Source organism: Microbacterium sp. NPDC056057, from assembly GCF_042266945.1.
Lineage (GTDB): Bacteria > Actinomycetota > Actinomycetes > Actinomycetales > Microbacteriaceae > Microbacterium > Microbacterium trichothecenolyticum_C.
On the sequence record NZ_JBHJWS010000004.1, the window covers coordinates 113491 to 168434 of the forward strand.

A 54944-nucleotide genomic window follows, 5' to 3' on the forward strand; every position below is an offset into this window, starting at 1 on the left:
GCCGCCGCGGTCGCGAACCAGGGCAAGGCCTGATCCCAGAACCGACGGAAGAGCGGATGCCTCCCCACGAGGCATCCGCTCTTCCTTTTCTTCGCCTTCGCAGCGGCAGCCCCCCAGCTGCAGGCCGCGTGACGGGCTTCAGAGAGACGGGGCGACGACGTCGATCGTGTCGGTGCTCGACGTCCAGTCCCCGGTCGACAGGTACGCGACCTTCTTCGCGACGGAGACCGCGTGGTCGCCGAAGCGCTCGTGGTAGCGGCTGGCGAGCGTGGCATCGACGGTGGCGGACGGATCGCCCTGCCAGCTGTCGCTGAGCACCTTCTCGAACACCGAGACGTGCAGCTCGTCGAGCTTATCGTCGGCGTTGCGGATCTCGTCGATGAGGTCGCCGTCCTGCGTGCGCAGCAACTCGGTGAGCTGGCGCGCCGCCTCCACGTCGAGTTCGCCCATCTTGAGGAACGTGGACTTGAGGCCCTTGGGGATGGCCCGCTCCGGGAACCGCATGCGGGTGAGCTGGGCGATGTGCTCGGCGATGTCGCCCATGCGCTCGAGCGACGCGCTCATGCGCAGCGCGCTGACGACGATGCGCAGATCGCGGGCGACCGGCTGCTGGCGGGCGAGGATCTCGATGGCGAGCTCGTCGAGCTCGACGGCCTTCTCGTCGATGACCGCGTCGGCCTCGATGACCTCCTCCGCGAGCGCGACGTCGCTCGTTCCGAACGCCCGCGTCGCCTTGTCGATGGCGATCGTGACGAGCTCGGCGATCTCGACGAGACGCCCCTGCACGTCCTCGAGGGACTGGTGGAAGACTTCGCGCATTCCGACGCACCTTTCATGGATGGGGGAGCTTTCGCCCGCGCCCCGGCCGATTGTCGTCAGGGAAGGTTAACGGACGGTGCCCCCGTGGTGAACAGTACCGGGCGCGGGAGCCCGGGTCCCCGTCACGGTCCATTGTCCCGCGCGACGTGCCCCTACGCTTGAGGCATGGATACGACGCAGCTCGCGCTGCTCGCCCTCCTCGCGGGGATCATCATCGGCGGTTCGATCTCCGCCGTCGTCGTCGCGTCGATGCGGGCGCGTGACCGCGCGCAGGCCGAGGGTTCGATCGAGATCCCCGACGGCGTGCGCGGCGTCCTCCACGGCATGGATGATGCCGCCGTCGTGGTGGACGCGTCGTTCACCGTGCTGGCGGCCTCCTCTCCGGCCACGGCGTTCGAGCTGCTCGAAGGCGGCACGCTCCCCACCGACGAGCTGCGGACCCTGGCGCGCCGCGTGCGGACCACCGACGCCGACGTCACCGAGGCGAGCGCGACCGAGACGATGCGGCTGCGCCGTGGCGCCCCGCCGGCCGAGCCCCGCCTCGTGGCCGTGCGCGCGTCGCGCATCTCGCCCCGGCTCACCCTCCTCGTGCTGCGCGACATCTCGGAGCGCGAACGCGTCGAGGAGATGCGGCGCGACTTCGTGGCGAACACGAGCCACGAGCTCAAGACACCCGTCGGCGCGGTGAGCCTGCTCGCCGAGGCGATCGAGTCGGCCGCCGATGATCCGCCGCAGGTGCGGATCTTCGCGACGCGGCTGCAGGCGGAGGCCAACCGGCTCGCGCTGCTGACCTCGCGCATCATGAACCTGTCCCGGCTGCAGGCTGCGGACGAGCTCCCGCAGCAGGACGTCTCGATCGACGAGGTCGTGGCGTCGGCCCTCGACGCGCACGCGATACAGGCGGACTCCGCCGGCGTCGAGGTGATGCGCGGCGGTGCGCGCGGCCTCTACGTGCATGGCGATGCACAGGTGCTGAGCGAAGCCGTCGGCAATCTGATCGCGAACGCCATCGCGTACTCTCCGCGCGGCTCGAGCGTCGGCGTCGGGATCAAGGCCGTCGACCGCGTCGTCGAGATCGCCGTGACGGACCGCGGCATCGGCATCGCCGAGGGCGAGCAGGACCGCGTCTTCGAGCGCTTCTATCGGTCAGACCCCGCGCGCGCCCGCCGCACCGGCGGCAGCGGGCTCGGCCTCTCCATCGTCAAGCACGCGGTGCAGCGGCACGGCGGCGAGGTGCGCCTGTGGTCGCGCCCGGGCCGCGGATCCACGTTCACGATCCGCCTGCCCCAGATCGACGCGCCCGACCTCGAACCGGTGCCCAAGCGCGGGCGCAAGAAGAAGCGGCCCGCCGCTGACGTGACCGCCGCTGAGGCTGTGTCTGTCGCCGCCGAGGTGGCGCCTGCCGCCGTCCCGGCCGCGGCTGACGCTGCCGCGACCAGCGCGCCGGTCGCGAAGAAGGCTCCGGCCGCGCCCGTGGCGAAGCCGGCCGCTTCCGCCCGCGCGGCCAAGCCCGCGGCACCAGCACGCGCGGCCACGTCCGCTGCGCCCAAGACTCCCGTCGGTCCTGCCGGCGGTCAGAACCCTGCATCCGTCGCGAATGGAGACCCCGCATGACCCGCGTCCTGATCGTCGAGGACGAGCCAGACCTCGCCGACCCGCTCGCCTACCTCCTTCGCCGCGAGGGCCACGAGGTCGAGATCGCCGAAGACGGCCCGACCGCGCTGACCGCGTTCCGCGAACGCGGCGCCGACATCGTGCTGCTCGACCTCATGCTGCCCGGAATGCCGGGCACCGAGGTGTGCCGCCAGATCCGTGTCAATTCGGCCGTGCCGATCATCATGCTGACCGCCAAGGACTCCGAGGTCGACATCGTGGTGGGCCTCGAGCTCGGCGCCGACGACTACGTCACGAAGCCGTACTCCGCTCGCGAGCTGCTCGCCCGTATGCGCGCCGTCCTGCGACGGTTCTCGCAGATCGACGCCGACCTCGAGGACCGCGTGCTGGAAGGCGGTCGCGTCGTGCTCGACATCGACCGTCACACCGTCGCCGTCGAGGGCGGCGAGGTCAACATGCCGCTCAAGGAATTCGAGCTGCTCGAGGTGCTCATGCGCAACGCGGGCCGCGTGCTCACGCGCGGCCAGCTCATCGACCGCGTGTGGGGGAGCGACTACTTCGGCGACACGAAGACCCTCGACGTGCACATCAAGCGGATCCGCTCCCGCATCGAGAAGAACCCCGGCTCGCCGGAGATGCTGGTGACCGTGCGCGGACTCGGCTACCGCTTCGAGGGCTGAGCCGCCGCAGACGAGAAGAGGGCGCCCCTCGATGGGGCGCCCTCTTCTCGTGTCTGCGCGAGCGTCGCTCAGGGAGCGAGGGGCGCGAGGTAGCTGAGAGAGCCGTCCAGCACGGGCACCGAGGCGAGCGCGCCCTCCGAGTCGCCGGACTGGAAGAACGTGGTGACATCGGTGCCGGGGAGGGCGTCGAGGTCCTCGACGAGGAGCGGCTCGTCCTCGTCGGAGCCGAGGCTCACGGTCGTGTTCGCGGGCACCCGCACGGTGAGCTTCGGACCGCCCTCGCCGAACTCGATGTTGAGGGTATGCGAGTCCTCGGTCTGGTTGATCAGCGCGGCGACGAAGTTGCCCTCGGACCCGTCCTCATTGGCGACGATCTGGGCGTTGCGCACCTCGACGGGGCCGGCCTCGTGGACGTTCGTCCCCTCCGCCGCGGAATACGGGAGCGTGGTCGCCTGCGGCGAGATCATGCTGCAGCCGGTCGTCGTGAGGACGAGTGCGCCCCCGATGGCCAGCGACGCGATGAGGCGGCGGTTCACGGATCCTCCATAAGACGGATGACGGTTCTCCAGCATTCTAGGGGCTCGCGACGGACCGCGCGGAGCACCGCCCGGCCGGAGGGCGGAGAACCTTAGCGTATTTCGCCTGTGGTATCCTGGAGGTTGCCGAAAGGACATAACTCCATGCTTTTTGAGGTTGGCGAGACGGTCGTCTACCCCCACCACGGGGCGGCTACGATCATCGAGGTCAAAGACCGGATCATCAAGGGCGAGACGAAGAAGTACCTGAAGCTCAACGTCACGCAGGGTGATCTCATCATCGAAGTCCCCGCAGAGAACGTCGACCTGGTCGGCGTCCGAGACGTCATCGGCAAGGAGGGCCTCGACAAGGTCTTCGAGGTGCTGCGCGCTCCCTTCACGGAGGAGCCGACCAACTGGTCGCGCCGCTACAAGGCGAACCTCGAGAAGCTCGCCTCCGGTGACGTCATCAAGGTCAGCGAGGTCGTGCGCGACCTGTGGCGCCGCGATCAGGACCGCGGCCTGTCGGCCGGAGAGAAGCGCATGCTCGCCAAGGCGAAGCAGATTCTGATCTCCGAGCTGGCCCTCGCGGAGAAGACCGACGAAGAGAAGGCGAGCGTTCTTCTCGACGAGGTCCTCGCGAGCTGAGACTCCTGGAACGGCGCCCCGATGGGGCGCCGTTCTGCTGTGCGCACCCGATCCCGGCGGGACCGGACGCGCGCAGCCCCGCCCGTCGATCGCGATAGCGTGAACGGGTGAGCATCACTCCCGTGCCCCGCGTCGGCGTCATCGTGGTGGCCGCCGGCTCCGGCACCCGATTGGGCGCCGGAGCGCCGAAAGCGTTCGTCGGCATCGACGGGAGCAGCATCCTGCGTCACGCCCTCGAGGGCGTCTTCGCCGCACCGCTCGCTCAGGTCGTGATCGTCGCCCCCGCCGGGCGCGAGGGCGACGCGCTGAGCGAGGCGCTGGCTACCGCGGGGGACCGTCGAGAGCTGATGTCCGTCGTCGCGGGCGGCGACACCCGCCAGGCCTCCGTGGCGGCCGGCCTCGCGGCCCTGTGGGCCGACGTCGAGGTCGTGCTGGTCCACGACGCGGCACGCGCCCTCACCCCTGCCGAGGTCTTCGAGCGCGTCATCGCGGCGATCGACGGCGGCGCGGTCGGCGCGATCCCCGTGCTCCCGGTGATCGACACGATCAAGCGCGTCGCCGGTGACGAGATCGTCGCCGCGGTCGACCGCGCCGAGCTCGCTGCGGCGCAGACGCCGCAGGGCTTCCGGCGAGACGTGCTCGACGCGGCATATGACGCCGCCACGACGGACTTCACCGACGACGCCGCCCTGGTCGCCGAGGCCGGGCATGCCGTCGCGGCCGTGCCGGGGCATCCGCTCGCCTTCAAGATCACCACCGCGGCGGACCTCGATCGCGCACGCCACCTGATCGCCGAGCCCGCACCGCACGCCGCGGCACACCTCGGCGGGGTTCCGGTGCTTCCGCGCGTCGGTGTCGGCACGGATGTGCACGCATTCGGCGGTGAGGGGACGCTGTGGCTTGCAGGGCTCGAGTGGCCGGGTGAGGCGCCGCTGTCAGGGCACTCGGACGGCGACGCCGTCGCGCACGCGATCGTCGACGCCCTGCTGGCGGCCGCGGGCCTCGGCGACATCGGCACGCACTTCGGCACCGATCATCCCGAGTACGCCGGCGCGCACGCGGGCGCGTTCCTGACGCGCACCGTCGCGCTGCTCGGGGAAGCGGGCTGGCGCGTCGGCAACGTCTCGGTACAGGTGCAGGCGAACCGCCCGCGGTTCTCCGCCCGCCGCGCCGAGGCCGAGCGGGCCCTGTCGGCCGCACTCGGCGGCGCGCCGGTGTCGGTCTCTGCGACGACGACCGACGGCCTCGGGTTCACCGGGCAGGGCGAGGGTGTCTCCGCCTTCGCCGTCGCCCTCGTCATCCCGGCCTGACCACCCGCGCCCGTCGGGGCGTCAGAGCGTGCGCGTCATGAACACCGAGAACGGGTCGAGCGCGTAGTCCTCGAAGGGACCGCAGACCACGAAGCCCTCGCTCTCGTAGAGGCGCTGCGCGGGGGCGAAGTCCTCGGTGGTCCCCGTCTCGAGCCACAGACTCGACATGCCGCGCCGTCGGGCGTCCTCGACGATGTGACGCAGCAGCGCGCGGCCGACGCCGGTGCCGCGGAACCGATCGTCCGCGCGCATCGACTTGATCTCGCCGCGGTCGGCATCGAGCGCCTTCAGAGCCCCGACGCCCGCGAGCTCGCCGTCGATCCACGCCGTCCAGACCGAGAGGGACGGATGCCGCAGCGCTTCGATGCCGAGTGCATGCACGCTCTCGGGGGGAGACGTGTCGTGCATCCCCGCCAGGTGCAGGGCGATGAGGCGCCGGGTGGCTTCGCCGCTCAGGTCGTCGGTTCGGATCTCGATGGTGCGCTGCATGACGCGCCCAGTGTGCCACGCGCCGGTTTCGGCCGTGTTTCCCGCCGTCTGCCGTCTCAGGCCTCGACGGCGTAGGGAGCGGGGTCGCGTGGCGACCGGGATCCCCACGCGAGGAGGGCGAGCCCGGCGGCGAGCACCACGAGCCCCACGATCGCGAGTGCCGACAGCCGCTCGCCGAGCACGACGATCCCGAGCACGCTCGCCGTCAGGGGCTCGCCCAGCGTGAGCGTCGCGGCGGTGGCCGCAGTGAGGCCGCTCAGACCCCACGTGAACAGCACGTACGCGATGGAGATGGTCGCGAGGCCCAGCCACAGGGCCATCACCACGCCTGACGTCGTGCCGAGCCACGAGAGATCGACGAAGGGGAGCGCGAAGGCGCAGATGATCGCCGAGCTGGCGCCCATGGCCCCGACGACGGTGAAAGGATCCCAGCCGTCGTCGAGCAGGCGCCGCTGCGCGTTGGCGATGACCGCGAACGAGGCGCCCGCGCCGATGGAGCCGATCAGTCCCAGGGGATCCGTGCCGCCGGCCGTTCCCGCCTCGCCACCGAAGCCGAGCAGCACGACGCCGATCGTCGCGAGCGCCGTCGCGCCCATCCACGTGGGAGTCGGCATCCGTCGCGTCAGCGCCCATTCCAGGAGCCCGGCGAGGATCGGGGCCGAACCGAGGGCGACGACCGTTCCCACCGCGACGCCGTTGCGGGCCGTGCCGAGGAAGAACAGGGGCTGGTACAGAGCGAGGCACGCGCCCGTCAGCACCATGAGCAGCACGGGCCGGGCGCCCCAGCGCGGACGCACCGCACCCGCCGGCAGGCGTCGGGAGTGCCGCGCGGCGAGCGAGAACGCGATGATCGCGAGTCCGGTGCCGCCGATCACCATGCGCATGACACCGATCGACAGGGGAGTGGTGCCGGCGGGGCCGAGCGCCTGCGACGTGCCGGTCGTGCCGAACAGGAGCGCGGCGGCGAGGACGGCGAGCACATGCACCATCTAGTTCTACAGGCTCACTCAGGGTCGGCGGGGTACCCGCCGGTAGGCTGGTGCGGTGACGGTTCAGTTGTACGACACCAAGGCGCAGACCCTGCGCGATTTCGTGCCCCTCGACCCCGGAAACGTCACGATCTACGTCTGCGGTCCGACGGTGCAGTCCGGGCCCCACATCGGGCATATGCGCGGCGCGCTGAGCTTCGACATCCTGCGCCGCTGGCTGACCCACCGGCACGGCCGCGTCACCTTCGTCCGCAACGTCACCGACATCGACGACAAGGTGCTCGCGAACGCGTCGGACGGCGAGCCGTGGTGGGCGCTCGCGTACCGCATGGAGCTCGAGTTCACCCGCGCGTACACCGCGATCGGCATCCTCCCGCCGACCTACGAGCCCCGCGCGACGGCATCGATCCCGCAGATGCAAGAGCTCATCCAGCGCCTCATCGAGGCGGGTCACGCCTACGCCGCGGCGGCGGACACGGATGCTGCGGGCGACGTCTACTTCGATGTCCGGTCGTGGGCGGACTACGGGTCGCTCACCAACCAGTCGATCGACGCGATGGAGCCGGCAGCCGACGCCGATCCGCGCGGGAAGCGCGACCCGCGCGACTTCGCCCTCTGGAAGGGCGCCAAGGCCGACGAACCGGCATCGGCGACCTGGGCCTCGCCCTGGGGACCCGGGCGCCCGGGCTGGCACATCGAGTGCTCCGCGATGGCGCGCCGCTACCTCGGCTCCGAGTTCGACATCCACGGCGGCGGGCTCGACCTGCGTTTCCCCCACCACGAGAACGAACTCGCCCAGTCCACGGGGGCCGGCGACGGCTTCGCGCGGTACTGGGTGCACAACGGTCTTGTGACGGTCGGCGCGCAGAAGATGTCGAAGTCGCTGTTCAACTTCGTCCTCGCCGAGGACCTGCTGCGCGAGCGCGACCCGCTCGTGGTGCGATACGCGCTCGCGGCGGCGCATTACCGGTCGAGCCTGGACATCACGACCTCGACGTTCGACGAGGCCGAGGCGGCGCTCGAGCGCATCCGCACCTTCCTCGAGCGCGCGCTGCGCACACTGCGGGGAACGGAGGACGTGCGGGTGAATGCCGGCGTCCCGGCCGCGTTCGCGGCGGCCCTCGATGACGACCTCGGGGTGCCCCAGGCGCTCGCCGTGCTGCACGAGACCGTGCGCGACGGCAACACCGCGCTCGATGCGGGTGACCGCGACGCGGCGCTCAGCGCGTTCGCCGACGTCGCCGTGATGGCGGGCGTGCTCGGCATCGACCCCCTCGATCCGCAGTGGCGGTCGACGGATGCCTCGGCCGAGGCATCCGCTCTCGACGCGCTGGTGCAGACGATGATCACGCAGCGCGCCGCCGCGCGCGCTGAGAAGGACTGGGCGGCGGCCGACCGCATCCGCGACGCGATCGCGGCGGCCGGCATCGCCCTCGAAGACGGTCCCGACGGGACGCACTGGAGTGTCGCCGACGCTCCTCGCCCGGCGGAGAGCAACTGACGGGCCGCGGCCCGCACGAAGGAGAACTGATGGCAAAGCCAGGGCGCCCCGGCGCAAGCAAGGGCGGCAAGGGTCCCACCAAGGGCTCGGGGGGCAAGAACAAACGGTCCCTCGAGGGCCGCGGGCCGACCCCTAAGGCGGAGGACCGCGCGTGGCACCCGGCCGGCAAGCGCAAGGCGGCCGCTGACCGGTACGCGGCGGCAGGCGGCAAGGGCAAGCCGGGGCAGCAGGCGCCCCGGTCGTCGCGTCCCGCGAAGAAGGACGACGACACCGAGACGGTGACCGGCCGCAACTCCGTGCTCGAGGCGCTGCGCGCGAAGATCCCCGCCACCGCGTTCTACATCGCGCAGCGCGTCGAGATGGACGATCGCGTCAAGGAGATGCTCGCGATCGCCACGCACCGCGACATCCCGGTGCTCGAGGTCACGCGCCCCGAGCTCGACCGCATGGCAGGCTTCGACGGCGTGCACCAGGGCGTCGCGCTCAAGGTGCCGCCGTACGAATACGCGCACCCGCAGGACCTGCTCGAGAAGGTGATCGATGAGGGCCAGACGCCGCTGTTCGTCGCGCTCGACGGCATCACCGACCCGCGCAACCTCGGCGCGATCCTCCGCTCGACCGCGGCCTTCGGCGGGCAGGCGGTCATCGTCCCGCAGCGCCGCTCGGCCAGCGTCAACTCGGCCGCGTGGAAGACGAGCGCCGGTGCGGCCGCGCGCGTCCCCGTGGCGCTCGCCTCGAACCTCACGGCGATGCTCAAGGACTTCAAGAAGCAGGGCGTGTTCGTGCTCGGCCTCGACGGCGGCGGCGACGTCTCGCTCCCGGCGCTCGAGCTTGCGGACCGTCCCGTCGTGATCGTCGTCGGCTCCGAGGGCAAGGGTCTCTCGCGCCTGGTGACCGAGACGTGCGACCAGATCGTGTCGATCCCGATCTCGTCGAGCACCGAGTCGCTCAACGCCGGGATCGCGGCATCCGTCGCGCTGTACCAGGTCTCGACGCTCCGGGGCTCCACTCCCGCCTGAGTCCGCGTGTGACGCGCGCGGGAAGAACCCCGCGTGGCGCACGTTCCCCTCTGCAGAGCCGGCGAAGGCCGGCGCACCACTCGTCGAAAGGCAGCACATGGCACGCATCGCCGTCATCGGAGGCTCGGGATACGCCGGCCGTCACATCGTCGCCGAGGCGGTGAGCCGGGGCCACAGCGTCCTCTCGATCGCGCGCCGCATCCCCGCGGAGCGCCACGCCGGGGCGATCTACGTCGAGGGGTCGTTGACCGACGTCCCCGATCTCCTCGCGCAGATCGAGGGCGTGGACGTGGTCGTGTCCGCGGTCGCGCCGCGCGGCGAGATGCAGGGCCTGGTGCGGCCGAACATCGCGGCGCTCGCCTCGCTCCTGCCCGAGGGCGTCCGCCTCGGCGTCATCGGCGGCGCCGGTGGCAGCCTCGTCACCGAGGGCGGCGAGCGGGTCGTCGACCTTCCGTCGTTCTCCGAGGACTACAAGGCGGAGGCACTCGAGGCGATCGGCATCCTCGACGACCTCAAGGAAGGGCCCGAGTCGCTGGACTGGTTCTACATCCACCCGGCGGGCGGCTTCGGCGCGTACAACCCGGGGGAGCGGACCGGCGAGTACCGCACCGGCGGCGACGTCATCGTCACCGATGCCGAGGGCGAGTCGTACATCTCGGGCGAGGATCTCGCCGTCGCGATCGTCGACGAGATCGAGCACCCGCAGCACCCCCGCAAGCGGTTCACCGTCGGGTACTGACAGCTGGAATCGCGAAAGGGTGCATCTCCGCCGGCGGAGATGCACCCTTTCGCTGTCCGGGCGAAGAGAGACAGGCTCAGACCAGGTCGCGCCAGTCGATGTCGTCCTCGTCGTCGTCGATCACGGGGTTGGATGACGTGATGATAGACAGCGACACGGTCTCGGTGGGCGGGCCCATAAGGGTCGCCTCGTCGCGGCGGTGGCGCAGCACGTTGTCGATGTAGCTCGTCAGGGCCTCGGCGAGCGGCACCGACTTGCCCTTGGCCTGGGACAGGTACCAGCGGTGCTCGAGCAGCTGGTGGAACACCTCGGCGGGCTCGAGCTTCGAGCGCAGGTCCCAGGGGATCGCCTTGACGACAGGCTCGAACACCCGGGTGAGCCACTCGTGGGCCACCATCTCCTCGTCGTCGCCGAGGCGTGAGATGCGCACGCGGAACTCGTCGAGGTCGTTGAGCAGGCGCCGGGCCTGGTTCTCCTCGACGTCGAGGCCGGTCAGGCGCAGCAGACGCCGCTGGTGGTGGCCGGAGTCGACGACCTTGGGCTGGATCGACACGCGGGTGCCGTCGGCCGTCGTCTGGATCGACATCTCGCCGATGTCGAACCCGAGGTCGTTGAGCCGCTGGACGCGCTCCGTGAGCCGGTACGCCTCGTCGGCGCGGAACGTCTCCTCGTCCGTGAGCGCCGCCCACAGCGCGTGGTAGGCCGACACGATGCCGTCGGCGATCGCGATGGCGTCGACGCCGCCCTCGAGGCGCCCACCGGCCTCGAGATCCATGATCTCGCCCGCGATGTTCGTGCGCGCGACGTCGAGGTCGTGTGCGCGCTGGCCCGGGGTCAGGCCGCTCTCGTGCAGCTCGCCGGTCTCGGCATCGACCAGGTACGCGGCGAACGCGCCCGCGTCGCGGCGGAACAGCGTGTTCGACAGCGACACGTCGCCCCAGAAGAAGCCGACGTTGTGCAGGCGGACCAGCAGCAGCGCGAGCGCGTCGACCAGGCGCGTCGCGGTGTCGGGGCGCAGCACCTGCGTGAACAGGGCGCGGTAGGGGAGCGAGAACTTGAGGTGCGCGGTCACCAGAGCCGCGGGGAGCGGCTCGCCCGCGGCATCCGTCCTCCCGGCGATCACGGCGACGCGCTCCACGCACGGCACGTCCAGGCGGGCGAGGTTGCCGAGCATGTCGTACTCGCGCTGCGCCATGGCCTGGGTCGTCTCCTTGATGGCGACCACCCGGCCCGAGAGGTTGGCGAACCGCACCAGGTGGCGCGAGATGCCCTTGGGCAGGAACACGATGTGGCTCGACGGCCACTCTCCGAGCGGGGTCGACCACGGCAGCGTCAGCAGCCCCGGATCGACGCTCGAGGCGGTGATGCTCAGGGCGTCAGGCACATACCCTCCTGGAAAAGTGCGACGGCGCGGGGGGAAGAAGCTCCCACCCGCGCCGTCGCGAACGAATCAGCGGTTACGCCGCGGCGATCGCCTTGTCGGTGAGGCGCTCGCCCGACTCGATGTCGAACACGTGGACGTGTCCGGGGACCGGAGCCAGCGTGACCTTGTCGCCCGCGATCGGGTGACGGCGGCCGTCGACGCGCGCGACGATGTCGGTGCGCTTGCCCGCGACGTCGGCGTGACCGTAGAGGTAGCCGTCGGCGCCGAGCTCCTCGACGAGGTCGACGGTGACCGTGAGGCCCTTGCCGTCCGCGGGGGAGACCTGGATGTCCTCGGGACGCACACCGATGGTGACCTCGGTGCCGTGCGCCTTGCCCAGCGTGTCGGCCTCGACGCCCACGACGCTGTCACCGAACTGCACGCCGCCCTCGGCGATGTGCGCCGGGAACAGGTTCATGGCGGGCGAGCCGATGAAGCCGGCGACGAACACGTTGTTCGGCTTCTCGTACAGGTCGCGCGGGGTGCCGACCTGCTGGAGGAGGCCGTCCTTGAGCACCGCGATGCGGTCACCCATGGTGAGCGCCTCGGTCTGGTCGTGCGTCACGTAGACCGTGGTGACGCCGAGGCGGCGCTGCAGCGACGCGATCTGCGTACGGGTCTGGACGCGGAGCTTGGCGTCGAGGTTCGACAGCGGCTCGTCCATGAGGAACACCTGGGGCTGGCGGACGATCGCGCGGCCCATGGCGACGCGCTGACGCTGACCACCCGAGAGGGCCTTCGGCTTGCGGGTCAGGTACTCCTCGAGGTCGAGGAGCTTCGCTGCCTCGAGCACGCGAGCGGCGCGCTCCTCCTTGCCGACGCCGGCGATCTTGAGCGCGAAGCCCATGTTCTCGGCGACCGTCATGTGCGGGTACAGCGCGTAGTTCTGGAAGACCATGGCGATGTCGCGGTCCTTCGGGGGGACGTCAGTGACGTCACGGTCGCCGATCAGGATGCGGCCCGAGTTGACCTCTTCGAGGCCGGCCAGCATGCGCAGCGACGTGGACTTGCCACAGCCCGACGGGCCGACGAGAACCAGGAACTCGCCATCGGCGACCTCGAGGTTGAGCTTGTCCACAGCGGGGCGAGTGCCCCCGGGGTACAGACGAGTTGCGTTGTCAAACGTGACGGACGCCATGTTCTCTTCTCCTTCACCGGCAGGTACGTGCCGGACGATCCGTAGTGAGGAATGAGCGGGGGCTTACCCGCACGCCCGCCATCGGGCGCAAGGAACAGTATGACACGGCGCGCGCGGAGCTTGCGTCTGGGCATTTCCCAGGGTGGCTGACTAGCATCGTGGACGGCCGCTTTCCCGCCTGGCCAGTGCGAATCCATGGTCAAGCCGGTTCGCCGCCCCCCTTCCGCCCCGAGAGGTTCCATGTCGAGCGACGAGTCACAGAACGCCGCGCCCAGCGAGCGCCGCGACGCCGTGCGCGAGAAGGCGCAGCAGGTGAAGGCGCGCCAGTCGCGAGCACGTCTGATCCGACGGACGTCCCTCGTCGCCGTCGCCCTCGCGTTCGTGGCCGTCATCGCCGTCGTGGTGACGTGGACGGTCTCGTCGAGCGCATCGAAGCCGACCATGAGCCCGGCCAGTGGCGTCGACGGCGGGTTCGTCGTCACCGACGTCACCGGAGCGGGCGTCGCCGACGACTCCAGCGCCGGCGGCCTCGTCGAGGGCGAGGCGAGCACGACTCCCGAGACCGAGCCGACTCCCACCTCGACCCCTACGGATGCACCCGCGGTCGATATCCGCGTCTACGTCGATTACCTCTCGACGGGTTCGCGAGAGTTCCAGCTCGCGAACATGAAGCAGCTCTCGCAGTGGATCGATGACGGCGCCGCCACTCTGACCTACTATCCGGTGGCCATGCTCACCGCGAAGTCGAACGGCACGAAGTACTCGCTGCGCGCCGCCGGCGCCGCGGCCTGCGTCGCCCAGCACTCGCCCGACTACTTCTTCGCGTTCAACGACGCCCTGCTGCGCCAGCAGCCGGAGGTCGACTCCGACGGCCTCAGCGACGACGAGCTCGCGACGCTCGCGCAGGCGACCGGGCTCGACGGCGGCAAGGTCGTCCGCGCATGCATCGAGGACCAGTCCTACGCGTCGTGGGCGAAAGCGGCGACCGAGCAGGCGCTGAAGGAGCTCCCCGGCACGGACGGTGTGGCCCTCACCGGCACCCCGATGGTGCTGGTCAACGGCACGCAGTACGTGGGCAAGCTGGACGACCCCAAGGAGTTCGCGCAGTTCGTGCTGACGATCGCGAGCGACGCGTACTACAAGGCGACGCCGACCCCGACCCCGACGCCGACCGCTCCCTGATCGGGTCCTCGCGCGGGCGCCGCTAGACTGGGCGCTCTGCCGACTTGGCGCAATTGGTAGCGCACCGTACTTGTAATACGGGGGTTACGGGTTCAAGTCCCGTAGTCGGCTCCAGTTTCCGGTGACTCGTCGCCGTGGGTCCGCGCCCGTGGCCGGCTCCCGTCGCGCGGGCAGGAGAGGATGGATCGGGTGACCGCACGCCGCCTGCCCGCATGGATCGGTCTGGGCGGCGCCGCACTCATCGGCATCCTCACCGCCGTGCAGGCGCGCATCAACGGCCAGCTCGGCGTCCGCATCGGCGACGGGTTCGCCGCCGCCGTGATCTCGTTCGGCTCGGGGCTGATCGTCCTCGTGGTGCTGTCGGCCGCACTGCCGCAGGGACGCCGCGGATTCGGCGCGTTGGTGACGGGGCTGCGCGAGCGCAGGATCCCGATCTGGATGCTGTGCGGCGGCGTCGCCGGCGCGCTCTCGGTCGCCACGCAGTCGCTCGCGGTCGGCATCATCGGTGTGGCCCTGTTCACGGTGGGGGTCGTCGCCGGGCAGACGGTGAGCGGGCTGCTGCTGGACCGCGCCGGCGTCGGGCCGGCCGGTGTCGTCGCGGTGACCCCGGCGCGCCTCGTCGGGGGCGCTCTCGCGGTGCTCGCCGCGGCGGTGTCGCTCGCCGGAGGCGTGCACGCGCCGTTGGTGCTCCTGGTTCTGCCGTTCCTCGTCGGAGCGGGGATCGCGTGGCAGTCGGCAGTCAACGGCCGGCTGCGCCAGCGCGTCGGCACCCCGCTGACGGCGACTCTCGTCAACTTCATCGGCGGCACGGCGGTGCTCGGGGTGGCCGAGCTGATCCACACCGCGATCGCGGGACCCCCGACCTCGTTTCCGTCCGATCCGTGGCTGTACTTCGGCGGGGTGATCGGCGTGACCTACATCTTCCTCGCGGCGGCTCTGGTGCCGTACACCGGCGTCCTGCTGCTCGGCCTCGGCACCGTCGTGGGGCAGGTCGTCACCTCGGTCCTCATCGACGCCCTCTGGCCGACGGAGGCCGCGCCGACGGTCGCGGCCTCCCTCCTCATGTCGACGCTGGCGATCCTGTCGGTGGTCGTGGCCGCCGTGCCGTGGAGACGGATGCCGCGACGCGGCCGCTGACGCCGCGCACGTGGTCACCTCACCCCGCGTCGCACCGCGGGGTGGCATGCTGAGACCGTGCCGAAGGGGTCGCAGCCGCACCGCACCCTCCCGTCGCGCGCCGACGACGGTGCACGACCGCCCGATCGTGCGGCGACCGCGCTGACACCTGAGGATCTCCTCGGCATCGATCGGCTCCTCGCGGCCACCGACCGGCTCCTCGCGGACGGCTACCCCGGCGACGACGACACGCGCCAGCCCGTGCACACCGTCTACGTCGCCGCCGATCGGTACGCGCCGGAACTGCCTCGGGAGTGGGGCGCCGCGGCGCGCGATGCCGTCGATGCTCACGGCGGCATGGAGGCTGTCGCCCTCGACGTGGGAGTGCCGGAGGAGTTCGCCGCCGAGGTCGCGACGCTCGTTACGGCGAAGCTCGCGTCCGAGCCCATCGAGGACCTGCGCCTCGACCTCGAAGACGGCTACGGCGACCGGGGCGACGAGACCGAGGACGCCGACGTCCGACGCGCCGCGGAGCTGCTGCGCGATGCGTACTCCGGCGGCGAGGCGCCGCCCTTCTTCGGGATCCGCATCAAGGGCCTCGAACGGGCCACGCGGGGACGAGGCATCCGTTCTCTCGATCTGTTCCTGGCGACGCTGCTCGCAGCCGGCGATCTGCCGAACGGCCTCCGGCTGACGCTGCCGAAGGTGACCACCGTCGCGCAGGTCGAGGCGATGGCGCGGATCTGCGACCGCCTCGAGCAGCACCACGGGCTCGCGGCCGGACGCCTGCGGTTCGAGATGCAGATCGAGACCCCGCAGATCGTGCTCGCCGCGGACGGGACCTCGCCGCTGGCCGCGGCCATCCACGCGGCAGAAGGCCGGGTGAGCGGGCTGCACTACGGCACGTACGACTACAGCGCCGCCCTCGGCATCGCCCCGGCGTACCAATCGATGGATCACCCGGCGGCCGACCATGCCAAGAACGTGATGCAGGTCGCCGCGGCGCAGACAGGGGTACGACTGTCGGACGGGTCGACGAACATCCTCCCGGTGGGCGACGCGGACGCGGTGCGCGCGGCGTGGCGTCTGAGCGCACGCCTCACCCGCCGTTCGCTGGAGCGGGGCTTCTTCCAGGGCTGGGACCTGCACCCCGCGCAGCTCGTCCCGCGGTTCGTGGCCAACGCCCACTTCTACCGGGAGGGCTTCGCGCCGGCCGTCGCACGCCTGCGCGCCTACGTCGACCGGGTCGAGGGTGGGATCCTCGACGAACCCGCGACCGCCCGCGCGCTCGCGTCGTTCGTGTCCCGCGGCGTCGCATGCGGGGTCATCACCGTGCAAGAGGTGGCGGATGCCGCGGGCCTCGATCTCGCCGCCCTCGCCGCGCTCGCGCATCCGCCGCACACCGCGACCGAGGGGCACGCATGAGCTACTACACGCCGCAGGGCGGCCTGCCGCCGCAGACCGCGCTCCTCACCGATCGCGCCGTGGTGAAGCCCGCGTACACGTTCATCCCGAAAGGCGTGCTGCGCGACATCGTCACGAGCAACCTGCCGGGTTTCACAGACACGCGGTCGTGGATCCTGGCGCGGCCCGTCGCGGGTTCGGCGACGACCTTCGCCCAGCTGATCGTCGAGATCGCACCCGGCGGGGGAGCCGAGAGACCCGAGCCCGAGAGCGGCGTCGAGGGCGTCGTGTTCGTCACCGCAGGCGCGCTCACGCTCGCCCTCGAGGGGGAGCGGCACGTGCTCGACCCGGGCGGCTACGTATTCGTCGCGCCGGGTGCGGCGTGGTCACTGGCCAACGAGGGTGAGGAACCGGCGACCTTCCACTGGATCCGCAAGGCCTACGAGCCGGTCGATGACGTGCCGGTGCCGGCGTCGTTCGTGACGCGCGACCAGGACGTCGAACCGCGCGCGATGCCCGACACCGACGGCGCATGGGCGACGACCCGCTTCGTCGACCCCGACGACCTTTCGCACGACATGCACGTCAACATCGTCACGTTCCAGCCCGGCGGGACGATCCCGTTCGCCGAGACCCACGTCATGGAGCACGGCCTCTACGTCCTGCAGGGCAAGGCGGTGTACCGGCTCAACGACGACTGGGTCGAGTGCGAGGCCGGCGATTACATGCTGCTCAGGGCCTTCTGCCCCCAGGCCTGCTACGCGGGCGGCCCCGAGCCCTTCCGGTACCTGCTGTACAAGGACGTCAACCGCCAGATCCGGCTCACCTGACAGCGGGGATGCCATGAGCGAACGGATGCTGCGGCACGACCTGGTCGTGCGCGGCCGGCGCGTGCTCACAGACGGCGGATGCGAGTCGTGCGAGGTCGCGGTCGCGGACGGAGTCATCGTCGCGATCGAGCCGTTCGGCACGGGATTGCGCGGACACGACGAGGTCGAGCTGCAGGACGACGAGGCGCTGCTGCCCGGCCTCGTCGACACGCACGTGCACGTCGACGAGCCGGGGCGCACCGAGTGGGAGGGTTTCGCCTCGGCCACGAAGGCCGCGGCGGCCGGCGGCGTCACCACGATCGTCGACATGCCCCTCAACAGCATTCCGCCCACCGTCTCCGTGGAGGCCCTGGAGGTCAAGCGCCTCACCGCGCGCGACCAGGTGTTCGTGGACGTCGGGTTCTGGGGTGGGGCGATCCCCGGCAACACGCGGGAGCTGCGCCCGTTGCATGAGGCCGGGGTGTTCGGGTTCAAGTGCTTCCTGCTGCCCTCGGGCGTGGACGAGTTCCCTCCGCTCGACGCTGCGGAGATGGAGCGCGACATGGCCGAGCTCGCCGGGTTCGGCGGCCTGCTCATCGTGCACGCGGAGGACGCGGCGACGATCGAGCACGCCCCGCACCCGAACGGGGTCCGCTACGACCGATTCCTCGCGTCGCGCCCGCACGCGGCCGAGGACGTCGCGATCGCCGAGGTCATCGACCGCGCCCGCCGCACCGGAGCCCGCGCGCACATCCTGCACTTGTCTTCGTCCGACGCGCTCCCGCTCATCGCGGCCGCCAAGCGCGAGGGCCTGCGCCTCAGCGTCGAGACCTGCCCTCACTATCTGACGTTGACAGCGGAGGGCGTGAGGGACGGGGCGACCGCCTTCAAGTGCTGTCCGCCGATCCGCGAGGCGGCCAACCGCGACCGGCTCTGGGAGGGACTGGTCGACGGGACGATCGACAGCATCGTCAGCGACCATTCGCCCGCCACGCTCGAGATGAAGGACCCCGGCGACGGCGACTTCGCCGTCGCGTGGGGCGGCGTCGCGTCGCTGCAGCTCGGGCTGCCGGTGGTGTGGTCCGAGGCGCGACGAAGAGGCATCTCCCTGGAGAAGGTGGTGGAATGGATGTCGGCGCGTCCGGCGGCCCTGGCGGGCCTCGCCCGAAAGGGCAGGATCGCGCTCGGCTTCGACGCCGACCTGTCGGTGTTCGCACCCGACGACGGGTTCGTCGTCGACGTCGCCCGTCTGCACCACAAGAACCCCGTCTCGCCGTACGACGGCCTCGCCCTGTCGGGCGTCGTACGCGAGACCTTCCTGCGGGGCGAGCGGGTCGACTTCGCCGAGCCCCGCGGTCGCCTGCTGCGTCGCGACGCGGCGTGAGCGCCGACACCGGCCCCCTCCGGCCGGGTGAGACGTGACGATACGGAAGAAGAGTGAGATGTCGGCAGATCCCTACGGCAGCGGTGCAGAAGTCCTCGAGGCGGAGGACGACCTGCGGTCGCTGATCACCACGCGTTCGGCGCGGCACCGCGCCGTGGACCCGGCGATCGCGCGGTCGTGGCTGCTCGTCCCGGGGACCCGCCCCGAGTCGTTCGACGACATGGCGGCGTCGCGAGCCGACGCGGTCGTGCTCGACATCGAGGACGCCGTCGACCCGAGCAACAAGCCGCAGGCCCGGCAGGACGTCGCCGACTGGTTGCGTGGCGGCGGTCGCGCGTGGGTGCGCGTCAACGACGCGCTGAGCCCGTTCTGGGCAGACGACCTCGCGACCCTTGCGGGCCTCCCCGGCCTCCTGGGCATCATGCTCGCCAAGACCGAGTCGGCGGACCAGGTGACGAGCTCGTTCGACCGCCTCGGCGGCACGGTGCCTGTCGTGGCGCTCGTCGAGTCGGCGCTGGGCATGGAGGACGCCGCGCACATCGCGCGCGCCCGTGGTGCCTTCCGCCTCGCGTTCGGCAGCGGCGACTTCCGCCGCGACACCGGCATGAGCGCGGACGCCGAGGCGATGGCCTACCCGCGGGCGCGCCTGGTCGTCGCCAGTCGCGTGGGCAACCTGCCCGGGCCGATCGACGGCCCCACGGTGGGAAACAGCATGCCGACGCTGCGCGAGCACTCCGCGATCACGGTGTCGATGGGCATGACCGGCAAGCTCTGCCTCGCCGCCGAGCAGGCTCCCGTCATCAACGAGGTCATCTGCCCCACGCCGAGCGAGGTGCTGTGGGCACTGGACTTCCTCGCCGACTTCGAGGGCCGCGGTCGTGTGATCCGCGACGGCAGCGACTTGCCCCGGCTCGGCCGGGCGCAGAAGATCGAGAAGCTGGCTCTCGCGTTCGGGGTGCACCCGACCTCGTGACCGGCGACGCCGAGCGACGAACCATCGAAGGGACCGACGACATGGCCGACATCCGCCTGAACGAAGGCGACGCGAACCCCGGGTTCGCGCTGCCCGACTCGACCGGCACGGTGGTGCGACCGGAGGACTTCGCCGGCCGCCGCGTCGTCGTCTACTTCTACCCGGCCGCGTTCACGCCCGGTTGCACGACCGAGGCGTGCGACTTCCGCGACAACCTCGCCTCGCTGCAGGCGGCGGGCGTCGCCGTCGTCGGGGTCTCGCCCGACTCGGTCGAGCGGCTCGCGGAGTGGGCCGAGGCGGAGCAGCTGCAGTTCCCGCTCCTCTCCGACGAGGACCACGCCGTCGCCGAGGCGTGGGGCGCGTGGGGGGCCAAGGTCGTGAACGGTGAGGAGCGCGTGGGCCTCATCCGCTCGACTTTCGTGCTGGATGCCGAGGGCACGGTGCAGTCCGCCGAGTACCGGGTCGATCCCAACGGCCACGTGGACCGCCTCCGCGCCCAGCTCGCCGCCTGAGCCCACCCAGGCACGCCGCAGCGATGGAGCTGGACGCGTTCAACCGCCTCGACGCCGAAGCCGCGCGAGCCGTGGTGCGCCCGTGCGTCGACCTCGACCGGTGGGTCGATGCCGTCGTCGAAGCGCGCCCCTATGCGACGACGGCGGAGCTCCTCGCGGCGGCCCGCACGAGCGCCCCGCGGTGGACGCCGGCCGAGATCGATGGCGCCCTCGCCCACCACCCCCGCATCGGCGAGCGCGCGAGCGGAGGCGGGGCCGAGGCATCCCTCTCGCGATCCGAGCAGGCGGGGATCGGGGAGCCGACCGCCGACGTCGCCGCAGCGCTCGCCGCCGGCAACCGCGCCTACGAGGAGAAGTTCTCGCGGGTCTTCCTCATCCGGGCGGCCGGGCGAAGCGCCGACGAGATCCTCGCTGCGCTGAGCGAGCGGCTGGCCCACACTGAGGAGGAGGAGATCCCGGTCGTGGCGGAGCAGCTGCGGCAGATCGCCGTCCTCCGACTCGAAGGGATCATCGGTTCATGAGCCAGATCACGACGCACGTGCTGGATGCTGCGCTCGGAGGCCCTGCGCGGGGCGTCCGCGTCGTGCTGACCGCGGCCGACGGGGCCGAGATCGCGTCCGGCGTGACCGACGAGGCCGGCCGGATCTCGGATCTCGGACCCGAGTGCCTCGACGCCGGCACGTACCGGCTCACGTTCGCGACCGGCGACTTCTTCGCCGCGACGGGGCGCGCCACGTTCTACCCGGTCGTGTCGATCGACTTCGCGGTCGCCGACTCCGCGCAGCACTATCACGTGCCCCTGCTGCTGAGCCCGTTCGCGTACTCGACCTATCGGGGGAACTGACATGTCCGAGCCCGCGATCGTCCTCGGCGCGAACCAGTACGGCAAGGCCGAGGTGCGGCTCGTGCGGGTCGACCGGGACGCTCAGCGGCACACGATCACCGACCTCGACGTGACGTCGCAGCTGCGTGGCGACTTCACCGCCGCCCATATCGAGGGGGACAACGCACGGATCGTCGCCACCGACACGCAGAAGAACACGGTGTTCGCCTTCGCCCGCGACGGCGTCGGCACGCCCGAGGAGTTCCTGCTGCGGCTCGGACGCCACTTCACGGAGGAGTTCGACTGGGTCACCGGCGGGCGCTGGGAGGCCGAGCAGTACACCTGGACCCGCATCCCCGTCGACGGCGAGGGGCACGACCACTCGTTCGTGCGAGGCGGCACCGAGATCCGCACGGCCGTGGTCACGTTCGTCGGACCCGAGGCGACCGTCATCTCGGGGCTGCGCGACCTCGCGGTGCTGAAGTCCGCCGGGTCGGAGTTCCACGGTTTCGTGCGCGACCGGTACACGACGCTCGCCGAGACCGACGACCGCATCCTCGCGACGTCCGTCACCGCGAGGTGGCGCTACAACCGCCTCGACGTCAGGTTCGACGAGTCGTTCGCCGAGGTGCGCCGGCTGCTGCTCGAGGCGTTCGCCGAGACGCACTCGCTCGCGCTCCAGCAGACCCTGTACGAGATGGGCCGGCGGGTGCTCGAGGCCCGCACCGAGATCGACGAGATCCGCTTCTCGATGCCGAACCTGCACCATTTCGCGGTGGACCTGACGCCGTTCGGACTCGACAACCCGAACGAGGTCTTCTATGCCGCCGACCGCCCGTACGGGCTGATCGAGGCGACGGTTCTCCGCGACGGCGTGCCGGGGAACCACCCCGCATGGCACGGGATCGCCGGATTCTGCTGACCGCGGACACGCGCGTGCGTCGGTCCGCGGCGCCGGGTCAGCCCTTCGGCATGCGGCTCACGAAGCGGGTGGCGTCGACGCCCTTGCGGCGGGTCGGACGCGAGCGCTTCGGCTTGCCGCCGACGTACAGCCAGCCGAGGAGCTCCTCGTTCTTCTTGAGGCCGTGCGCCTTCGCGACGACCTTCGACCGGGTGTGCTCGCCGGCGGTCCGCCAGAAGACGCCCCAGCCGGCCTCGTCGAGCACCAGGCTCAAGACGTGCGCGACGCCGGAGGCGACGGCCTCCTGCTCCCATCGCGGCACCTTGTGCGTCTTGCTGTAGCTCGCCACCACCGCGATGATCAGCGGCGCGCGCATCGGCTTCGACGACGAGCCCTTGTGCCCCTCGGCCTTGTTGAGCGCCTTGCCCAGACGCTGTCGATCGGTGCCGCGCAACTCGATGAGCCGCCACGGGTGCAACGACTTGTGGTCGGCGACGCGCCCGGCGGCGGCGACGAAGTCGAGGAGCTCCTCGTGCGAGGGCGCCTCATCCGTCACCTTCGACCACGACCTCCGTGCGAGCGCGGCGTCGAGCGCGCCGGACATCATGCCCCTCCCTCGCCGGGCGTGAACTGCAGCGAGATCGAGTTCATGCAGTAGCGGTCGCCGGTCGGGGTGCCGAATCCGTCGGGGAACACATGGCCCAGGTGCGAGCCGCAGTTCGCGCAGCGCACCTCGGTGCGCACCATGCCGTGGCTGTTGTCCTCGATGAGCTCGACCGCCTCCGGGCGGATCGACTCGTAGAAGCTCGGCCAGCCGCAGTGCGAGTCGAACTTCGTGCCGCTCTGGAACAGCTCGGCCCCGCAGGCCGCGCACGTGTAGAGGCCGGCACGGCTCTCGTCGAGCAGTTCACCGGTCCAGGGCCGCTCGGTGCCCGCCTGACGCAGCACGGCGTACTGATCGGCGGACAGGTCTTCGCGCCACTGGGCGTCGCTCTTGTCGACGGCGTAGGTCATGGTTCCTCCTCTGCCGCGCACGACGGCCACCCTCCATTCAACCCCAGCGACCGGTGCGGTGGGGCGGCCTCGGGGTGGGGGAGGATGTGGGCGTGGACGAGACCAGGGCCGAAGAGGGCGACGATGTCGTCGAGCGGTACGCGCGCTTCGCGCGCGACGAGGCGCCCGGCCGGTCGGCCCTGTACGCCGAGTGGGCGGACGGCGTCGCCTCCGATCCGGCTCTCGCGGCCATCCTCGCGCGCATCCCCGCCACGCGGCGGCAGCCGCCGCTCGTATTCGCGGTGACCCGCATGCTCGGTGCGCCCGAGGGCGCCTTCCCGGCGTGGGCCGCCTGGCTCGTCGAGCATGGCGACGAGGTCGTGGCCGAGGCATCCGTCCGCCGTCTGCAGACCAACGAGCCGCAGCGGTGCGCGGCCCTGCTCCCGGCCCTCGCGACGATCGACGGGCCGATCGCGCTGCTCGAAGTCGGCGCGAGCGGCGGGCTGTGCCTGTACCCCGACCGCTACTCGTACCGCTACCGGGGAAGCGACGGCGTCCTCGCGCTCGATCCCGACGCCGGCACCTCGGCGGTGGTGCTGGAGTGCGAGATCACCGGCGCACCGCCGCTGCGGCTGCCGGAGGTCGTGTGGCGCACCGGGATCGACCTCGAGCCGCTCGACGCCTCCGACGCGGGCGACCGGCGGTTCCTCACGAGCCTCGTGTGGCCGGGGGAGAGCGGAAGGGCGGAGCGGATCGCCGCCGCCCTCGACATCGCCGCTGCGGACCCGCCGCATCTGATCGCCGGCGACGCCTCCGACCCGGAGGTGCTGCGCGCGGCCGCCGCGCTCGCGCCCGCCGGTGCGACGCTCGTCGTCACGACGCCGGGGGTCCTGCCGCACATCCCGCGTGCCGGACGCGAACGCCTCCTCGACGCCGTCGGCACCCTCGACGCGGTCTGGATCACGATCGACCCTCCCGCGCTGCACGACCGGTGGCGGCCTCCCGTCGATGCCGCGTCGTGGGGCGGCTTCGTGCTCGGCCGGGACGGCGAAGCGCTCGCCGCGGTAGACCCGCTCGGCTCGTTCGTGCACTGGCGCGCGTGGCGCGCGGGAGGAACGGATGCCGCGGGCTAGCGTGGACGCGTGCCTCTGACCGACCGCGACCGCGCCATCCTCGACTTCGAGGCCGAGTGGCGCCGGCACGCGGGTGCCAAGGAGGAGGCGATCCGCTCCGACCTCGGCTTGTCGCCGGCGCGGTACTACCAGCTGCTCGGCCGCCTCATCGACACGACCGACGCGCAGGAGCACGACCCGATGCTCGTGAAGCGGCTCCGCCGGCTGCGCGAGGCCCGCCTGCACGAGCGCGCCGGCCGCGCCGCCGACGCGCGCTGAGCCGCCGCTCCGCGCCACGCGGGCGGGCCCGCGCAGGACGCCCGGGGTTCGGCAGATAGCATCGACGGGTGCCGACCACCAGCTACCCCCGGGATCGTTTCGACGATGTGCCGGAGACGGATCGCGTCGGCGCCCACCGGGCCGAGAACCCGCGCATGCGCGGATGGGTCGTCCTGCTGTGGGCCGCACTGGCCACCGTCGTGCTCATCGTCGTGGGCATCTTCGGCACGCTGCTGGCGTCCGGACGCATCGAGCTGGTCCCGACGCCCACCCCGACCGTCGAGCCGGTCCCCGAGGTCACGCCCGTCGTGGACGTGAACTATGACGTCATGATCCTGAACGCGACGCCCGAGCAGGGCCTCGCGACGCAGATGAAGGACGTCGTCGTGGGTGCGGGCTGGGCGGACGACAAGGTGACCGCGGGCGAGGCGGGCTCGCAGGACTTCCCGACGACCACCGTGTTCTACGTCGACCCGGCTGACGAAGCGGCGGCCGCGGGCCTCGCCGGCGTCATCGGGGGCGCCGAGATCGAGCAGAGCGAGGCGTACCCCGCGACCACGGAGGGCGTGCCGCAGCTCACCGTCGTGATCGGTCTCGACCGCACCGCTGCGGGGCAGACCCCGGCCCCTACGCCCTGACCCGTCGAGCGCGTGTTTCGCGCCGGTAAACACTTGTGTGCCTGCATGTCAACAAGTGACGAAACGCGCGGATGCCGCGATTTCGCCTGCATACGATGAAGCCCTGCACCGCCGGCAACAGGAGATACGCATGACCCAGGGCACCGTCAAATGGTTCAACGCCGAGAAGGGATTCGGCTTCATCACCGTCGCCGACGGCCAGGACGTCTTCGTCCACTACTCGAACATCGACATGTCGGGCTTCCGCGTGCTGGAGGAGGGGCAGACCGTGGAGTTCACGGTCGGCTCCGGCCAGAAGGGGCCTCAGGCCGAGTCCGTGCGCGTCGTCTGACGCCCGGCTCGGCGCCCGACGCTGAACCGACACCGGAGACGGGATGCCGAAAGGCGTCCCGTCTCCTTTCGTTTCAGCATCCGTCCCCGCGGCTTGCACTCGATAGGGTCGAGTGCCAGAATGATTTAGCACTCGTCTTCATTGAGTGCTAATACCCAAAGCCAACGTTCCGGAGGGACGACACACACATGGCAAAGATCATCGCTTTCGACGAGGAGGCCCGTCGCGGCCTCGAGCGCGGCCTCAACATCCTGGCCGACGCCGTCAAGGTGACGCTCGGCCCGCGCGGTCGCAACGTCGTACTCGAGAAGAAGTGGGGCGCCCCCACGATCACGAACGACGGTGTCTCCATCGCCAAGGAGATCGAGCTGGACGACCCGTACGAGAAGATCGGCGCGGAGCTCGTCAAGGAGGTCGCCAAGAAGACCGACGACGTCGCCGGTGACGGCACCACGACCGCCACGGTTCTCGCCCAGGCGCTCGTCCGCGAGGGCCTGCGCAACGTCGCGGCCGGCGCCGACCCCATCTCGCTCAAGAAGGGCATCGAGAAGGCTGTGGCGGCCATCACCGCCGAGCTGCTCGAGTCGGCCAAGGAGGTCGAGTCCAAGGACCAGATCGCCGCGACCGCGTCCATCTCGGCCGCTGACCCGGAGATCGGCCAGCTCATCGCCGAGGCGATCGACAAGGTCGGCAAGGAAGGCGTCGTCACCGTCGAGGAGTCGCAGACCTTCGGCACCGAGCTCGAGCTCACCGAGGGCATGCGCTTCGACAAGGGTTACATCAACCCCTACTTCGTCACGGACCCGGAGCGCCAGGAGGCGGTCTTCGAGGACCCGTACATCCTCATCGCGAACCAGAAGATCTCGAACATCAAGGACCTTCTGCCCGTCGTCGACAAGGTGATCCAGGACGGCAAGGAGCTCGTCATCATCGCCGAGGACGTCGAGGGTGAGGCTCTCGCGACCCTCGTGCTCAACAAGATCCGCGGCATCTTCAAGTCGGTCGCCGTCAAGGCCCCCGGCTTCGGCGACCGTCGCAAGGCGCAGCTGCAGGACATCGCGATCCTCACCGGCGGCCAGGTCATCACCGAGGAGGTCGGTCTCAAGCTCGAGAACGCCACCCTCGACCTGCTCGGCCGTGCGCGCAAGGTCATCGTCACCAAGGACGAGACCACGATCGTCGAGGGTGCCGGCGAGGCGGGCCAGATCGAGGGTCGCGTGACCCAGATCCGCCGCGAGATCGACAACACCGACAGCGACTACGACCGCGAGAAGCTGCAGGAGCGCCTCGCCAAGCTCGCCGGCGGCGTCGCCGTCATCAAGGCGGGCGCGGCCACCGAGGTCGAGCTCAAGGAGCGCAAGCACCGCATCGAGGACGCCGTCCGCAACGCGAAGGCTGCCGTCGAGGAGGGCATCGTCGCCGGTGGTGGCGTCGCGCTCATCCAGTCGGGCCGCAAGGCTCTCGACTCGCTCGAGCTCACCGGTGACGAGGCGACCGGTGCCAACATCGTGCGTGTCGCGATCGAGGCTCCGCTCAAGCAGATCGCCCTCAACGCGGGTCTCGAGCCCGGTGTCGTGGCGAACAAGGTGTCGGAGCTCCCGCTCGGCCACGGCCTCAACGCCGCGACGGGCGAGTACGGTGACCTGTTCGCACAGGGCATCATCGACCCCGCCAAGGTGACTCGGTCGGCGCTGCAGAACGCCGCGTCGATCGCCGGCCTCTTCCTCACGACCGAGGCCGTCGTCGCCGACAAGCCCGAGAAGGCCTCCGCTCCCGTCGGCGACCCGACCGGTGGCATGGACTTCTGATCCAGAACTCCACGACCGCGTAACGCGTTCACAGAACGGCCCCTCCGCGCGGAGGGGCCGTTCTGCGTTCCGGTGGGGGTCAGCGGAACAGGCTCGTGGTGGCGAGCTCGGTGTCGGCGTACTGGCGGCCGGCCGCTGCGAGTGCGGCGTTGATGGTGGTCAGCGACTCCTCTACCTGACGCTGCGTCGCGCGCCACTGCTCGACCACTCCGGCGAAGGCGGCCGAGGCCGATCCGGTCCACGAGGACTGCAGCTGCGTGAGCTGCGCGAGCATCGCGTTAGACTCCGCCTGCAGCCGGTCGATCGTGCCGCGCACCGTGGCGGTCGAGGTGAGGATGCTGTCGCTGTCGACGGTGAAGACGGCCATTCGGGGCTCCTGATCAACGTGCGGCGGCCGGATGCCGAACCGCGGTGAGGCCACGCTAGGCGTCCGACGAGGCGGGGCCGAGGCATCCGTCGTCAGCTGTGCACGATGCGTCGCGGGCGGCGGCTGGGGAGGAGACGCTCACTCGGAGACGTCGGTGAGCCTCGCCATCGGCTGGGTCGCGAGGTCGACGTGCTCGGCAGCGTCGCGCGCGTCGGCGAGCGGGAACGCCACACGGAACGTCGCACCGCCGCCCGGCGTGTCGACGACCCCGACCGAACCGTGCAGCGCCTCGACGATCGACGCGACGATCGACAGGCCCAGACCGGACCCGCCCGTCTCCCGCGTGCGCGACGTGTCGGCACGCCAGAAGCGCTGGAAGATCTTGTCCTTGATCTGGTCGGGCACGCCCTCGCCGTGGTCGATCACCTCGATCCACCCCATGCGGTCGCGCACGTCGACGCCGATGCGCAGCTCGACGGGGGACTCGTCCGACGAGTACCGCCGGGCGTTCCCCAGCAGGTTCGTCACGACCTGACGGATGCGATTCTCGTCGCCGAGCACCACCGGCAGGAGTCCGTCGACGGACGGCTCCGGCTCGGCGTCGGGAAGGATCGTCGGCAGCGCCGCGCTCGCGGCGGCGCCTGCCGCGGGCACCGGCTTCGGGCGGCGGCGCAGCAGCGACAGCGTCGCACCGGCGCGCGAGATGGCGGACGGCCCGCCGGCGCGCCGCTTGGTCTCGGGCGGGACGGATGCCTCGTCCTCGGGCGGCAGCGCGGGCTCGCCGATCGTGGTGTCGATGACGGTGACCGGGCGCATCGGCGAGGCGGCGCGCACGTCGAGGGCGGCGTCCCGGGCGATGGGGCGCAGGTCGACCGGGCCGATCACGACGTCGCGGCGCTCGTCGAGCCGGGCGAGCGCGAGCAGGTCCTCGACGAGGACGCCCATGCGGATCGCCTCCTTCTCGATGCGCTCCATCGACTGCGCGACGTCTTCGTCCCCGCGGATCGCACCCATCCGGTACAGCTCGGCGTAGCCGCGCACCGTGACCAGCGGGGTGCGCAGCTCGTGGCTCGCATCGCCGACGAACCGCCGCATCTGCCGCACCGTCGAGTCGCGCTGCGAGAGCGCCGCGTCGACGCGATCGAGCATCGCGTTGATCGCGGTCTTGAGACGGCCGACCTCGGTCGTCGTCGGCTCGATGTCGGTCATGCGGAGGCTGAAGTCACCGCCCGCGATGGCGTCGGCGGTCGACTCGACCTGGCCGAGGCTGCGGAAGGTGAGGGTGACGAGGAAGCGCGTCGCCACGGCGCCGGCGATGAGGACCACGAGCGCGAGGATCGAGTAGATGCCGATGTACTGCGCGATCGTGCGGTTGACGCTCGCGAGCGGAAGGGCGACGAGCTGCGGGTAGAGGATGCCGGTGTCTTCGGACGGCTGGGTCGAGACGGTGGCGAGGAACTCAGCTTCGCCGTCGTCCGACATGAGCTGCGTGATCTGCAGCTCCTTGGTGACCGCCTGCTCGGGCGTCAGCGTGAGCGGCACCGCAGGAGAGGGGCCGCCGCGTCCGCCGACCAGTGCGAGGAGGTTGTCCTCCGGCGTCTTCGGCTCGTAGACGGCGACGAAGTAGTCGACGTCGGCGGTGCCCTCCTTCTCTTCGACGTCGAGGAGTCCGTCGACGGAGGAGAACTCGAGCAGGGGAGCGCCCGCTTCGGTGCGCGCGAGGGCGATGAGCTGCGTCTCGACGCCGTCGATCAGCGAGTTGCGGAGGAACAGCGCGGTGCCGACGCCGGCGGCGATGAGTCCGATCCCGAGGAGCGCGACCGTGACCCCGGTGACCTTCGCGCGCAGACTCGTGCCGCGCCACCACCGGGTGATCGCGTCGGGCTTGTGCGCCAGATCGTCCCCCTCGCTCGCTGCCGCGCCGGGCGGCGCTTCCAGGCTAAGCGGTCTTGCCGGCCTTCAGCATGTAGCCGAAGCCGCGCTTGGTCTGGATGAGCGGCTCGGACGAGTGCGGGTCGATCTTGCGGCGCAGGTAAGAGATGTAGCTCTCGACGATGCCGGCGTCGCCGTTGAAGTCGTACTCCCACACGTGGTCGAGGATCTGCGCCTTCGACAGCACGCGGTTGGGGTTGAGCATGAGGTAGCGCAGCAGCTTGAACTCGGTGGGGCTGAGATCGATCGAAGCGTCGCCCACCTGCACATCGTGGGTGTCCTGGTCCATCGTGATCTCGCCGGCGCGGATCACGGACTCTTCGTCGGCCTGCATCGTGCGGCGCAGGATCGCCTGGATGCGGGCCACGATCTCGTCGAGGCTGAAGGGCTTGGTGACGTAGTCGTCGCCGCCGGCGTTGAGGCCGGTGATCTTGTCTTCGGTCTCGTCCTTGGCGGTCAGGAAGAGGATCGGCGCGGTGTAGCCGGCGCCGCGGAGGCGCTTGGTGACGCTGAACCCGTTCATGTCGGGCAGCATCACGTCGAGGATGATGAGATCCGGCTCTTCTTCGAGCACCGCCGAGATCGTCTGGGCGCCGTTGGACACGGCACGTACCTGGAACCCGGCGAATCGCAGGCTCGTGATCAGCAGGTCGCGGATGTTCGGTTCGTCGTCCACGACGAGGATGCGCGGTGCGGTCATGCCCTCATTATGTCGGCGGAACCGATGCGGCGTCTGGATATCCGGCGACGCGGCCGAGAATCCGTCAGTCGGCGTCCTGCCGGATCTCGACGCAGCAGCGGCCCGCCGCGGGCGCCAGGACAGGCGTCCGGTCATCGCCGGTGGCGGTCGCGAGGCCCCGGACGAGCTCGAGGTTCGCACCGCAGATGAGGGCGGTGTGCCGGGTCGCGAGGGCGTGGAAGGGACAGTTCTCGAGCACCAGATCGGTGGATGCTGCGTCCTCCGCGACGTCCGCAGCGAGCGTGTCCTTCGCGCGCGGCGCGTAGCCGCACAGGGTGAGCGCCGCCTCGAGGTCGGCGCATCCGGCGCCGATCGCAGCGCCGGCGGCGAATGCCCCGGCGTCGAGCGCATCGCGCACCGGCACCCCTCGTTCGTCGGCCTCCGCCGCGGCGGCGGCGAGCAGCTCCCCGGCGAGCTCGTAGTGGCGTTCCGGGATGCTGGCGGCGAGCTCGGCGTCGGCGGCACGGTAGAGCTTCGCCGGGCGCCCCGCGCCCGGGCCCGTGCGACCTGACCGCCTCTCGTACGAGACCGTCAGGAGGCCGGCCTCCGCCAGTCGATCGAGGTTCACCGCCGCCGTGCTCCGCGGCATCCCGAGCGCGGCCGCAGCCTCGTCGCGGCCGATCGGACGCTCGGTCGCGAGGCGGTACAGCTCGCGGCGGTGCGGGTCGGCGAGTGCGGCGACCGCCTCGGCGCGGTTGGGGGTGAGGATGCTCACGGCGTGAGTCTACCTCTAAAACCAGGAATCTTGACAAAAGAATCCGAGAGTTCTAGCGTCGGGGTCAGACGAGCCGATCGTGCTCAACACGAAGGAGTGGGGATGATGTCGACCCCGGCGCACGCGACGGCGCTGCACGCCCTGCCCGACGAGGCTCCGATCGATCGTGACGCGGCGATGGTCGCCGTCGGCGATCTTCTCGCGGCGCTCGGCTTCGATCCGGACGAGGGCGACCTGGCCGAGACGCCGCGGCGCGTCGCCGACGCGTTCATCGAGATGATCACGCCCGAGCCGTTCGAGATGACCTTCGCGAACGGCGACGCGTACGACGAGCCGGTCGTCGTGCGCGGCATCCCGTTCGTGTCGCTCTGCCGGCATCATCTGCTGCCGTTCCGCGGCACAGCCACCGTGGGCTATGTGCCCGGCGATCGCCTGGTGGGGCTCTCGAAGCTCGCGCGCGTCGTCGCTCACCACGCACGCGGGCTTCAGGTGCAGGAGGCGCTGACGGTGCAGATCGCGCGCACGCTCGAGACCGCGCTGGAGCCCCGCGGGGTCGGCGTCGTCGTGGAGGCGGAGCACCTGTGCATGTCGGCGCGAGGGGTCCGCACCGAGACCGCCCTCACCATGACCACGGTTTTCCGCGGCGCGCTCGCCACCGACCCGGCCCTGCAGGCACGATTCATCGGAGCGCGCCCCGTCTGACGCGCCGACACAGGCGAGAGGAGTCGTCATGAGCCACATGCTGATCATCGGGGGAGGCCTCGCCGGCGGAACGGCTGCCGAGGCACTGCGAGACGAAGGGTTCGACGGCGACATCACCGTCGTCGCCGCCGAGGCGCATCCGCCGTACCAGCGCCCCCCGCTCTCGAAGGGGTATCTCGCGGGGGGCGAGGGACTGGATGCCGTCATCCTGCATCCCGCCGAGTGGTACGAGGAGCGCGGGATCCGACTGATCACCGGCGTCGCCGTCACCTCGCTCGAGCCCGCCGCGCACGCGGTGGAGCTCGAGGACGGCGAGAGGCTGACGTATGACGCCGTGCTGCTCGCGACGGGCGCCACACCGCGGATGATCCCGCTGCCAGGACACGACCTGCCCGGAGTCACGACGCTGCGGCGTCTGGACGACTCCGACGAGCTCAGGGCGCAGCTCCGAGAAGGCGGCAAACGGCTCGTGGTGATCGGCGCGGGCTGGATCGGCATGGAGGTCGCCGCGACGGCCCGCGGCTTCGGCAACGAGGTCGCGATCCTCGAGCGCGACGCGGTGCCGCTCGCGATGGCGCTCGGCGCCGAGATGGGGGAGGTCTTCCGCGCGCTCCATCTCGAGCACGGTGTCGACCTGCGCACGTCGGTCGGCGTGGATCGCATCGTCGGCGACGGGCGCGCGGAGGGTGTCGTCGTCGACGGCGAGACGCTTCCCGCCGACCTCGTGCTCGTCGGAGTCGGGGCGTCCCCGAACACGGCGCTCGCCGAGGAGGCGGGGCTCGACATCCTGAACGGGGTCCTGACCGACGAGGCGCTGCGCACGAGCGCGGCCGACGTGTACGCCGCCGGAGACATCGCCAACGCCTTCCACCCGGTGCTGCAGCGGCATCTGCGCAGCGAGCACTGGGCGAATGCGCTGAACGCCGGCAAGGTCGTGGCGCGGTCGATGCTCGGGAAGCCGGCATCCTTCGACGACATCCCGTACTTCTACACGGACCAGTACGACCTCGGCATGGAGCTGTCGGGGTACGCGCCTCTGATGACGGATGCCGAGATCGTGGTGCGCGGCGATCTCGACGCGCGCGAGTTCATCGGCTTCTGGACGGATGACGGCCGTATCGTCGCGGGCATGAACGTCAACGTGTGGGACGTGAACGACAAGGTGCAGGACCTCATCCGCTCCGGTGCGCGGATCGACCCCGACCGACTGCGTGACCCCGAGGTGCCGCTGGAGGACCTGATCCCGTGACGCTCGCCCCCGACACCGCCTCGGCCCTGCTCGCTCCGGTGCTCGACCTGCCCGGCGGGGCGCTCGACCTGTCGCGGCACATCGCGGTGATGGCGATCGTGAACCGCACGCCGGACTCCTTCTACGACCGCGGGGCGACGTTCGCGCTCGATGCCGCGGTGTCGGCAGGCTTCGCCGCCGTGGAGGCCGGCGCCGAGATCGTGGACGTGGGAGGCGTGAAGTTCGCGCCTGGTCCACCGGTCCCGGTCGACGAGGAGATCGCGCGCGTCGTGCCCGTCGTGCGCGAGCTGGCGCCGGTCGCGCGCGTCAGCGTCGACACGTTCCACCCCGAGGTCGCGCGGGCGGCGATCGACGCCGGCGCCGCGATCATCAACGACACGACCGGCCTGCATGATCCGGCGATGGCCGAGGTGGTCGCACGAGGCGGCGCCGGGGTGGTGATCGCACACAGTCTCGCGGCACCGCGCACGCAGCATCCGCTCCCGCACTACGACGACGTGATCGGCGACATCGCCGAGTTCCTCGTCGCGCGCCGCGAGCTGGCGCGGGCGCACGGCGTTCCCGACTCGCGCATCGTGCTCGATCCCGGCCACGACCTCAACAAGAACACGCGGCAGACGCTGGAGCTCACCCGCCGCCTGGGCGAGCTCGCCGGGCTCGGCGCGCCACTCCTGGTGGCGCTCTCGAACAAGGACTTCGTCGGCGAAGCGCTCGACCGCGAGAAGGGCGACCGCCTTCCCGGGTCCCTGGCCGCGGCCGTGTTCTGCGCGCTGAACGGCGCGCGCATCGTGCGTGCCCACAACGTGCGCGAGACCGTCGATGCGATGCGCATGGTGGAGGCGATCCTCGGCTGGCGCCGGCCCGCCTACGAGCTGCACAACACCCGCCCCGAGGGGAACGACTGATGCCCACGCGCTCCGCGCTCTTCGACGCCTATGCGCTCCGAGGCCGCGACGGCACGCGTGTGCGCATGAACTTCGTCTCGAGTGCCGACGGGGCGGTCACCCTCGATGGACGCAGCGGCGCGCTCGGCGGCGACACCGACCGCGAGCTCATGCAGGTGCTGCGCGCGATGGCCGACGTCGTGCTGGTCGGTGCCGGCACCGTGCGTGCCGAAGGCTACGGCGGGCTGAAGGTCGATCGGGAGGACGTCGAGTGGCGCCGCGCCCGCGGGCTCGACGACCAGCCCGCGCTCGCCGTGGTGAGCGGCGGCCTGCATCTGGATCCGGCCGACACGGTCTTCGCCGAGGCGGTGCGGCGCCCGGTGATCGTGACGACGGATGCCGCGGCCGCCGCAGACGGCGGGCTCTTCGAGTCGGTGGCATCGGTGATGGCGTGCGGGGAGGCCGACGTCGATCTCGCCGCGATGCTGGACGCGTTCGCGCGTCGCGGCTGGACGCAGGTGCTCTGCGAGGGCGGCCCGCACCTCTTCGGAGCGCTGCTGGAGGCAGACCTCGTCGATGAGGTGTGCGTCACGCTCGCGCCGCGGTTCGTCGGCGGACAGGCGGGGCGCATCGTGCAGGCCGCCGCCGAGGCCGACCGGCGATTCGCCCTCGAGAGCGTCGTGACCGACGACGAGGGCTTCGTCTTCCTGCGGTACTCGCACGCGTGAGTCTCCCGCTTTACTACATACCTAGTGCTCGGTTCACTATAAGCGTAGTATGACGCTCGCTCCAGAGGAGAGGAGAGTCATCATGAGCCTCACCGAATCGCGCGAAGAGCTGCGTTTTCAGCTGCGACGTGAACTGCACGCCACGGAAGAGGCCGTCTTCGACGCGCTCGTGAATCCCGAGAAGCAGAAGGTCTGGCTGTCGCCGCCGGGTGCCGGCGCCGTCGAAACGACCGTCGACCTGCGCGTCGGGGGTGCCTGGGAGGCCCGCTTCCGTCCGGATCACCTGACCGAGGTTCACGACGTGCAGACGTACCTCGTGATCGATCGTCCGCATCGCCTCGTCACCGATCTGGTCTCCGCGTCAGCGAGAGGCGGGCAGTCGATGCCGACACTGCACTCGCGGGTCGACATCACGCTCGAGCCGACGGTGTGGGGCACGCTCATGACGGTCGAGCAGACCGGCTTCCCGAGTGTCGAAGTGCGCGACTTCTTCGAAGCCGTCGTGTGGCCGGGCGGGTTCGACCGCATCGAGTCGTTCCTCACGGGGCGCTGAACGCCGGTGCCGGCGATCAGTCCAGTGCCGCGCGGACCGCGCGTTCGATGACGGGCCGGATCTCGGCAGCCGGGTCCACGGTCACACGATGGAGCACCAGCCCATCGCCTGCGGCCATGAGCGCGCGGACCGCTTCATCGGGCGAACGAGCCCCGATGCGGGCCAGAAGTGCGGTGGTCCACTCGACGAAGATCCGGCGCTGAGCGAGAAGCGGCTCCAGCAGGTCGGGGTCGCCGGCACCCTCGAGGAAGAGCGCGTAGCGGGCTCTCGTGCGCGAAGCGCGTGGCCCGGTCTGAAATGCGATCATGCTGCTGAGCGCCTCGATGAGTTGCTCGGGCGTCTCGACCGGAGGCGCTTCGGTCGCCGCGAACTCGGCTCGCTCGGTTTCGGCGAGCCGGGCCACGGCGCCGGCGACGAGCGCGTCGCGGGTGCGGAACCAGTTCGAGGTCGACCCCTTCGGCAGGCCGGCGCGCTCGTCGACCCTGGCGTGGGTCAGCGCCCGGATGCCCTGTTCGCCCACGAGCTCGAGCGCCGCGTCGAGCGCGCGATCGCGGGTGGATGCCATGTCCACGACACTAGGCGCAATACCTGCTACTGCAGAAGTAGTAGCACTCGTCTTCGCCTCATCGTTCCGGTTTCATGAAGTTCGCCGATCGCCCCTGTCGCTTCCGCAGGGCCTGTATTAGGTTTCTCGTGATCGCGCCCACGAGGACGCGTGCATCTCGGCGGGCAGAGCCGCCCGCCAGAAAACGGGAGGGTTCTGTGCACATGCGCAAGACATCGACGGCCCGGCTTGCGGGAGGCGCGGTCATCACCGCCACCGCGGTCGCGCTCGCCCTGATCGGATCGGGGGCCGCGTCAGCGGCACCGCCGACGGGGCCCAACAACGGCGGAAACACGCCGAACGGCCCGACGCTCGACATCCAGCTGCTGTCGTTCAACGATTTCCACGGCAATCTCGAGCCGCCCACCGGTTCCAGCGGCCGGCTCAACCTTCCGGGAGGTGGCACGACGGACAGTCTCACTCCTCCCGGAGTCGGCGGTGTCGAATACCTCGCGACCCACCTCGCGCAGGCGCGAGAGGGCCACCGGTACTCGCTCACCGTCGCTGCGGGCGACCTGATCGGCGCGTCTCCGCTGCTGTCCGGTGCCTTCCACGACGAGCCGTCGATCGAGGCGCTGAATGCGCTGCACCTCGACGTCTCGGCCGTCGGCAACCACGAGTTCGACGAGGGCTACGTCGAGCTGCAGCGCATGGCGGACGGCGGATGCCTCGACGACGGCGACGGTGCGAACAACCAGAACTCGTGCCCGGCGGGCAGCTTCGCGGGTGCGGACTTCGACTACCTCGCCGCGAACGTCGTGTACGAAGGCACGAACGACACGATCCTCCCCGCCTACTCGATCGAGAACATCAAGGGCGCCAAGATCGGCTTCATCGGCATGACGCTCGAGGACACACCCGACATCGTGACCGCCTCCGGCATCGCGGGCCTCGACTTCAAGGACGAGGTCGAGACGGCGAACGCGCTCGTCCCCGTGCTCAAGGCGAAGGGCGTGAACGCGATCGTGGTGCTCATCCACCAGGGCGGGACGCCGCCGTCGAGCGCCGCGTACAACGCGGCCTGCGGCAACGGCGCCGAGATCGCGGCCGACAGCCCGATCATCCCGATCGCGCAGAACCTCGACCCCGCGATCGACCTGATCGTCTCGGGACACACGCACCAGCCGTACGTGTGCAACATCAAGGACCCCGCGGGCAACGACCGTCTGGTCACGTCTGCCTCGTCGTTCGGCCGCCTGTACACCGAGACGAACCTGACGTACGACAAGCGGACCCAGGACATCGTGCGCACCTCGATCACGAGCGCGAACATGCTGGTCACCCGCAACGTACCGAAGGATCCGACGGAGACGGCGCTGATCGCCAAGTACCAGCAGCTCGTGGCACCGATCGCGAGCAAGGTGGTCGGCCAGATCTCGACGACGGTGACGAGGACCGCCAACGTCGCCGGCGAGTCTCCGCTGGGTGATCTGATCGCCGACGCGCAGCTGGCCGATCCGAGCGTCGTCGGACCTTACTCCGCCCCCGTCATCGCGTTGATGAACCCGGGCGGGATCCGCGCGGATCTGCCGTTCGCATCCCCCGCCTCGCCGTACGGCGAGCCGGATGGCTCGATCACCTTCGCGGAGGCGTTCACGGTCCAGCCGTTCAACAACTACCTGGTCTCGCTCGACCTCACCGGCGCGCAGATCAAGCAGATCCTGAACGAGCAGTGGACCGCCCCGAACACGGGCTCCAACAGGAAGATCCTTCAGGTGAGCGACGGCTTCTCGTACACCTACTCGGGCACCACGCTCGGGGCCGTCACGCTCAACGGGCAGCCGCTCGTCGACACGGCGACCTACCGCGTCGTGACGAACAACTTCCTCGCCGGCGGCGGGGATGGCTTCCCGACGTTCCTCCAGGCGGGGAACGTGTACTACGGCGGGCTCGACATCGACGCGTTCTCCGCGTACCTGACGGCGAACAGCCCGTACACGCCGGGACCGCTCGACCGCATCATCGGGGCACCGTAACCCCGACCACAGGTGAGCCCGGCGCTGTCTCAGCGCCGGGCTCACCTCATGTGCGGCTCAGGCCGCGAGCGAGTGCGCGTCCAGGATCGTGTACGCGTAGCCCTGCTCGGCGAGGAAGCGCTGGCGGTTCTGCGCGAAGTCCTGGTCGACGGTGTCGCGCGCGATGAGCGTGTAGAAGCTCGCGGTGTGGTTCGACTGCTTCGGCCGCAGCAGGCGTCCGAGGCGCTGGGCCTCCTCTTGACGCGAGCCGAACGACCCCGACACCTGGATGGCGACGGATGCCTCGGGCAGATCGATCGAGAAGTTCGCGACCTTCGACACCACCAGCACGGAGATCTCGCCGACGCGGAACGCCTGGTACAGCTCTTCGCGTTCGTCGATCGGGGTCTGGCCGGTGATCTTCGGAGCGTTGAGCGCTTCGGCGAGGACGTCGATCTGGTCGAGGTACTGGCCGATGATCAGGATGCGCTCGCCCTCGTGCCGCGCGACCAGGTCGCGGACGACGCCGATCTTCGCGGGTGCGGTCGCGGCGAGGCGGTAGCGCTCGTCGTCGGCCGCCGCCGCGTACTCGAGGCGGTCGCCGGCGGGCAGGTCGACGCGCACCTCGTAGCAGACGGCGGGGGAGATGAAGCCCTGCGCCTCGATCTCCTTCCACGGAGCGTCGAACCGCTTGGGGCCGATGAGGCTGAACACGTCGCCCTCGCGGCCGTCTTCGCGCACGAGGGTGGCGGTGAGGCCGAGGCGGCGCCGCGCCTGCAGGTCGGCCGTCAGCTTGAAGACGGGCGCGGGGAGGAGGTGGACCTCGTCGTACACGATGAGGCCCCAGTCGAGGGCGTCGAGCAGGGCGAGGTGGGCGTACTGTCCCTTCCGCTTCGCGGTGAGGATCTGGTACGTCGCGATCGTGACCGGCTTGATCTCCTTGGTCTGCCCGGAGTACTCGCCGATCTCCTCGGCCGTGAGCGACGTGCGCTTGAGGAGCTCGTCGCGCCACTGACGGGCGCTGACGGTGTTGGTCACGAGGATGAGCGTCGTGGTCTTGGTGTCGGCCATCGCAGCAGCGCCGACGAGTGTCTTTCCTGCGCCACAGGGGAGCACCACGACGCCGGATCCGCCCTGCGTGAAGATGTCGACGGCCTGTCGCTGGTACGGCCGCAGGTGCCAGCCGTCCTCGGCGAGGTCGATCGGGTGCGGGGTCCCCGGCGTGTAGCCGGCGAGATCCTCGGCGGGCCAGCCGATCTTCAGCAGCTCCTGCTTGATCTGGCCGCGTGCCCACGCGTCGATGACGTAGGAGTCGGGGGAGGGGTGCCCGAGCAGCAGCGGCTGGATGCGCTTGTTCTTCGACACCTCGGCGAGGACCGCGGCATCCGTGGATCTGAGGATCAGCTCGCCGTCCTCGTTCCGCTCGATGACGAGGCGGCCGTACCGGCCCACGGTCTCGGCGATGTCGATCGACACCGACGGGGGCACGGGGAAGCGCGACCAGCGGTCGAGGGTCGCCAGCATGTCTTCGGCGTCGTGGCCGGCGGCGCGGGCGTTCCACAGCCCGAGCCGCGTGATGCGGTACGTGTGGATGTGCTCGGGCGCGCGCTCGAGCTCGGCGAAGATCGCGAGTTCGTGCCGCGCGCTCTCGGCATCGGGGTGTGCGACCTCGAGGAGCACGGTGCGGTCGCTCTGGACGATGAGGGGGCCGTCAGCCATAACGGACCAGTCTACCGGGGTGGACGGCGGGTGGATGCTGCGGGCTCAGGCCGCGTGGACGCTCACGATGCTCGACACGGGGAGCGTCCGTTCGATGTCGGCGGCGCGGTCGCGGCCGCGCAGACGCCCGCCGCCGAGGCCGGCCGCCTCGAGGGTGAACGAGCGCTCGGACCCGTCGGGCATGCGCACGACCACCACGATCTCGGCGCGGGCGCGCACCGCCTGCTCCAGCTCGCGCTCGAGCCAGCCGGACTCGCCCTGCGTGCCGTGCCCGCCGCGGAGCGTGGCGATGAGGCGCGCGTACGTCTCTTGCGGAGTCCCGGCCGGCCTGGATGCGGTCGCGGTGGTGCGCCGGTGGATCGACTCGGGAACCCCGCGGGCGTCGAGGGCGACGACGGGGTAGCGGGCATCGGCGAGGGTCCAGTACACCGCGTCGCGCGCCACGCGGGACGAGAGTGCGTCGTCGCCCTCGAGCACGAGCAGCCCCAGGGGCCGCAGCGCCTGGTCGACGCTGATCGCATCGAGCAGGCCCGCGTCGGGGCTCTCGACGCGGGTGCGCCCGGTGGCGCCGTCGGCGCGCACGCGCACCAGGCCGTGCCGGCTCGCCGTGCTCTCGATGAGGTAGGCCAGCGGCTGCGGGATGCCGGTGAGCGACAGGCCCGCGAGGAAGTCGCGCATCGACTCGGCCGTCTCGCCCTCGGTCATGCCGGCGCCGATGGACTCCGTGGTGAAGCGGTACGTCGACGCCTGCGCACGCGACTCCCGCAGCGCGATCGACCGCAGGCGCAGATCGAGGGCGGGCGCGAGGGGACCCGGCGCGATCGCGGTGAGGTCGGCCTGCAGGTAGACCCGGTCGATCTCGGTGGGAAGGTACGGCGCCATGGTGGCGGCATCCGCTGGCTCTCCCGCCCGAAGGGCAGCCGTCCAGGGGAACTCGGCAGGCGAGCCGTCCGACGTGAACAGCCCCCAGCGCACGCCGATGCGGTGCAGCCGCTCAGCCCGGGCGGGCCACTCGGGGTCGAGCGGGTACATGCCGGGCCACGCGTCCGGTGGCAGGAAGCCGTGCGACGAGGTGCGCAGCCCCCGAGGAAGGCTCGTGCGGAAGCCCTCGGCGATCGCCTCCCAGCGATCCGCGGTCGGCGCTTTCAGCCAGCGCTCGCCGGCTTCGGTGACGGTCCACTCGCGTTCATACGCCGTCGCAAGGCCGGCACCTGCTGCCGACGCGAGCAGATCTTCGAGGTCGTCGGCGAACTCGAGGGCGCCGGCATCCAGCAGCCGGCGCCGGTCCACGGCGCTCACCGGTCCCGCGCCGGTGCGCGCGAGCGGTGTGTGCGAGCACAGGAGGAGCACATCGGCGAGCGAGCCCGCGGTGGTGAACGCGCGTTCCGCGGCGGCCGCCGCGATGCGGGCGTCGGCGGCGCCGGGCACGACCGATGCCGGCGCTGCGGTGAAGGCGTGCGGCGCGGCGGCGGCTGCGGCCGCCACGCGTTCCGAGACGGCGGTGTAGGGCGAGCCGTCGGCATCGGTGAGGGCGAGCCGCACGGGTTCGCCGTCGACGCCGGCTTCGCTGAGGTCGAGGGCGAGAAGGTCGTGGCGGTCGAGGCGGCTCAGCGCCCGGTCGACGGACGCGGGGTCGAGGAGGCCCTCGGCGGCGTCGAAGAAGTCGTGCCAGGCCGCCTGCGGTGAGACCCCGCGCGCAGCGAGCGTCGTGGCGAGCGCGGCGTCACCGAGCTCGGCGAGCCGCGTCGCCAGGGCGCGCGCGTCGGAGGCCAACCGGGTCAGCCCCCTCGGTTCGCCCGGGCCCTCCGCACGAAGCTCATGATGAGGACAGCGAGCAGCAGCGCGAACGCGACGATGGGGGCGATGTACACGAGCACGCCGACGATCGGCCAGATGCCTGTACTCATGTCGGCCCCGGAGGCCGACGCGATCATGATCGCGAAGAAGCTCACGATCGAGAGCACGAGCAGGCCCAGTGACATGAAGGCCAGGACGCGGTCGATGCGGCGGACGGGGACGTCGCCGGAGGGGTTCGTGCTCATCCGCCCCAGCCTACTCGCTGACGTCCGCGCCGCGGTCCGAAGGGACGCTTCTGAGATCGCGCAGGATGGATGCTTCACCGTGGGGTCTCGGTGGACGCCATGCCGTTAGGCTGGGAGGCGGGGTTGTACGACCCCGCTTTCGTCATGCTCTTTATCGCCCGCGACGCGTCGCGGGCGCCGATCCAGCGAGGTTTCGATGCCCACCGGCAAGGTCAGGTTCTACGACGAGGAGAAGGGGTTCGGCTTCATCTCCTCCGAAGACGGTCAGGACGTCTTCCTTCACGCCACTGCCCTTCCGCCCGGCACGCCCGCGCCCAAGGCGGGGACCCGCCTCGAGTACGGCATCGCCGACGGCAAGCGCGGTCCGCAGGCCCTGTCCGTGCGCGTCCTCGAGGCTCCGGTGAGCCTCGCCAAGCGCTCCCGCAAGCCTGCCGACGACATGGCGATCATCATCGAGGACCTCGTGAAGCTCCTGGACGGCATCGGCGGAGACCTCCGCCACGGCCGCTACCCGAGCGGCGCGCACGCCAAGAAGGTCGCCGCGGTCCTGCGCAAGGTCGCCGATGAACTCGACGCCTGACCCGACCGACCCCGTCGTCGACGTCGTCATCGACGCCGACTCGGCTTCGGACGAAGCAGTGACGGATGCTGCACCCGCCGTGGCGGACGAAGCACCGGCCGTCGAGGTCGAGGTGACGGAGGTCGAAGCGGCGGTGGACGGCGCCGACGACGCTGCAGAGGCGGCTGAGGTCGTCGACGTCATCGAGGTCGCGGTGGTCGAGGTCGAGGCGGAGGCCATCGGCGGTGCGCCGGCCGACGACGCTTCGGAGGCCGCTGAGGTGGTCGAGGTCGTCGTGCCCGTCGACCCCGACCCGCAGCTGCTGGCCGCGCACGACCTGGCGCTCGCAGCGCTCCGCGAGATCACGCCCGAGGCCACGATCGGCGACCCCGCGGGCTACCGCGTCGAAGCCGACGGCGTCGTCTCGCTGCGCTTCGCGAATCGCCTCGCGGGCTACCCCGGCTGGTTCTGGACCGTCAGCCTCGCGCGCGTGGACGACGCCGACCCCACCGTGCTCGAGGTCGAGCTGCTCCCCGGCGACGGCGCGCTGCTCGCTCCGGACTGGGTGCCGTGGGCCGTGCGCCTCGCCGACTACCACGCCGCCCAGGCCGCGCTCGCGGAGGCCGCGCACGCGGACGATGACGAGGACGACGACCACGAGGACGACGACCACGAGGAGCTCGAAGACGTCGACGACCTCGACGCGTCCGACTTCGACGAGGACGGCTCGCCGATCCTCCACGCCGGCGACGTCGACGGTGTCGACATCGACGAGCTCGCTGACGCCTCGGACGAGGACGAGCACGACGAGTCGGATGACGACGACGAGTCGGACGACCACTTCGACGATGATGACTCGGACGACGACGGCTCGGGCGAGGACGACTTCGACGACGACGAGTCGGATGACGAGGACGACTTCGACGAAGACGGCTTCGACGAGGACGACTCCGACGAGGACGGCGACTCGGACGAGGACGACGACTCGGACGAGGACGAGGACGAGGACGAGGACTCCGACGAGGACGACGACTCCGACGACGAGGACTTCGACCCCGAAGGCGCCTGACCTCGTCCGGACACGACGAAAGGGTGGATTCCCGCCGCCCGCAGCGCGGGGGAATCCACCCTTTCGCGTTTCCCTCAGCGCCGCTCGACCACGTTCGCGGGGGCGGCCGCCGACGGCGCTGACGCGCCGTCGACGTGGAAGCGGGCACTGAGCAGCACGTCCTCGCGAGACGAGGGCCCCACGAGCAGCTCGAACTCGCCGGCTTCGACGAGGCGGCGGCCCGCAGCATCCACGATCGTGCACTCCGCGACGGGAAGCGACAGCTCCACCGTCGCCGTCTCGCCCGGCTGCAGGTCGACGTGGCGGTAGGCCTTGAGCTCCTTGTCGGCCCAGCTGACCGAGGTCACGCTGTCGCGCACGTACACCTGCACGATCTCGTGCGCGGGCCGGTCGCCGGTGTTGTGCAGTTCGACCAGGGCGCGCACCGTGTCGTCGCTGCGCAGAGCGGTCTCGACGACGCGCAGCCCGGAGTACTCGACCGTCGTGTACGACAGACCCTCGCCGAACGCGAAGGCGGGACTCTGCGTGAGGTCGGCGTAGCGGTCGCCGTGCTGGCCGCGGATCTGGTTGTAGTAGATCGGAAGCTGGCCCGCGTGGCGCGCGAACGACAGCGGCAGACGTCCGCTCGGCTCGATCAGTCCGAGCAGCAGCTCGGCCACGGCCTGGCCTCCGCGCATGCCCGGGTTCGCCGCCCACACCAGGGCGGCAGCATCCATCACCGTCTTCGGGAGCACGTGCGGCTTCGAAGCCAGCAGCACCACCACCAGCGGCGTGCCGGTCGCCGCCAGCGCCTCGAGCAGCGCGAGCTGCCCGCCGACCAGCTCGAGCGTCGCCGTCGAGCGGCCCTCGCCCACGAGCTCGATGCGGTCGCCGACGACGGCGACGACGTAGTCCGCACCCTCGGCGGCTGCCACCGCGTCGGCGATGAGGTCGGCGTCGGGCGCGCTCGGCACGACCACCTGGGGCCGGGGCTGACCGTCGGGGAAGAACGCGCCCTCGGGGTCCTCCTCGAGCGTGAGGATGTCGGCGCCGCGGGCGTGGGTGATCTCCCAGTCCGCAGGGGCGTGTGCGCGCAGCCCGTCGAGCACCGTCGAGATCATCTCGCGCGGGTGGCCGTCGGGTATCCAGTCGACCTGCCCCGACGAGCCGGCCCAGTCGCCGAGCTGCGTCTGCGCGTCGTCGGCGAGCGGGCCGACCACCGCGATGCGGCGGCCGGAGGCCGTGGGCCGCGCACGCCCGGAGTCGTCGGCGGTGAGCCCGCCGGCGAGCGGGAGCGTGCCGTCGTTGGCGAGCAGCACCAGCGAGCGACGCGCGACCTCGAGGTTGAGCGCCGTGTGGTCGGCGGAGCCGACCGCGGTGGCGATGCGCTCGCGGTCGGGCAGGCGCGGGTCCTCGAAGAGGCCGAACTCGAACTTCAGCAGCAGGATGCGCGCGACGGCGCGGTCGAGCGCCTCCTCGGTCATGAGCCCCTGCGCGAGCGCGTCCTGGGCGCCCTGGAAGAACCCAGGCGTCGTCATGATCATGTCGTTGCCCGCCAGCACCGCGGCCGCGGCAGCGTGGGCGTAGTCGGGCTGCACCTTCTGCTCCCACACCATGCGTCCGACGTTGTCCCAGTCGGTGATGAGGGTGCCGGTGTAGCCCCACTCGCCGCGCAGCACATCGTTCAGCAGCCAGTCGTTGACCGTGATCGGCACGCCGTCGGTGGTCTGGTAGCCGAGCATGAAGGTGCGGCATCCCTCCTTCGCCACCCGCTCGAACGGGGGCAGGAACCACGAACGGAGCTTGCGGCGTGAGATGTCGGCCTCGCTCGCGTCGCGGCCGCCCTGCGTCTCGGAGTACCCGGCGAAGTGCTTCGCCGTGGCGAGGATCGCCGTGGGGTCGTCGAGGCCGCCGCCCTGGTAGCCGCGCACCATCGCCGAGGCGAGCTCGCCGATGAGGAACGGGTCCTCGCCGAAGGTCTCGTCGACGCGCCCCCAGCGGAGGTCGCGCGTGATGCACAGCACCGGCGAGAACGTCCAGTGGATGCCGGTGGCCGAGACCTCGACGGCGGTCGCACGCGCGACGCGCTCCGCGAGGCCGGCATCCCACGTCGCGGCCATGCCCAGCTGGGTCGGGTAGATCGTGGCGCCCTCCCAGAAGGAGTGGCCGTGGATGCAGTCCTCGCCGACGAGCAGCGGGATCTTGAGGCGGGTCTGCAGAGTCAGCTCGCGGGCGCGGAGCACCCTCTCGGGCGACGCGTGCAGGATCGAGCCCGCGTGCATGCGCACGACCTGGTCCTCGAGGTCGTCGCGCGCATCGAGCTGCAGCATCTGGCCGATCTTCTCCTCGACCGTCATGCGGCCGAGGAGATCCGCGATGCGATCGGCGACCGGGAGCGAGACGTCGAGGTAGTTCGGAATGGTCGCGGTGGTCACGCGTTCTCCTGGGTCTTCAGGTCGGTGCGCACGGCGGTGACGGTGTCGTTCACGTTCATGCCCTTCTTCTTCATGGCGCGGGCGCGCTCACCGGCGGACCGCAGGCGCGGGTTGACGTACTCGTCGATGCCGAAGTTGATCAGCGAGAGCGCCACGCCGATCGCGGCGATGCACAGGCCCGGGGGCAGGAACCACCACCACTGTCCCTGGCGGAACGCGCCCTGCGCGCTCGCCCAGTTGAGGATCGTGCCCCAGTTGTAGGTCGTCACCGGGATGATGCCGATGTACGACAGCGTCGTGAGGCCGATGATCGCCGCGGTCACGGTGCCCACGAAGCTCGCGGCGATGAGCGCCATCAGGTTCGGGAGCATCTCGACCGTGATGATCCGCCGCAGCGGTTCGCCGTTGGCCCGGGCAGCCTGCACGAAGTCGCGGCTGCGCAGCGACATCGTCTGGGCGCGCAGCACGCGCGCTCCCCACGCCCAGCCGATGAGGCCCAGTACTCCCGCGATGAGGATGAGGGGCGGATCCTCGAACATCGACGCCACGATGATGATCAGCGGGATGCCGGGGATCACGAGGAAGACGTTCGTGAGAGCCGACAGGCCCTCGCTGCGCCACCCCCGGAGGTAGCCCGACAGCACGCCGACGATGATCGCGATCACCGTGGCGATGATCGCCGCGAGGAACCCCACGACGATGACGCCCCGCGTGCCGTGGATCACCTGGCTCAGCACATCCTCGCCGATGTGCGTGGTGCCCAGCCAGTGCTCCGCCGACGGCGGCTGGAAGCGCGCCGTGTTGTCGACCTTCGTGGGGGAGTAGGGGGCCAGCACATCGGCGAAGATCGCGACGAGCACGAAGAAGCCGAGGATCGACAGTCCCGTGATGGACTTCTTGTTGCGGAACATCGCGAACGCGGCGCCCAGCTTCGACCAGAAGCCGGGCTTCTTGGGCGTCTTGCCGGCAGGGGCCGCGCTGCGCACGGTGGCCGTCGAAGGCGTGTTGGCCGGGCGCTGTGCCGTCGTGTCGTTGACGATCGTGTTCATGCTCAGGCCTCCGTCTGGCGCGTGCGCGGGTCGAGGAACGCGTAGGCGACGTCCGCGAGGAGGTTCGCCAGGAGCACGGAGATCGTGATCACGAGGAACACCCCCTGCATGAGGGCGTAGTCCTTGGCGTTGGTGGCGTCGAGCAGGAGCTTTCCGACGCCGGGATAGCTGAACACCACCTCCATCACGATCGTGCCGCCGACGATGAAACCGAGGGCCAGCGCGAAGCTCTGGATCTGGGGGAGCACGGCGTTGCGCGCCGCATAGCGCCAGAGCACCCGGTCGTTCGGCATGCCCTTGGCCTGCGCGACGGTGACGTAGTCCTCGTCGAGCACGGTGAGCATCATGTTGCGCATGCCCAGCATCCAGCCGCCGAGCGAGGCGATGACGATCGTCGCCGCGGGGAGGAAGCCGTGGTGGATCACGTCGCCGATGAACTCCCACGACCACTCCGGCGCTACGCCGACGCCGTAGGCCTTGCCGATCGGGAACCACCCGAGCGCGACCGAGAAGATCGAGATCGCCAGCAGGCCCAGCCAGAAGTAGGGGATGGTGCTGAAGAAGGTGGTGATCGGGATCAGGACGTCGAGCCGGCTGCCGCGGCGCCAGCCGACGATCGCGCCGCCGATGGTGCCGACAGCGAACGCGATGAGCGTCGCGAAGCCGACGAGGGCGACGGTCCAGATCAGGGACTGGCCGACCACCTCGGTCACCGGCCGCATGCCGTGCAGCAGCGAGATGCCGAGGTCGCCGCGCAGGAGGTGCGCCCAGTAGTCGACGTACTGCTGCCACAGGGAGGCGTCGGTGTCGAGCCCGAGCAGAGCGCGCAGCGCGTCGGCCGCCTCAGGCGTGACGTTGCGGTTGCGGGCGAGGTACGCGGTCACCGCATCGCCCTTCATCAGGCGCGGCAGGAAGAAGTTGATCGTGATGGCCGCCCACAGCGTGAACAGGTAGAACAGGGCGCGGTTGCCGAGGAACCGCCAGGGGATGCGCGCGCGGCCCTTGACCGCGCCGGTCGCGCTCGTGCCCGCCTCGATCGCGTCGAAGTCCGGGGCCGGGAGCTGGGGGGCGACGGCGCTCACTTCTCACCTCCGAGGATGCCGGCTGCGTGCGCGAAGTACGTGTCGGGATCGGGGGACGCCGCGCGCAGCTCTTGGGTGTAGGGGTTCTGGGGGTTGAGGATCACGTCGTCGGCAGGACCCCGCTCGACGACGCGCCCCTGGTTGAGCACGAGGATCTCGTCGCTGAAGTGGCGCGCGGTGGCGAGGTCGTGCGTGATGTAGAGGACGCCCAGTCCGTGTTCGCGCTGCAGGTCGGCGAGCAGGTTGAGCACGCCGAGGCGGATCGACACGTCGAGCATCGAGACCGGCTCGTCGGCCACGAGCAGCTGGGGGCGGGATGCCAGCGCGCGGGCGATCGCGACGCGCTGACGCTGCCCGCCGGACAGCTCGTGCGGGCGGCGGTCGATGACGGCGTCGGCGTCGAGGCGGACCCGGCCGAGGAGACGGCGCACCTCGTCGTCGAGCTGATCCTTCGGCACGACCTTGTCGAGCTCGAGCGGTCGCTGGATGGCATACCGGATGGTGTGGTACGGGTTGAGCGACGCGAACGGATCCTGGAAGACCATGCGAAGCTGCTGGCGATAGGCGCGCAGGCCCTTGCCGCGACGGGGGATCGGCTGGCCGTCGAGGCGCACCTCACCGCTGGTCGGCGACTCGAGCTGGGTGAGGATCTTGGCGATGGTCGACTTGCCGCTGCCGGACTGGCCGACGAGGCCGATGGTCTGGCCCGAGCGCAGCGTGAAGCTCACGTCATCGAGGGCCTTCATCTGGCCGGCACCGCGCACGGAGTACACCTTGGTGACGGCGTCGAATTCGAGGACGGTCATCGGTGGACCACCCCTCTCTCTCCGGTGAGTCTGGGGAACGAGGCCAGGAGCGTCCGGGTGTACTCGTCCTTCGGATCGGTCCAGACCTGCTCGGCGGTGTCGAGCTCGACGATCTCCCCCTCGCGCATGATCGCGATGCGGTCGCTGATCTCGAGCAGCAGCGGCAGGTCGTGGGTGATGAAGATGACCGAGAAGCCGAACTCGTGGCGCAGGTGGGAGATCTGCCTCAGGATCTCGCGCTGCACGAGCACGTCGAGTGCGGTCGTGGGCTCGTCCATCACCATCAGCTGCGGGCGCAGCGCGAGAGCCATGGCGATCATGACGCGCTGGCGCATGCCGCCCGACAGCTCGTGCGGGTACGAGCGGTAGCGCTGCGCGCCGACCTTGACGATGTCGAGGAGATCGATGACCTCGGCCCGCCGCTGCGACCGCGTGAGGTTCGGACGGTGGACCTCGAAGACGTCCTCGAGCTGCGAGCCGATGGTCGCGACCGGGTTGAGGGAGTTCATCGCCCCCTGGAAGACCATCGAGATCTTGTCCCACCGGAAGCGGCGCATCTCCTCGGCCTCGAGGCCGTTGATGTCGACGTCCTCGCCGTTCGCGTCGTGGAAGACGACGGAGCCGCTCGTGATGACCGCCGGCGGCTTGAGGAGGCGCTGGATGCCGTAGGCGAGCGTGGTCTTGCCGCATCCGCTCTCGCCGGCGAGTCCGAGGATCTCGCCGCGCTGGAGTTCGAGGGTGACGTTCTTGACCGCCTTCACAGGGGGATCGACGTCGTAGACGATCGAGAAGTCGTGGACGGAGAGCAGCGGATCTCTCATCGGTGCTGGTTCGCTTTCATGTGGGTGACGTGCGGGCGGGGCGGATGCGTGCGCATCCGCCCCGCCGCGATGTGTCATTCGGCGGGCTGCAGCTTGGTCAGGATCTGCACGATCGCCGGCTGCGTCGGGTCCGCCGAGGCGTACTGGTCGTCCGCAGACGGCCATCCGACGTAGTTGCGGGTGTTGAACTCGCCCAGGAGCGGGTGCGCACCCAGCGGAATGACGGGCACGTTCTCGACGAACGCCTTCTCGATCACCGCGATGGCGGCTTCACGGTCGGCGTCGGACGACGCGTTCGCGTAGGTGTTCAGCGCCGCGGTGACCTCGGGGTCGTCGAAGCGTCCGAAGTTGAAGGCCGCCTTGCCGTCGACGATCCACTTCGGGTCCATCGCCGACGTGTACAGGCCGTATGCGTTGCCGGTGTCTTCGAGCCAGTGGATGATCGCCTGGAAGGTGCCCTCCTGGCGGGCGGCATCCCAGCCGCCCCAGTCCGGCTGGTCGACCTTGACCTCGATGCCGAGGCCTTCCTTGAGCTCCTCGGCGAGGAGTGCCTGCTCGGTGTTCCAGTCGCTCCAGCCCGCGGGGACCGAGATCGAGAACGTGACGTCCTCGCCGTCGGGGTCGACGAGGGTCTCGCCGTCCCACGTGTAGCCGGCGTCGGTCAGGATCTGGCGAGCCTTGTCGATGTCGACCTCGTAGTTCTGGCCGGCGTACTCGGGCACGATCTCGTCCTCGAGCAGCGTGCCGAGGCCGGTCACGCTCCAGATCGCCTCGCTCGCACCTTCACGCGCGATGTCGACGTACGCCTGGCGGTCGATCGTCCACGCCAGCGCCTGACGAAGCGCCGGGTCGTTGAACGGCTTGGTCTGCAGGTTCATGAACAGCGTGCCCGCGCCCGCCGTGGGCGACGCGAGGAACTTGTTGTCGGGATCGGCCGACAGGTAGCTGTCCTCGATCTGCGGGATGAACGCCTGCGCCCAGTCGGCCTCGCCGGTTGCGAGGGCGGTCGTCAGGGCCGCGTTGTCGCCGTACGAGACGTAGTGCAGCTCGGGCACGGACAGGTCGCCGCCCCAGTACTCGGGGTTCGCGGCGAGGGTGACCGACTCGGTCGTCCACGAGTCGAGCACATACGGACCGGTGCCGACGGCCTGGCCCTCACTGGTGACGGGGTCGGTGTTCGGGTCCTTGATGTCCTTCCAGATGTGTTCGGGCACGATCTGGAAGTGGAGCACGCGCGCCTGCTGCGTGTACTTCGAGCTGTTGAAGTCGATGGTGACGGTGTCGCCGTCGACGGTGACGCTCTTGAGGTCGAGTGCGTTGGTGTCGTTGAGCTTGCCGTCGAGCACCTGGTTGAACGAGAAGGCGATGTCGTCGGCCGTGAAGTCCTCGCCGTCGCTCCACTTCACGCCGCTGCGCGCGACGGCCGTGAGCTGCGTGTAGTCGTCGTTCCACTCCACGGACTCCGCGAGCCAGGGGTGGTCCCCAGGTCGCCGGTCGGGTTCACCAGGGCGAGCGACTCGAAGATGACCTTGCCGTAGCCGTACTTCGAGGCCGACGAGTCGCCCAGGTAGGGGTTGTTCGACTCCGTGGTGATGGCACCGTCGGGCTTCGCGATGGTGAGCGCCGCTCCGGCGGAGTCGGCGTCGTTGCCGCCGCCGCCCGCGCAGCCGGTGAGCACCAGCGCCGCGGCGACACCGACGGCGGCGAGGGATGTTCTGAGCCTCATTGCTTCTCCTAGATATGTGCACGACATCGTGTATCCCGGGGGGATGACGACGGCGTCAGGGTGATTGCCGGATCAACTTACAATCAAGTAAGTAACTTTGCAAGTAAGGTGTTCCGGTGCGTGCGGGCAGGTCGTGCGTAGACTCACAGGCGCCGGCGAAGACCCATCCGATCCGCCGACGAAGAAGGGGGCGCCGACCGATGACGGCACAGCGTCGGCAGCCGCGTTCGCGGCCCGAGACACTCGCCCGCAGGCGCGACATCCTCGACGCCGCGGTCGAGATCTTCGGCAGCAAGGGGTTCGCGGGGGGCACGCTGCAGGAGATCGCCGACCAGGTCGGCATGACCCACGCGGGGATCCTGCATCACTTCGGGTCGAAGGACCAGCTGCTCATCGAAGTCCTCCAGCACCGCGACGAGACCGACGTGGCCGATTTGGAGGAACAGCACATCCCCGACGGGATGCCGCTGTTCCGTCACCTCGTTCGCACGGCGTTCGTCAACGAGCATCGGGCGGGGATCGTCCAGGCGTACGCGGTGCTCTCAGCGGAGTCCGTGACCGACGACCACCCGGGCCGAGCCTTCTTCGAGAAGCGCTACCGGACGCTGCGGTCGGAGGTCGCCCACGCGTTCGAGGTCGTGTGCGCGGAACGAGGCATCACGGCCCCCGACACCGTCGCCGACGCGTCGACGAGCATCCTCGCCGTCATGGACGGCCTGCAGGTGCAGTGGCTGCTCGACCCGACCGCCGTGGAGCTCGCGCGCGCGTCGGAGTTCGCCATCGAGGCGATCGTGTCGGCCGTACTGTCGCCGACCCCGTCACCGCTCGCGGACGGGGCCGACGAACAGGCTCAGCCCAGTCGCTCGACCGTGTAGTCGATGCAGCGGATGAGCTGACGCACGTCGTCCGGCTCGATCGACACGAACGTCGCGATGCGCAGCTGGTTGCGTCCGAGCTTGCGGTACGGCTCGGTGTCGACGATGCCGTTGGCGCGGAGGCTCTTCGCCACGGCCGCAGCATCCACCGACTCGTCGAAATCGATCGTGACGACCACGGGGGAGCGGTCGGCCGCGTCGGCGACGAAGGGCGTCGCGAACTCGGATGCCTCGGCCCAGTCGTAGAGCGCCTGCGACGACTCGCGCGTGCGGGCGTCGGCCCACTGCAGTCCGCCGGAGGAGAGGATCCAGTCGAGCTGCTTGTCGAGGAGGAACAGCGTCGACAACGCCGGGGTGTTCAGCGTCTGGTTGAGACGCGAGTTGTCGAGCGCGTTCTTGAGGCTCAGGAACTCGGGGATGTAGCGGCCCGATGCCGCGATGCGCTCGATGCGCTCGATGGCGGCCGGCGACACGAGGGCGAACCACAGTCCGCCGTCCGAGCCGAGGTTCTTCTGCGGCGCGAAGTAGTAGACGTCGGCCTCGTGCACCGAGAAGTCGATCCCGCCGGCGGCGCTGGTCGCGTCGATGACGGTCAGCGCGCCCTCATCGCCGTGAACGCGGCGGATCTGAGTGGCGACGCCGGTCGAGGTCTCGTTGTGCGGCCACGCGTACACGTCGACGCCGTCGACGGCCTCGGCGACGGTGCTCGTGCCCGCGTCGACCGTGCGGACGTCGGGGGCTTCGAGCCACGGGGTCTTCGCCGCAGCGGCGAACTTGCCGCCGAACTCGCCGAACACCAGGTTCTGGCTGCGCTTCTCGATGAGGCCGAAGGCTGCGGCGTCCCAGAACGCCGTCGACCCTCCGTTGCCGAGGATGACCTCATACCCCTGCGGCAGGCGGAACAGCTGGCTCAACTCGGCGCGCACCTGGCCGACGAGGTCCTTGACCGGGGCCTGGCGGTGCGAGGTGCCCAGGAGCGCCGATCCGGGGCCTGCGAGCGCTTCGATGTGCGCGGGCGCGATCTTCGACGGGCCGCAGCCGAAGCGTCCGTCGGTGGGCAGGATCTCACGGGGCAGGAGGACGTGTGCCATGCGTCGATTCTAGAGAGGCCCGCACAGCCGCCCCGCCCGCGTGACACCTCGTGACGCCCCGGCTTGCTCACGTCGCAGCATCCGTCCTCCTCTTCGACAGGTCAACCGGGCTTCCACAGGGCGAGGGCGCGACCTCGGCTCATGCAGAACCCCGGTTGACCTGTCGAGCCGGGTGACCACGGCGAGATCAGACGTGGGGCGTGCGGCTACAGCTGCTGACAACCCTGCTGCGGGGGCGCTGGTGCGCAGCATCCGTCCGCTTCGACAGGTCAACCGGGCGTGCGCAGGATGCGATCCGGGGATCGGCTCATGCAGAACCCCGGTTGACCTGTCGAGCCTCCTCCACAGGGGAGGGGACGGATGCTGCGCACGCGAGTTGTTCTGATCGTGCCCAGTACGGCGGTGTGGGGCGTGGCGGAGCCGTGAGCATGCAGGGATGGCGGATCTCATGGTGGAGCTGCACGCACGTGGCGGCGTCGCGCTCAGAGCGGCGCTCATGAAGGCAGGGGTCAGCGGCTACACGATCGAGTGCGCGATGGCCGCGGGCCTCGTCACCAGGCCGCGGCGGGGATGGGTGGCAGTTCCGGACGCTGATCCCCACCTCATGGCGGCGGCGCGGGCGGGCGTGGTGCTCACATGCATCACGCGGGCGACGCGCTTAGGGCTGTGGGTCCTCGCCGAGGACGGCCCGCACGTCGGTGCGCCACCGAGCGCGTCGAGGCTGAAGCTGCAGAACCAGAAGGCGACCGTGCACTGGGCTCGGCCGGTCGAGCCGCGCGCGCCGGGAACGCTGGAGGACAGCATCCTGAACACGCTGCTCATCGTCGCGCGGTGTCAGCCGCATGAGCGCGCGCTCGCCGTGTGGGAGTCCGCGCTCAACCTTCAACTCGTCGACAGGGCCGAACTCGCCCGCCTGCCTTTGGCGGAATCCGTTCGAGGACTCCTCGAGGAGGCGACCCCCTTCGCGGACTCGGGGCTGGAGACGATCTTCCGCACGCGGCTGCGTTGGCTCCGGCTTCCTCTCCGATCGCAGATCTGGATTCACGGGCATCGGGCGGACTTCCTCATCGGCGACCGGCTGGTCGTGCAGATCGACGGTGGGCACCACGTCGGGTTGCAGCGCGCCGAGGACGTCGCCCACGACGCGGCGCTCATGCTGCTCGGTCACCACGTCATCCGGGTGACCTACGTGCAGGTGATCGAGCGCTGGCACGAGGTGCAGGACCTGATCATGCGCGCGGTGGCGCAGGGCTTGCACCGGGCTTCCTGAGGCTGTGCAGGGAGATCGTGTGACAGCATCCGTCCTCCCCTTCGACAGGTCAACCGGGCTTCCACAGGGCGAGGGCGCGACCTCGGCTCATGCAGAACCCCGGTTGACCTGTCGAGCTGCTTCGCAGCGGGGAAGGGGAGCGGACGGATGCTGCTGCCCCAGGTCGTGCGGCGGACGCCGGCCCGGCAGGCCTCGGCGTCGGGAGCAGAGGATAGGCTGTCCTCAGCCCCTTGAGACACCTGAGGACACCGCGATGACCGATCTGATCGACACCACTGAGATGTACCTGCGCACGATCCTCGAGCTCGAGGAGGAGAACATCGTGCCGCTGCGGGCGCGCATCTCGGAGCGCCTCGGGCACTCGGGCCCGACGGTGTCGCAGACGATCGGTCGCATGGAGCGCGACGGACTCGTCGTCGTCTCCGAGGACCGCACCCTCGAGCTCACCGACGCGGGGCGGCAGAAGGCCGTCGACGTCATGCGCAAGCACCGCCTCGCCGAGCGCCTGCTGTCCGACGTCATCGGCCTGGACTGGGCGTACGTGCACGAAGAGGCCTGCCGCTGGGAGCACGTCATGAGCGAGCAGGTCGAGCGTCGCCTCGTCGAGCTGCTGGGCCACCCCACCGAGTCCCCGTACGGCAACCCGATCCCCGGTCTCGACCAGCTCGGCGACGTGCCGACGAACGGGTTCGAGCAGGGCGTCGTGGGTCTCGTGCGCCGCCTCAACGACGCGGGCGAGCCCATCACCGGTACCGTCCGCCGGCTCGCCGAGCCCGCACAGGTCGACCCGGAGTTGCTGCAGCAGCTGAAGGGCGCCGGCGTCGTGCCGGGTGCCTTCGGCGAC

At 70.5% G+C, this 54944-nt stretch carries 57 protein-coding genes, 1 tRNA gene and 1 pseudogene (2 of these 59 only partly in view); 35 read left to right on the top strand and 24 right to left on the bottom strand.

Translation table 11 applies throughout. The features are described 5' to 3' along the window. Positions 1 to 33: the 3' end of a phosphoglyceromutase gene (locus tag ACFC1K_RS16880; RefSeq protein WP_310292532.1), read on the top strand. 717 nt of this gene lie to the left of the window's left edge; the window shows 33 of its 750 coding nt (coding positions 718-750); its start codon lies beyond the left edge, outside the window; the stop codon is at positions 31 to 33. Positions 34 to 138: 105 nt separating this feature from the next. On the opposite strand, the gene phoU is transcribed toward ACFC1K_RS16880, so the two are convergent. Continuing rightward, positions 139 to 819: a phosphate signaling complex protein PhoU gene (gene phoU, locus ACFC1K_RS16885; RefSeq protein ID WP_045298109.1), complete on the bottom strand. Its 681-nt coding sequence runs from the start codon at positions 817 to 819 to the stop codon at positions 139 to 141. Positions 820 to 984: 165 nt separating this feature from the next. Here phoU and ACFC1K_RS16890 point away from each other — a divergent pair. Continuing rightward, positions 985 to 2184, top strand: a pseudogene (locus ACFC1K_RS16890) (sensor histidine kinase); the annotation flags it as partial. A gap of 245 nt (positions 2185 to 2429) precedes the next feature. Further along, complete coding sequence (locus ACFC1K_RS16895; protein ID WP_375872492.1) at positions 2430 to 3113, top strand: response regulator; 684 nt, start codon at positions 2430 to 2432, stop codon at positions 3111 to 3113. 68 nt (positions 3114 to 3181) lie between these two features. On the opposite strand, the gene ACFC1K_RS16900 is transcribed toward ACFC1K_RS16895, so the two are convergent. Further along, positions 3182 to 3649, bottom strand: coding sequence for a DNA modification methylase (locus ACFC1K_RS16900; RefSeq protein WP_310292537.1), 468 nt, complete (start codon positions 3647 to 3649; stop codon positions 3182 to 3184). A 144-nt stretch (positions 3650 to 3793) separates the two neighbouring features. Between ACFC1K_RS16900 and ACFC1K_RS16905 the strand changes: the two genes are divergently transcribed. Continuing rightward, a complete protein-coding gene (locus tag ACFC1K_RS16905) occupies positions 3794 to 4276 on the top strand; it encodes a CarD family transcriptional regulator (RefSeq protein WP_045298114.1) in 483 nt (160 codons plus the stop codon). 107 nt (positions 4277 to 4383) lie between these two features. Further along, complete coding sequence (gene ispD / locus ACFC1K_RS16910) at positions 4384 to 5586, top strand: 2-C-methyl-D-erythritol 4-phosphate cytidylyltransferase (protein WP_375872493.1); 1203 nt, start codon at positions 4384 to 4386, stop codon at positions 5584 to 5586. Between the two features lie 21 nt (positions 5587 to 5607). Here ispD and ACFC1K_RS16915 read toward each other — a convergent pair whose 3' ends face one another. Together ACFC1K_RS16915 and ACFC1K_RS16920 are read right to left on the bottom strand one after the other, a co-directional pair. Next, a complete protein-coding gene (locus tag ACFC1K_RS16915; protein WP_375872494.1) occupies positions 5608 to 6075 on the bottom strand; it encodes a GNAT family N-acetyltransferase in 468 nt (155 codons plus the stop codon). 56 nt (positions 6076 to 6131) lie between these two features. Next, positions 6132 to 7064, bottom strand: coding sequence for a DMT family transporter (locus ACFC1K_RS16920; protein ID WP_375872495.1), 933 nt, complete (start codon positions 7062 to 7064; stop codon positions 6132 to 6134). 55 nt (positions 7065 to 7119) lie between these two features. On the opposite strand from ACFC1K_RS16920, the gene cysS reads away from it, so the two are divergent. From cysS to ACFC1K_RS16935, 3 genes are all read left to right on the top strand, one after another. Next, the gene (gene cysS, locus ACFC1K_RS16925; protein ID WP_375872496.1) at positions 7120 to 8565 is read left to right on the top strand and encodes a cysteine--tRNA ligase; all 1446 of its coding nucleotides are present in this window, start codon (positions 7120 to 7122) and stop codon (positions 8563 to 8565) included. 29 nt (positions 8566 to 8594) lie between these two features. Beyond that, a complete protein-coding gene (gene rlmB / locus ACFC1K_RS16930) occupies positions 8595 to 9584 on the top strand; it encodes a 23S rRNA (guanosine(2251)-2'-O)-methyltransferase RlmB (protein WP_375872497.1) in 990 nt (329 codons plus the stop codon). A gap of 97 nt (positions 9585 to 9681) precedes the next feature. Further along, positions 9682 to 10323 carry an NAD(P)H-binding protein gene (locus tag ACFC1K_RS16935; RefSeq protein WP_310292550.1) on the top strand — a complete coding sequence of 214 codons (642 nt, stop codon included), beginning with the start codon at positions 9682 to 9684 and terminating at the stop codon, positions 10321 to 10323. 76 nt (positions 10324 to 10399) lie between these two features. Here the strand turns inward: ACFC1K_RS16935 and ACFC1K_RS16940 are convergent, their stop codons facing one another. Further along, positions 10400 to 11707: a DUF4032 domain-containing protein gene (locus ACFC1K_RS16940; protein ID WP_375872498.1), complete on the bottom strand. Its 1308-nt coding sequence runs from the start codon at positions 11705 to 11707 to the stop codon at positions 10400 to 10402. A gap of 73 nt (positions 11708 to 11780) precedes the next feature. Next, the gene (locus ACFC1K_RS16945; RefSeq protein ID WP_310292554.1) at positions 11781 to 12884 is read right to left on the bottom strand and encodes a sn-glycerol-3-phosphate ABC transporter ATP-binding protein UgpC; all 1104 of its coding nucleotides are present in this window, start codon (positions 12882 to 12884) and stop codon (positions 11781 to 11783) included. A gap of 240 nt (positions 12885 to 13124) precedes the next feature. Here ACFC1K_RS16945 and ACFC1K_RS16950 point away from each other — a divergent pair, with 240 nt between their 5' ends. From ACFC1K_RS16950 to pucL, 11 genes are all read left to right on the top strand, one after another. Continuing rightward, on the top strand, positions 13125 to 14066 hold the full coding sequence (locus ACFC1K_RS16950) for a thioredoxin domain-containing protein (protein WP_310292556.1): 942 nt from the start codon (positions 13125 to 13127) through the stop codon (positions 14064 to 14066). Between the two features lie 38 nt (positions 14067 to 14104). After that, positions 14105 to 14180 (top strand) — tRNA-Thr (locus ACFC1K_RS16955). A gap of 66 nt (positions 14181 to 14246) precedes the next feature. Next, a complete protein-coding gene (locus ACFC1K_RS16960; protein ID WP_310292557.1) occupies positions 14247 to 15203 on the top strand; it encodes a DMT family transporter in 957 nt (318 codons plus the stop codon). Positions 15204 to 15344: 141 nt separating this feature from the next. Then, on the top strand, positions 15345 to 16607 hold the full coding sequence (locus ACFC1K_RS16965) for a DUF6986 family protein (protein WP_375872751.1): 1263 nt from the start codon (positions 15345 to 15347) through the stop codon (positions 16605 to 16607). Then, the gene (locus ACFC1K_RS16970) at positions 16604 to 17416 is read left to right on the top strand and encodes a bifunctional allantoicase/(S)-ureidoglycine aminohydrolase (protein ID WP_375872499.1); all 813 of its coding nucleotides are present in this window, start codon (positions 16604 to 16606) and stop codon (positions 17414 to 17416) included. Before ACFC1K_RS16965 ends, ACFC1K_RS16970 begins: the two co-directional genes overlap by 4 nt. A gap of 13 nt (positions 17417 to 17429) precedes the next feature. Next, the gene (gene allB / locus ACFC1K_RS16975) at positions 17430 to 18779 is read left to right on the top strand and encodes an allantoinase AllB (protein WP_375872500.1); all 1350 of its coding nucleotides are present in this window, start codon (positions 17430 to 17432) and stop codon (positions 18777 to 18779) included. Between the two features lie 58 nt (positions 18780 to 18837). Further along, positions 18838 to 19752, top strand: coding sequence for an HpcH/HpaI aldolase/citrate lyase family protein (locus ACFC1K_RS16980; protein ID WP_375872501.1), 915 nt, complete (start codon positions 18838 to 18840; stop codon positions 19750 to 19752). 41 nt (positions 19753 to 19793) lie between these two features. Next, positions 19794 to 20264 (top strand): thioredoxin-dependent thiol peroxidase, encoded by a 471-nt coding sequence (gene bcp, locus ACFC1K_RS16985; protein ID WP_375872502.1) that lies wholly within the window; start codon positions 19794 to 19796, stop codon positions 20262 to 20264. A gap of 23 nt (positions 20265 to 20287) precedes the next feature. Then, positions 20288 to 20785, top strand: coding sequence for a 2-oxo-4-hydroxy-4-carboxy-5-ureidoimidazoline decarboxylase (gene uraD / locus ACFC1K_RS16990; protein ID WP_375872503.1), 498 nt, complete (start codon positions 20288 to 20290; stop codon positions 20783 to 20785). Further along, positions 20782 to 21108, top strand: coding sequence for a hydroxyisourate hydrolase (uraH, locus tag ACFC1K_RS16995; RefSeq protein ID WP_375872504.1), 327 nt, complete (start codon positions 20782 to 20784; stop codon positions 21106 to 21108). The genes uraD and uraH overlap by 4 nt, the downstream gene beginning before the upstream one ends. Before the next feature lies 1 nt (position 21109). Then, entirely contained in the window at positions 21110 to 22009 is a 900-nt protein-coding gene (gene pucL / locus ACFC1K_RS17000) for a factor-independent urate hydroxylase (RefSeq protein WP_375872505.1), read from the top strand. A gap of 37 nt (positions 22010 to 22046) precedes the next feature. Here the strand turns inward: pucL and ACFC1K_RS17005 are convergent, their stop codons facing one another. Continuing rightward, the gene (locus ACFC1K_RS17005; protein WP_375872506.1) at positions 22047 to 22592 is read right to left on the bottom strand and encodes a nitroreductase family protein; all 546 of its coding nucleotides are present in this window, start codon (positions 22590 to 22592) and stop codon (positions 22047 to 22049) included. Beyond that, positions 22592 to 23002 (bottom strand): peptide-methionine (R)-S-oxide reductase MsrB, encoded by a 411-nt coding sequence (gene msrB / locus ACFC1K_RS17010; protein WP_375872507.1) that lies wholly within the window; start codon positions 23000 to 23002, stop codon positions 22592 to 22594. Before msrB ends, ACFC1K_RS17005 begins: the two co-directional genes overlap by 1 nt. Positions 23003 to 23094: 92 nt before the next feature. Between msrB and ACFC1K_RS17015 the strand changes: the two genes are divergently transcribed. The 5 genes from ACFC1K_RS17015 (at position 23095) to groL (ending at position 27149) form a co-directional block, all read left to right on the top strand. Continuing rightward, on the top strand, positions 23095 to 24114 hold the full coding sequence (locus ACFC1K_RS17015; protein WP_375872508.1) for a DUF2332 family protein: 1020 nt from the start codon (positions 23095 to 23097) through the stop codon (positions 24112 to 24114). Between the two features lie 9 nt (positions 24115 to 24123). After that, the gene (locus tag ACFC1K_RS17020) at positions 24124 to 24372 is read left to right on the top strand and encodes a DUF3263 domain-containing protein (protein ID WP_045298149.1); all 249 of its coding nucleotides are present in this window, start codon (positions 24124 to 24126) and stop codon (positions 24370 to 24372) included. A 68-nt stretch (positions 24373 to 24440) separates the two neighbouring features. After that, complete coding sequence (locus ACFC1K_RS17025; protein WP_375872509.1) at positions 24441 to 25010, top strand: LytR C-terminal domain-containing protein; 570 nt, start codon at positions 24441 to 24443, stop codon at positions 25008 to 25010. A gap of 130 nt (positions 25011 to 25140) precedes the next feature. Beyond that, complete coding sequence (locus ACFC1K_RS17030; protein WP_045298154.1) at positions 25141 to 25341, top strand: cold-shock protein; 201 nt, start codon at positions 25141 to 25143, stop codon at positions 25339 to 25341. 188 nt (positions 25342 to 25529) lie between these two features. Next, complete coding sequence (gene groL, locus ACFC1K_RS17035; RefSeq protein ID WP_310292583.1) at positions 25530 to 27149, top strand: chaperonin GroEL; 1620 nt, start codon at positions 25530 to 25532, stop codon at positions 27147 to 27149. Between the two features lie 79 nt (positions 27150 to 27228). Here groL and ACFC1K_RS17040 read toward each other — a convergent pair whose 3' ends face one another. The 4 genes from ACFC1K_RS17040 to ACFC1K_RS17055 form a co-directional block, all read right to left on the bottom strand. Next, positions 27229 to 27516: a WXG100 family type VII secretion target gene (locus ACFC1K_RS17040; RefSeq protein WP_310292584.1), complete on the bottom strand. Its 288-nt coding sequence runs from the start codon at positions 27514 to 27516 to the stop codon at positions 27229 to 27231. A gap of 138 nt (positions 27517 to 27654) precedes the next feature. Further along, positions 27655 to 29289, bottom strand: a complete 1635-nt coding sequence (locus tag ACFC1K_RS17045) for a sensor histidine kinase (RefSeq protein WP_375872752.1) — start codon at positions 29287 to 29289, stop codon at positions 27655 to 27657. 166 nt (positions 29290 to 29455) lie between these two features. After that, positions 29456 to 30148, bottom strand: coding sequence for a response regulator transcription factor (locus tag ACFC1K_RS17050; protein ID WP_045298162.1), 693 nt, complete (start codon positions 30146 to 30148; stop codon positions 29456 to 29458). A 64-nt stretch (positions 30149 to 30212) separates the two neighbouring features. Further along, positions 30213 to 30902, bottom strand: a complete 690-nt coding sequence (locus ACFC1K_RS17055; protein ID WP_375872510.1) for a helix-turn-helix transcriptional regulator — start codon at positions 30900 to 30902, stop codon at positions 30213 to 30215. Positions 30903 to 31004: 102 nt separating this feature from the next. Here ACFC1K_RS17055 and folE point away from each other — a divergent pair, with 102 nt between their 5' ends. The 5 genes from folE (at position 31005) to ACFC1K_RS17080 (ending at position 35018) form a co-directional block, all read left to right on the top strand. Beyond that, positions 31005 to 31604 carry a GTP cyclohydrolase I gene (folE, locus tag ACFC1K_RS17060; protein ID WP_375872511.1) on the top strand — a complete coding sequence of 200 codons (600 nt, stop codon included), beginning with the start codon at positions 31005 to 31007 and terminating at the stop codon, positions 31602 to 31604. Positions 31605 to 31632: 28 nt separating this feature from the next. After that, on the top strand, positions 31633 to 32853 hold the full coding sequence (locus ACFC1K_RS17065; protein WP_375872512.1) for an NAD(P)/FAD-dependent oxidoreductase: 1221 nt from the start codon (positions 31633 to 31635) through the stop codon (positions 32851 to 32853). Beyond that, positions 32850 to 33758, top strand: coding sequence for a dihydropteroate synthase (gene folP, locus ACFC1K_RS17070; RefSeq protein ID WP_375872513.1), 909 nt, complete (start codon positions 32850 to 32852; stop codon positions 33756 to 33758). Before ACFC1K_RS17065 ends, folP begins: the two co-directional genes overlap by 4 nt. Next, positions 33758 to 34465, top strand: coding sequence for a pyrimidine reductase family protein (locus ACFC1K_RS17075; protein WP_375872514.1), 708 nt, complete (start codon positions 33758 to 33760; stop codon positions 34463 to 34465). The genes folP and ACFC1K_RS17075 overlap by 1 nt, the downstream gene beginning before the upstream one ends. A gap of 82 nt (positions 34466 to 34547) precedes the next feature. Continuing rightward, positions 34548 to 35018 (top strand): SRPBCC domain-containing protein, encoded by a 471-nt coding sequence (locus ACFC1K_RS17080; protein ID WP_310292595.1) that lies wholly within the window; start codon positions 34548 to 34550, stop codon positions 35016 to 35018. Between the two features lie 16 nt (positions 35019 to 35034). Here the strand turns inward: ACFC1K_RS17080 and ACFC1K_RS17085 are convergent, their stop codons facing one another. Next, positions 35035 to 35583: a TetR/AcrR family transcriptional regulator gene (locus ACFC1K_RS17085; protein WP_375872515.1), complete on the bottom strand. Its 549-nt coding sequence runs from the start codon at positions 35581 to 35583 to the stop codon at positions 35035 to 35037. A gap of 203 nt (positions 35584 to 35786) precedes the next feature. On the opposite strand from ACFC1K_RS17085, the gene ACFC1K_RS17090 reads away from it, so the two are divergent. Next, on the top strand, positions 35787 to 37598 hold the full coding sequence (locus ACFC1K_RS17090) for a bifunctional metallophosphatase/5'-nucleotidase (RefSeq protein ID WP_375872516.1): 1812 nt from the start codon (positions 35787 to 35789) through the stop codon (positions 37596 to 37598). A 57-nt stretch (positions 37599 to 37655) separates the two neighbouring features. Here the strand turns inward: ACFC1K_RS17090 and ACFC1K_RS17095 are convergent, their stop codons facing one another. From ACFC1K_RS17095 to ACFC1K_RS17105, 3 genes are read right to left on the bottom strand one after another with little or no spacing between them, the layout of a single operon-like run. Further along, entirely contained in the window at positions 37656 to 39296 is a 1641-nt protein-coding gene (locus tag ACFC1K_RS17095; RefSeq protein WP_375872517.1) for a DNA repair helicase XPB, read from the bottom strand. A 45-nt stretch (positions 39297 to 39341) separates the two neighbouring features. After that, positions 39342 to 41069: a helicase-associated domain-containing protein gene (locus ACFC1K_RS17100; protein WP_375872518.1), complete on the bottom strand. Its 1728-nt coding sequence runs from the start codon at positions 41067 to 41069 to the stop codon at positions 39342 to 39344. Between the two features lie 5 nt (positions 41070 to 41074). Further along, entirely contained in the window at positions 41075 to 41338 is a 264-nt protein-coding gene (locus ACFC1K_RS17105) for a multidrug ABC transporter ATPase (RefSeq protein ID WP_310243592.1), read from the bottom strand. Between the two features lie 196 nt (positions 41339 to 41534). Between ACFC1K_RS17105 and ACFC1K_RS17110 the strand changes: the two genes are divergently transcribed. Further along, entirely contained in the window at positions 41535 to 41918 is a 384-nt protein-coding gene (locus tag ACFC1K_RS17110; protein ID WP_056369550.1) for a cold-shock protein, read from the top strand. Then, positions 41902 to 42966, top strand: coding sequence for a DUF3027 domain-containing protein (locus ACFC1K_RS17115; RefSeq protein ID WP_375872519.1), 1065 nt, complete (start codon positions 41902 to 41904; stop codon positions 42964 to 42966). Before ACFC1K_RS17110 ends, ACFC1K_RS17115 begins: the two co-directional genes overlap by 17 nt. A gap of 74 nt (positions 42967 to 43040) precedes the next feature. Here ACFC1K_RS17115 and ACFC1K_RS17120 read toward each other — a convergent pair whose 3' ends face one another. From ACFC1K_RS17120 to ACFC1K_RS17150, 7 genes are all read right to left on the bottom strand, one after another. Then, a complete protein-coding gene (locus ACFC1K_RS17120; RefSeq protein WP_375872520.1) occupies positions 43041 to 45380 on the bottom strand; it encodes a glycoside hydrolase family 3 N-terminal domain-containing protein in 2340 nt (779 codons plus the stop codon). Continuing rightward, positions 45377 to 46429 (bottom strand): ABC transporter permease, encoded by a 1053-nt coding sequence (locus ACFC1K_RS17125; protein WP_375872521.1) that lies wholly within the window; start codon positions 46427 to 46429, stop codon positions 45377 to 45379. The genes ACFC1K_RS17120 and ACFC1K_RS17125 overlap by 4 nt, the downstream gene beginning before the upstream one ends. Positions 46430 to 46431: 2 nt before the next feature. Further along, positions 46432 to 47511: an ABC transporter permease gene (locus ACFC1K_RS17130; RefSeq protein WP_375872522.1), complete on the bottom strand. Its 1080-nt coding sequence runs from the start codon at positions 47509 to 47511 to the stop codon at positions 46432 to 46434. Beyond that, positions 47508 to 48317, bottom strand: a complete 810-nt coding sequence (locus ACFC1K_RS17135; RefSeq protein WP_310292613.1) for an ATP-binding cassette domain-containing protein — start codon at positions 48315 to 48317, stop codon at positions 47508 to 47510. The genes ACFC1K_RS17130 and ACFC1K_RS17135 overlap by 4 nt, the downstream gene beginning before the upstream one ends. Continuing rightward, positions 48314 to 49138, bottom strand: coding sequence for an ABC transporter ATP-binding protein (locus tag ACFC1K_RS17140; protein WP_310292615.1), 825 nt, complete (start codon positions 49136 to 49138; stop codon positions 48314 to 48316). The genes ACFC1K_RS17135 and ACFC1K_RS17140 overlap by 4 nt, the downstream gene beginning before the upstream one ends. A 74-nt stretch (positions 49139 to 49212) precedes the next feature. After that, a complete protein-coding gene (locus ACFC1K_RS17145; protein WP_375872523.1) occupies positions 49213 to 50595 on the bottom strand; it encodes an ABC transporter substrate-binding protein in 1383 nt (460 codons plus the stop codon). Continuing rightward, complete coding sequence (locus ACFC1K_RS17150) at positions 50541 to 50864, bottom strand: hypothetical protein (protein ID WP_375872524.1); 324 nt, start codon at positions 50862 to 50864, stop codon at positions 50541 to 50543. The genes ACFC1K_RS17145 and ACFC1K_RS17150 overlap by 55 nt, the downstream gene beginning before the upstream one ends. A 200-nt stretch (positions 50865 to 51064) precedes the next feature. Between ACFC1K_RS17150 and ACFC1K_RS17155 the strand changes: the two genes are divergently transcribed. Next, positions 51065 to 51739 carry a TetR/AcrR family transcriptional regulator gene (locus ACFC1K_RS17155; protein ID WP_375872525.1) on the top strand — a complete coding sequence of 225 codons (675 nt, stop codon included), beginning with the start codon at positions 51065 to 51067 and terminating at the stop codon, positions 51737 to 51739. Here the strand turns inward: ACFC1K_RS17155 and serC are convergent. Next, positions 51715 to 52830 carry a phosphoserine transaminase gene (gene serC, locus ACFC1K_RS17160; RefSeq protein ID WP_375872526.1) on the bottom strand — a complete coding sequence of 372 codons (1116 nt, stop codon included), beginning with the start codon at positions 52828 to 52830 and terminating at the stop codon, positions 51715 to 51717. The two genes, ACFC1K_RS17155 and serC, sit on opposite strands and share 25 nt — an antisense overlap. A 436-nt stretch (positions 52831 to 53266) precedes the next feature. Between serC and ACFC1K_RS17165 the strand changes: the two genes are divergently transcribed. Further along, positions 53267 to 54100 (top strand): endonuclease domain-containing protein, encoded by an 834-nt coding sequence (locus ACFC1K_RS17165; protein WP_375872527.1) that lies wholly within the window; start codon positions 53267 to 53269, stop codon positions 54098 to 54100. 253 nt (positions 54101 to 54353) lie between these two features. Beyond that, positions 54354 to 54944 carry the 5' portion of a metal-dependent transcriptional regulator gene (locus ACFC1K_RS17170; RefSeq protein ID WP_341997862.1) on the top strand. 111 nt of this gene lie beyond the right edge of the window, so the window shows 591 of its 702 coding nt (coding positions 1-591); its start codon is at positions 54354 to 54356; its stop codon lies beyond the right edge, outside the window.

Coding starts and splice junctions, on each gene's coding strand:
- phoU (WP_045298109.1), bottom strand. CDS start 819: ATGCGCGAAGTCTTCCACCAGTCCCTCGAGGACGTGCAGGGGCGTCTC.
- ACFC1K_RS16895 (WP_375872492.1), top strand. CDS start 2,430: ATGACCCGCGTCCTGATCGTCGAGGACGAGCCAGACCTCGCCGACCCG.
- ACFC1K_RS16905 (WP_045298114.1), top strand. CDS start 3,794: ATGCTTTTTGAGGTTGGCGAGACGGTCGTCTACCCCCACCACGGGGCG.
- ACFC1K_RS16915 (WP_375872494.1), bottom strand. CDS start 6,075: ATGCAGCGCACCATCGAGATCCGAACCGACGACCTGAGCGGCGAAGCC.
- ACFC1K_RS16920 (WP_375872495.1), bottom strand. CDS start 7,064: ATGGTGCATGTGCTCGCCGTCCTCGCCGCCGCGCTCCTGTTCGGCACG.
- rlmB (WP_375872497.1), top strand. CDS start 8,595: ATGGCAAAGCCAGGGCGCCCCGGCGCAAGCAAGGGCGGCAAGGGTCCC.
- ACFC1K_RS16935 (WP_310292550.1), top strand. CDS start 9,682: ATGGCACGCATCGCCGTCATCGGAGGCTCGGGATACGCCGGCCGTCAC.
- ACFC1K_RS16945 (WP_310292554.1), bottom strand. CDS start 12,884: ATGGCGTCCGTCACGTTTGACAACGCAACTCGTCTGTACCCCGGGGGC.
- ACFC1K_RS16950 (WP_310292556.1), top strand. CDS start 13,125: ATGTCGAGCGACGAGTCACAGAACGCCGCGCCCAGCGAGCGCCGCGAC.
- ACFC1K_RS16960 (WP_310292557.1), top strand. CDS start 14,247: ATGGATCGGGTGACCGCACGCCGCCTGCCCGCATGGATCGGTCTGGGC.
- ACFC1K_RS16970 (WP_375872499.1), top strand. CDS start 16,604: ATGAGCTACTACACGCCGCAGGGCGGCCTGCCGCCGCAGACCGCGCTC.
- allB (WP_375872500.1), top strand. CDS start 17,430: ATGAGCGAACGGATGCTGCGGCACGACCTGGTCGTGCGCGGCCGGCGC.
- ACFC1K_RS16980 (WP_375872501.1), top strand. CDS start 18,838: ATGTCGGCAGATCCCTACGGCAGCGGTGCAGAAGTCCTCGAGGCGGAG.
- bcp (WP_375872502.1), top strand. CDS start 19,794: ATGGCCGACATCCGCCTGAACGAAGGCGACGCGAACCCCGGGTTCGCG.
- uraD (WP_375872503.1), top strand. CDS start 20,288: ATGGAGCTGGACGCGTTCAACCGCCTCGACGCCGAAGCCGCGCGAGCC.
- uraH (WP_375872504.1), top strand. CDS start 20,782: ATGAGCCAGATCACGACGCACGTGCTGGATGCTGCGCTCGGAGGCCCT.
- pucL (WP_375872505.1), top strand. CDS start 21,110: ATGTCCGAGCCCGCGATCGTCCTCGGCGCGAACCAGTACGGCAAGGCC.
- ACFC1K_RS17005 (WP_375872506.1), bottom strand. CDS start 22,592: ATGTCCGGCGCGCTCGACGCCGCGCTCGCACGGAGGTCGTGGTCGAAG.
- msrB (WP_375872507.1), bottom strand. CDS start 23,002: ATGACCTACGCCGTCGACAAGAGCGACGCCCAGTGGCGCGAAGACCTG.
- ACFC1K_RS17030 (WP_045298154.1), top strand. CDS start 25,141: ATGACCCAGGGCACCGTCAAATGGTTCAACGCCGAGAAGGGATTCGGC.
- groL (WP_310292583.1), top strand. CDS start 25,530: ATGGCAAAGATCATCGCTTTCGACGAGGAGGCCCGTCGCGGCCTCGAG.
- ACFC1K_RS17040 (WP_310292584.1), bottom strand. CDS start 27,516: ATGGCCGTCTTCACCGTCGACAGCGACAGCATCCTCACCTCGACCGCC.
- ACFC1K_RS17050 (WP_045298162.1), bottom strand. CDS start 30,148: ATGACCGCACCGCGCATCCTCGTCGTGGACGACGAACCGAACATCCGC.
- folE (WP_375872511.1), top strand. CDS start 31,005: ATGATGTCGACCCCGGCGCACGCGACGGCGCTGCACGCCCTGCCCGAC.
- ACFC1K_RS17065 (WP_375872512.1), top strand. CDS start 31,633: ATGAGCCACATGCTGATCATCGGGGGAGGCCTCGCCGGCGGAACGGCT.
- ACFC1K_RS17075 (WP_375872514.1), top strand. CDS start 33,758: ATGCCCACGCGCTCCGCGCTCTTCGACGCCTATGCGCTCCGAGGCCGC.
- ACFC1K_RS17080 (WP_310292595.1), top strand. CDS start 34,548: ATGAGCCTCACCGAATCGCGCGAAGAGCTGCGTTTTCAGCTGCGACGT.
- ACFC1K_RS17085 (WP_375872515.1), bottom strand. CDS start 35,583: ATGGCATCCACCCGCGATCGCGCGCTCGACGCGGCGCTCGAGCTCGTG.
- ACFC1K_RS17090 (WP_375872516.1), top strand. CDS start 35,787: ATGCGCAAGACATCGACGGCCCGGCTTGCGGGAGGCGCGGTCATCACC.
- ACFC1K_RS17095 (WP_375872517.1), bottom strand. CDS start 39,296: ATGGCTGACGGCCCCCTCATCGTCCAGAGCGACCGCACCGTGCTCCTC.
- ACFC1K_RS17105 (WP_310243592.1), bottom strand. CDS start 41,338: ATGAGCACGAACCCCTCCGGCGACGTCCCCGTCCGCCGCATCGACCGC.
- ACFC1K_RS17110 (WP_056369550.1), top strand. CDS start 41,535: ATGCCCACCGGCAAGGTCAGGTTCTACGACGAGGAGAAGGGGTTCGGC.
- ACFC1K_RS17115 (WP_375872519.1), top strand. CDS start 41,902: ATGAACTCGACGCCTGACCCGACCGACCCCGTCGTCGACGTCGTCATC.
- ACFC1K_RS17125 (WP_375872521.1), bottom strand. CDS start 46,429: ATGAACACGATCGTCAACGACACGACGGCACAGCGCCCGGCCAACACG.
- ACFC1K_RS17135 (WP_310292613.1), bottom strand. CDS start 48,317: ATGACCGTCCTCGAATTCGACGCCGTCACCAAGGTGTACTCCGTGCGC.
- ACFC1K_RS17140 (WP_310292615.1), bottom strand. CDS start 49,138: ATGAGAGATCCGCTGCTCTCCGTCCACGACTTCTCGATCGTCTACGAC.
- ACFC1K_RS17150 (WP_375872524.1), bottom strand. CDS start 50,864: ATGAGGCTCAGAACATCCCTCGCCGCCGTCGGTGTCGCCGCGGCGCTG.
- ACFC1K_RS17155 (WP_375872525.1), top strand. CDS start 51,065: ATGACGGCACAGCGTCGGCAGCCGCGTTCGCGGCCCGAGACACTCGCC.
- serC (WP_375872526.1), bottom strand. CDS start 52,830: ATGGCACACGTCCTCCTGCCCCGTGAGATCCTGCCCACCGACGGACGC.
- ACFC1K_RS17165 (WP_375872527.1), top strand. CDS start 53,267: ATGGCGGATCTCATGGTGGAGCTGCACGCACGTGGCGGCGTCGCGCTC.